The sequence below is a fragment of the Paenibacillus rhizovicinus genome (genome assembly GCF_010365285.1).
Classification (GTDB): domain Bacteria; phylum Bacillota; class Bacilli; order Paenibacillales; family Paenibacillaceae; genus Paenibacillus_Z; species Paenibacillus_Z rhizovicinus.
This window is the reverse complement of record NZ_CP048286.1, coordinates 6,068,509-6,125,066: the sequence shown is the minus strand read 5'-3', so window position 1 is coordinate 6,125,066 and position 56,558 is coordinate 6,068,509. Positions and strand designations below refer to the sequence as shown.

The window sequence follows — 56,558 nt, the reverse complement described above, 5'->3', positions numbered from 1 at the left end:
GCTTTCCCCTCCAAATTAAATAACGCTTCTGCGTCAGATCTTACCCGTAATAAACCATTCTATTATACTCAACTTTCGGCCGAATATCAAGACTTGCCCCCGTTATCCTCTAATCGAAATTGCACGATTTGCCGAAGCGAGCGGCAGGCCTGCTCATATCGGAAGCGCAGGGCATCCGTAATCCCGTATGTTTCGCGGATATCGTCGTCATTCACGCGGCCGTAAAGCGATAGTTCCAGCACTTGATGGAGCGCCCCGGAATAGCAGTCGACCGTCTCGTCGTCGTCGTTCTGCAGCCTGAAATACGCCGTAGTGCCATAAATGCACTGCAAACATTCTTTCCATAACTCCCGTGCAAAATGCGGCAGGGACGCTTCGATCACCTCCGTCACGGACTCAACCCGTTCCACGACTTTCGCTACCACCGGCGGAAATTCTTCCATGGACAGAGGCGTCGCCTCGACTTCAAGCTCGACTAGCTCGCCAAGCCGTTCCAGCTCGACCGTCCCGGTTACGCCCCGCTTCTTCAAGCATTGGAGCGCTTTGAATTGCAGTTCGGGATGCAGGTCTTTGCCCGTCAGCCATGAGAGGATCACTTCATCGACGCCAGGATGCGTCAAATAAGCCGCTCGCTCCAGCGCCAGCAGCTGCTGGTCCGCGACGGGATGATGCTGCATGATATACAGCACCTGCTGAACATAGTCCTCATCGTATTCTGCAGGGTTAAGAGCCTGTTCGCGCAGCGAATCTTCGTTCTCGTCTTCTATGTAGGGGGCGGATGCGTGTTCTCTTCCCGCGTTATCGGAAGAAGGAAAGGCAACATCGAGCCACGTCAATAAATTGCTCCATTCCTCGTAATGCCGCTTTTCTTCACCTTGGCAATGAAGCAGAAACCGTAACAGTTCCTTCGCTTCCCCGTATTGCTCCGATTCCAGCAGCCTCGTTAATTGATTTTGATATTGATCGAGCATGCTGGGGAATAAATAAACGTTCTCTCTATTGTCATCATGAGATGAATTGGACGTCGTAATAGAATCACCGCCTTGTTTGCCGCACCGCTCTTCGGCCTGTTGTTCGGATAGAGTACGATTATAACACTCCCTGCCGTTCATTTCCATTTTGGCCGAAGCTGTTTTTTTTGAAACGTCCCTGCCGCTATTTTGATAGATTTCGGGCAGGCCACGCTGTCCCCGTTAATAAAAATAAAAAAATGCATTTAATGGGTTGCATTATCGAAAATCCCATGATATGATATTTCCTGTTGTCCCAGTAGCTCAGTTGGATAGAGCACACGCCTTCTAAGCGTGTTGTCGGGGGTTCGAATCCCTCCTGGGACGCCATTTTTCCAGACATTCATTTATTGAAGCCATAAAGCTCCGAATTCCTTGTATATCGAGGATTCGGGGCTTTTTTTGTTTTGCCGGCCGTTTCCACAAACGAATGGAATCCCAATGAATTAGCTAGAAAAAACGGACAAATAAAAAAGCTTTCCGTGAGGAAAGCTCATGGCCAGATCTTAATTGCCTTTAACTTGGTCTGATTGTTTCCGTCTGCACTTGCCGTTCGAACGCCTGCAACAACATCGGCCCGAGATAAAGAAACCGGAGCGCTAGGCGCCACTTTATCGACCGGTTCTGGATCAAAGAACAATCGCAGCCGTTGCTCGTCATAGAATTCCACGTTGTCCATATTCACCACATAGCAGCGGTCGGACTTCGCGAAATTCTCCGAAAGCAACACGCGTTCATGTTCTTCAAACGTTGAAGGCGGATTCAAAATCGTACCATCCCTAAGCTGGTAATTAATCTGACCATTGTAGGAATTCATGAAGAGAATTTCCTTGCTGTCTACACTAACGATCTCGAAGTCCTTCTTGCTGTGGCGTTTTACAAGCAGTAATTGCATGCTCTACACCTACTTTCTGAGCTCGGCCGGAATCTGCGGCTTATGAAAAATAAGATAAGAGCCAGTTAATACGAACATAGCCGCAACACCAGTCAAAGCTAGTCCAAGAAAACGATAGGCTGCTTTTTTCATTGTTCTTCACCTCCTTCTTTGAATAAGAGAAGTACGGATTGAACCGCAAACACGACGGTCATGATTTCAGAACTAAAAATAAAATTAGTAGCGACCAAGGCCGCGGCAAGCACTTTAAGCAAAGGATAATACCGTTTAGGGATCGTCGCGTATTTGTCATAGTTCGCTGGAGCAAAGATAAGCATCATGATGACCGAAAAGCCCGTGAGGTAAGGGATTGAGGCGGAATGAACCGGAACATGGGGGATTGCCGCCACGACGAACGTGGAAGCGGCTACGCACCATAGGCTGGATTTCAAATGATAGCCGCCTGATATATACCTGATGACAACTAGGACAAGCAGCCCATATAACGTATGAAGGAACTCCCCGGTAATGGCGCCGATGATCAAGCCTGCGAATGCAGCGGAAAACGTGTTGGTCAGGATCTCGAACGCATAAGTAATCACCGGAACCGAAGGTGCGTTTTCGACGCCAATCGCGACCATTCGCTTATGCAAGGCGAGTGCGAGTCTATTGAGCATCCTCTATATCCTTTCGACGGCTGAAATAGATAAAAAACGGAATCGATAATAGGAAAATTGTCCCTGCTACTACTATATATGCTTCTAAATTTCCGCGCAAGGCAACTCCTGAAATTAATGCGATAATCAGACTCGAAGCGATGATCGCAAATAACGTCGCATTATTCTTATTCATTTCGACAAACACGCGATGAGACGCCGGGACATAGTCAAATCCGACGTTCTTGATGACGATCCAGCGGCTCAATCCAATGACGATCGTCGCAGACAAAATTTGCGTCGCGGTCACCAGCACCGGACTGTCGGCGATCGCTTTGAAAGGCGTGCCGGTCAAGTAGAGCAGACCGATCGTCCCGACCTGGATGGCAAAGGGGACAATGAATCCCGCGCCGTTCATTATAAAAGAATAATAGAGCGGAACTCTAAACAGCGCCCAAAGCGCGATAATCATGAATAAAATTTGGATATACGACGATACGTCGACGATTTCGGGAAACTTCCGAATGATATAGGATACCTGGCAAAGAATAAAAGCAAGAATGATAATGCGAATGATTCGATCTTTCCTGATTTCGAATCGAAAAAGCGAGAACATAAAGATGAAAATGGATAAATATTCGCATTCCGATCCGGCTATAAACAAGATGTAATTCATGTACCAGAACCCCTCCGATGTCGCTTGCTCTCATCATGTACCCAATTATTATCTATCTCTGTATGGTCCACATGGGTTTGCCGCCCAACGGATCAGTGCGATTTGCTTGAGGGAACGTACCTTAAATCGGCAGGTTTCGAGAAGCACGACAAAAAAACCAACGGCATGCCTAGCGAATACCAAGACTTTCGCCATCCGGCCGGCGTTTAACCATACTTCTTCCCTACTCTCTATTTCTGCTAAAATCTGCGTGTCCTATAACCAAAGATAATCGAAAATAGTTGACATGTAAACCGAGCATTCTAAGAACAAAAATGATTATTTTAACAAGCAGCAAAAAACGAAACCGGTGCATTTCAATAGGCACAAGGTCGTCATCGTACGGGACTAAAAGATCGTTTGCGTTTACAGCATCGCAACAACGTTTAAATTAACAATGATTACCGCAAAATAATAGCGCGAATGGTGCACGAAACTCGTTTTCTGCACGTGCAAACGATTCAAACTATTCATCTTGAAGGAGTGAGCTTGATTATGGGCAAGCAGCAAAGCAATCGACCGTCTTCGTTCCCCCCTCAGCACCAGGATCGCCAGCCCGGCTTGGAAAGCGACATGAATCCAAGGCCGCAGTTCCAATCCGACTCGTATAAGGCGGCAGGCAAGCTGAACGGCAAGGTAGCCGTCATCACTGGCGGAGACAGCGGCATCGGACGAGCCGTCTCCCTCCTATTCGCCAAAGAAGGGGCGGACGTGGCCATCATGTACCTGGACGAGCACGACGATGCAGGAGAGATCAAAAGCCTGATCGAAGGACTCGGCCGAAAATGTTTGACCATAGCCGGCGATATCGGCGATCCTGCGTTTTGCACGAGTGCCGTTAAGGAAATCACCGATAAGCTCGGCGGCCTCGACATTGTCGTCAACAACGCGGCGGAGCAGCACCCGCAGGACAAGCTGGAACAAATTACGCCTCAGCAGCTGGAGCGGACGTTCAAGACGAATATTTTCGGCATGTTCTATCTGACGCAAGCGGCAATGCCGCATCTGAAAACGGGCTCGGCCATCGTTAATACGGCGTCGATCACGGCTTATCACGGAAGCCCGACACTACTCGATTACTCGTCCACGAAAGGCGCGATCGTCGCGTTTACCCGCTCGCTTGCCATGAATCTTGCGGAGCAGGGCATCCGGGTCAACGCAGTGGCTCCCGGTCCGATCTGGACGCCGCTCATCCCGTCGACCTTCGACGCCGACAAGGTCGCCAAATTCGGCTCCGACACGCCGATGAAACGCGCCGGTCAGCCGGAGGAACTGGCACCGTCCTACGTCTACTTGGCGTGCGACGACTCTTCTTACGTGAGCGGCCAAGTGCTCCATGTAAACGGCGGCGAAATCGTCAACGGATAGTCGTTCTCGATCCAGTTGTCTTCAATTCGCTTGCGGAACGCAAATCAACCTAAGACAAAGACGTGCATGCCCGAGTTTCGGGCATGCACGTCTTCGAGCTGCAATGAATTTCGCAGCGGGACGATCCATCCTATTCAGAACCCTTCAAATCCGCTTCAGCATGCGCGAGATGGAACGGTCCGCCTCGCGAAGCACGTTTCTTTTGTCGACCGTCCTCACGCGGCCCCGTTCCACGACAAGCTTGCCGTCCACCCAAACGTTCGTCACGTTGCCTCGCGATGCCGCATACACGACCCTCGAGTAGGGATCTGCTCCGTAAGAAGGGAATGCGTGAAAATCCTCGAGGTCCAGCATCACCAAATCCGCTTTCTTGCCCGGTTCGATGCTGCCGACCAAATGATCCAGTCCCAGCGTTCGCGCGCCGCCGATCGTCGCCATCCGGAGAACGGTCCGCGCATTCATCGACTCCGGCCCGCAGCGGGATTTATGAAGGAGCGCGGTCAGCCGCATTTCCTGGAACATATCCAAGCTGTTATTGCAGGATGCGCCGTCCGTCCCGATTCCCATCTCGATGCCCTGCTCCAGCATCTCCGGCACGAGCGCGATGCCCGATGCCAGCTTCAGGTTAGAGCCCGGGCAATGGCTCATCCGCGTCCCGGTCCGCTTGAGAATATCCCTTTCCTCGTCGTCCAGCCAGATGCAATGCGCAAGCACGAGCCTTGGCGACGTCAGTCCGATATGATCCAGATAGACGATGTTGCGCATCCCCCGCTGCCTCATGACCAGTCCGATCTCTTCCCGGTTCTCTGCCGCGTGCGTATGCACGAGCACTTTGTGCTTGAACGACAAATCGCGTACTTCCTTGAGCAGCCGTTCCGAACAGGAAACGACGAATCGCGGACTGTACGCGTAATGAATGCGGCCGCCGTCATGGCCGTGCCACTTCTCGAGCAGCGCCGTGCTCTCGGCGAGCGAGCGGTCCGTATCTTCCCGCAAGCCGGCCGGCACGTCGCCGCCGGCATCCATCATCACTTTGCCGGAAATCGCCCGAATGCCGCTTGCCGCAATCGCTTGAAACGCGAAATCCGTATGGCTGACCGTCTCCATATCGAGAATCGTCGTCGTTCCGCTCCGCAGCAATTCGCCGATGCCGAGCATGGCCGAATAATAGATAGACTCCTCGTCGTGAGCCGCTTCCAAGGGCCAAATCCGGTTCCGCAGCCAATCCATCAGCGCCATGTCGTCGGCTTGCCCGCGGAACAGCGTCTGGCAGAGGTGGATATGCGTTTGGACGAAGCCGGGCAGCAGCAGCTTTCCTTTGGCCTCCACGACAGTCGTCGTTCGCGCGTCGTACTCCGTAATCTGACCTCCGACGGTTACGAGCATATCATCCTTGAACAGGACATCCCCAGTCAGAATCTCGTCCTTCCGGTTCATCGTGACGATCGTTACATTGCGCAGCAGCGTCGTTCCCATTCGCATCCCCCGCTTCTTCGGCACAAGGTGAAACGGCTGTCCCTGCCCTCGCGGCGGCACAGCGCGTTTCATTCCGGAGTCATTCGCAAGCTTCTGGTCAACTGTGCTCACATTGTATCACGGATATTCGAAGCGGAGATGAAAGAAACGGGAGCGCGCTCTAAAATATTTCTTCTCAGGACCAATCCATTAATCGCCGGATATCGGCCCGGACGCGGGGATAGGAGAGCACCTGCTCCTTGAACGATTCGCGTTCGCCCCAGTCCGTCTTCATCGTCGGCGTATCGAACAGCGTATCGGTAACATCCGCGTACGCCTGATGCATACTATTATCATACCAATCGACATCGCTTCGGGCGTCGTTGTTAACGACCGCGACCATATCGAAGTCATTGTCCTTCGACGGACCGAAATACGCGAGCAGGTCCTGGTTCTCGGTATCGCTTGTCATCACCTCGACTTCCGCGCAGTGCAGTCCGTTGCGCTCGGCGGCTCGTCTTACATGCGCTTCCGTCACGATCATTGCAAGCTCCCTTCCCTGAACAGTCCCATCGTTGCCACATGATGCTTCGTTTCTTCGGTGCCCAGCTCGTAAAGCAGCCGGTAGATGTCGACGAGCAGCCCGTCCGTGCCGGCGTTCAATATAAGATCATTGTCGACGCCGGCGCCAATGATCGGATTCGTCCAATAGTCTGTAATCTGCTTCTCATCCATCGACGAATACTCCTCGAACAGCTCCTGAAGCCGGTTCAATTCCTCTTCGTTCGCGGTTATGGCAAGCTCGTAAGCGGCAACCGTCGGGTCTTCCAGAATCGATCCGGCCTGAACGGATACGTAATACGGTTTGCGATCATTTTTGGATGCCTCATGCTCATTGGCCATCATTGAAAACTCCCTCCCAAAAGGTTTGTGAGTGCAGCGTGCAGCCGGTCTGCCGGCAAGGAAAACAAAACTGCTTCGAAAGCATAATCCTGGTTCTAGCATCCCCCTGCGGACAGACATTTTATCCAATTTCTCGGCATAACCATTCTAGTATCGCTGTTTTTAACCCTACAGCAAGAAAGGAATGAGACCATGTGTGGATTCACGGGCTGGATTGATTGGACCGCCGACCTGACGAAACAATCCATCATTCTGGAGAAAATGACCGGAACGCTCGCAAACCGCGGCCCGGATGCCTCCGGTACCTGGATCTCGCCGCATTGCGCGCTCGGTCATCGCAGGCTCTCCGTCATCGATCCCGTAAACGGAGCTCAGCCGATGATTCGTACATCCGACGACGATACGTACGTCCTCGTTTACAACGGGGAGCTTTATAATGCGCCAGAGCTGAAGCGAGAGCTGGAAAGCCGCGGACGGCGGTTTACGACGACTTGCGATACCGAAGTGCTGCTGGTTGCATATATGGAGTGGGGACCGTCCTGCGTCGAGAAATTCAACGGCATTTTCGCCTTCGCGCTATGGGATTCACGCGAGGAGCAGCTGTTCATCGCCCGCGACCGGCTCGGCGTCAAGCCGTTCTTCTTCTCCAAGCAGCTAGGACGCTTCATCTTCGGGTCGGAGCCGAAAGCGCTGCTCGCGCATCCCGCCGTCAAGCCGGAAGTCGGGCCGGAAGGCTTGGCCGAAATCTTCATCGTCGGGCCGGCGAGAACGCCAGGCGTCGGCGTATACCGCGATTTGACGGAACTGCTGCCCGGCCAATGCGCGGTGGTCAACCGCTCGGGCGTGCATGCATCGCATTATTGGAAGCTCGAAGGCCGGCCGCATACGGAAACCGTCGATGAAACGGCGCGTAACGTAGGCGCTCTGCTGAAAGACACGGTCGAGCGCCAGCTTGTCTCCGACGTGCCGCTGTGCACGCTCCTCTCCGGCGGACTCGACTCCAGCGCGCTTACGACGCTGGCCGTCAATTATTACAAAGAGACGGGACAAGGAACGGTCCATACGTTCTCGGTCGATTACGTCGACAACGACAAGAATTTCAAATCCCACGCATTCCAGCCGAATTCGGATGCGCCATGGATTCAACGGATGACGACGCATCTCGGCACCATCCATCATGCGATGGTGTTCGATACGCCTGAACTTGTCAGCTCCCTTCACGATGCGATGACGGCTCGCGATATGCCCGGCATGGCCGACGTCGATTCGTCGCTGCTGCTGTTCTGCCGGGAAATCAAGAAGGAAGCAACTGTCGCGATCTCGGGAGAAGCGGCGGACGAAATATTCGGCGGTTATCCGTGGTTCCACCGGGAGGAAGCGCTGAATGCCGGCACGTTCCCGTGGTCGCTGGCTGCCGGCATGCGGGCGGATCTGCTGTCGCAGGACGTTGCCGCCTGGATTCGGCCGCTCGAATATATCGGCGACCGTTACTTGGATGCCGTCGCGGAGGTTCCGCATCTCCCCGGCGAAGACGAGAATACGCGCAAAATGCGGCAAATGTCGTATCTCAATATTACCCGCTTCATGCCGACGCTGCTGGACCGCAAAGACCGGATGAGCATGGCCGCCGGTCTCGAGGTGCGGGTTCCTTTCTGCGACCATCGGCTGGTCGAGTACGTGTACAACATTCCATGGGAAATCAAAACGGCCGGCGACCGGGAGAAAGGCATCCTGCGCAAAGGACTGGAAGGCGTTCTTCCGCACGACGTCCTGTACCGCAAGAAAAGCCCTTATCCGAAGACGCATAACCCCAACTACCTGAATGCCGTGCGCACGCAGGTGCTGGAATTGATCAACGAAGGCACTTCCCCGCTGCTCCCGCTCATCAACGTGAAGAAAATCCGCCAGCTGGCGGAATCCGAAGCGGCCAGCTCCAACCTGCCTTGGTTCGGTCAGCTGATGTCCGGCCCGCAGCTGTTCGCCTACCTGCTGCAAGTGGATATGTGGCTGCGCGACTATCAAGTCAGTATTCGATAATCAGCGGCCTATATTCAATCTGACTGGCAGTAAAAAGGAATTAATCTGGCAGTAAATCGGAAGTGAATCGGAAGTAAACCGGCCATAAACCGCAACTGTTAACAAGAAAAACCCCCGCCCGCAAAGCGAGGCGGCAGACGATCGTTCGAGAACTCGAACTCGCCATGCCCCTTCTTGCGAACGGGGGTTTTCTCATGCATTTAAACTTCCAGCTTCTGCAGCAAGTCGGCAAGCGCCCGGCCGCGGTGGCCGATTGCCTGCTTCTCTTCCTTCGTCATCTCCGCCATGCCTTTGCTTTCGCTGTTCACCCAGAAGAGCGGATCGTAGCCGAAGCCGCTTTCGCCTCTCGGCGATTCCATGATGGAGCCGGAAACGTAACCTTCGCTTTCCGTGAACGTGCCCGTTGCCGGATCGTAAAGCGCCAGCGTGCAGACGAACCGGGCCTCGCTGAGCAGCTTCGTGCCGTCGGACAACCGTTCGGCCGACTCGCCGCCGTTCGACACGCGAGCAAGCTCCCGCAGCAGCTTCTCGTTGTTGCGCGCATCCGTGGCGCCCTCGCCGGAATACCGGGCAGAGTAGACGCCCGGATCGCCGCCGAGCGCAGCGACTTCCAAGCCGGAATCGTCGGCCAGCACCGGCATGCCGAGCGCTTCCGCCACTTCGCGCGCCTTCTTGCGCGCATTCTCGGCGAAAGTGACGCCGTCCTCGACGACGTCCGGCAGATCGGGGTAGTCGAACATGCTGACGACTTCCATGCCGAGCTTGCCGAACGCATGCGCGAATTCACGCACTTTGCCGGCATTCTTCGTGGCTACGACAACCGTTTCTCCCCGCCTCATACCGTTGCCTGCCCGATTCGGCTGCCCTTCTCGCCCAGCACGTCGCGCTGTTTGGCGATCAGGCTGGCGATGCCTTCTTCCGCGAAAGCGAGCAGCGAATTGAACTCTTCCCGGGAGAACGGCGCTTCTTCGCCGGTTCCCTGCACTTCAACGAACTTGCGCGCGCCCGTCATGACGACGTTCATATCGACTTTCGCTTTGGAATCCTCTTCGTAATTCAAATCCAGCAGCGTTCGCTCGCCGATGACGCCAACGCTGACCGAAGCGAGAAAATCGGTAATCGGATATTTCGCGAACGCATGATTGCGGTTCAGCTTGTCCACGGCAAGCGCCAGCGCGACGAACGCGCCGGTGATGGATGTCGTCCGGGTTCCCCCGTCCGCTTGGAGCACGTCGCAGTCGAGCGTGACCGTGCGCTCTCCGAGCGCCTGCAAATCGACGACCGAGCGAAGCGCACGCCCGATCAGCCGTTGGATTTCCATCGTGCGGCCCGTCAGCTTTCCTTTCGCGGACTCCCGCTGATTGCGAACTTGCGTGGCGCGGGGCAGCATCGCGTATTCCGCGTTAATCCAGCCTTTGCCCTGCCCTTTCATAAAAGGCGGCACCCGCTCTTCGATCGAAGCGGTGCAGAGCACTTTCGTATCGCCGAACTCGATGAGCACGGAGCCTTCCGCGTATTTGTTGGGTTGCAGCGTAATCGTGACCGGGCGAAGCTCGTCCGCCTGTCTTCCGTCGAATCTCATATCTGTAGTCCTCCTGTCAATGGGTCCACCCTATTTTACCAAAAGCGAACCCGAAAAACATCTTTGCCCCGAATCGCGGCAAAAAGATCCGCCCCGGAGGCGAATACGCGCATTCGCCGGGGGCGGATCGGGGTTGCTCTAGGATTTAAAAGCATTAATATGCTCCATGCGGGAGACTGGCTCATTGTACGCTTGATTGTTCGAATCCACGAAATCCGACTTGCCGTTCAGCTTGATCTGTACTTTGCCGAGGCCGGTATTCTCAGTCAGCGAAAGCACGACGGCTTGCAGCATTTCGGCCGGTTCTTTCTGGCCTGCCTGGTAGCTGTCGTCCTGCAGCTCGACCGTGACGACGTCCTTCGCTTTGGTTACGTTCTTCACGACCACGTCCGACGTCATCACCGCTTTGAGCGGAAGGTCGCCGATCGGACCGCTGATCAGCTGCTCGATGGCTGTTTTGGCCCGGTTGTTGCTGCGGTTCACGAGTCTCGTGACCGGTACGTAATATTGCTCGTTGTCCGGCGAAAGCGCGGAGAAATAAATCGTGACCGGCGTCGAAACGCTGTAGTCGACTCCGTCCGCCGCTTCAAGGTTAATGCCGACTGCCCGCGTCAACGGTTCGTCGATCGGCATCGCGTCGACCGGCATTTGCGACAATTCCTTGCCCTCCATCATGAGCTTCACGTTCGTAATATCCGGCTGGCTTGTCAGCGTCCACGTCACGGCTTCAACGATCTTCCGCTCGTCCGCTGCCGAATAGGTACCGAATTCTTTGGAGAAATCGACGACGGCTTGTTTCTGGTCCGGGATGATGTTCAGCTGTTTGATCGTTGTCCCTTTCGGCAAGACCGCCGAGAAGCCGTCCGGAATCTCATTGGCGTAGGCACTGCCGTCGACCATCATTTCGAGCGCTTTCTGAGCAGGCTGCTCATCTTGTCCTAATGTCGACAAGACCGTAATCGGAGCGAGCAGACCGTTCCGGTCCCGCAAGTACAGCGTCATTTGGGACTGATCCCCTTGTGCCGTGACTTGTCCCGGATCAACATTCGTGCTGACATTCTGCGTGCTGTTCTGCGGCGGATCGATGGCTTCGCTGGCGGGTTGCGAGAACAAGCCGCAGCCGGTCGTCAAGATGGGCAGAGCCAAAGCCCCGGCGAGCGCTGCCCGGCGAAACAGGCGATAATGTGTCATTGAACATTTCCTCCCCATTTTGGATACTAAAGTTACAATACCGTCCAGAAGACCGTCTGCTGCCGACTTCAAGCGGCGCGATTATCTCGCAAGCCCGCGGCATGCTGCCCTTTGGTACAAGTCCTGCTTTGTAGTACTATGTATACGAGCCGTCGAAATCAATTAGACCAATTTTGTCCACTAATTTGAGACAAGGGGTGTTCGCGTTGACCAAATCCGCATCGTATCAGCTGAACAGCAGAAGTATCGCCGAAGCCACGAAGGAATGGCTTGCCAAACGCGGCGTCACGACGCCGCAAATCGCCGAACTCGTCATGTTTCTGCAAAAGGATTACTTCCCCGATCTCACGCCCGAGGAATGCGAGGCGTACGTAGAAGCCGTGCTCACGAAGCGCGAAGTGCAAAACGCCGTCTTGACCGGGATTCAGCTAGATCTGCTCGCCGAGGAAGGCAAGCTGCTCTCTCCCCTCCAAGAAATGATCGAGAACGACGAAGGCCTGTACGGCTGCGACGAAGTGCTGGCTCTCTCCATCGTCAACGTCTACGGCAGCATCGGATTCACGAATTTCGGCTACGTCGACAAGCTTAAGCCCGGCATCTTGAAGAAACTGAACGATAAGCACGATGCGGCCTGCCATACCTTCCTAGACGATATCGTCGGCGCGATCGCCGCTGCAGCCAGCAGCCGGATCGCGCACCGCAAGCAGGCGGAACGCGAGAATCACATCGGACCGCCGCTGGACTAGTTCGTTCTGTTCGGATAACACAAAAAGGACGAAGCAGCGGCTGCTTCGTCCTTTTTGTGCATGCATTTATTTATTGACCGCGTCGTACACGATCGCCGCCGCTTCCTTGCCCTGCCGGATGCAGTCAGGCAGCCCCACGCCGTCGAATGCCGCGCCTGTAACCCATACGCCCGGCATTTCCTTGCGCAGCCGCGACCTCAGTTCCGCCGTCGCTTGCAGGTGGCCGACAGGATACTGCGGCATCGAGCGGTGCAGCCGCGTGATCTCCGTGAACAGCGGCACCGCCGTAATGCCGAGCACGTTCCGGATATCCCGGCGTACGGCCTCTTCCAATTCCGCGTCAGGCAGGTCTACGACCTCTTCGTCATTGGCGCGCCCGACGTAGCAGCGCAGCAGCACTTTATCGCCCGGGCTGGCATGCAGCCACTTGGACGACGTCCAGGTGCAGGCCGTAATCGTCGTTCCCTCGGAACGCGGCACGACGAAGCCCGAGCCGTCGAAATCGATGCCGAACGAAGCCTTGTCGAACGCCATGACGACGTTGGCGACGGAAACGTAATGGATTGCCCGCAGCGCGTCGACCTGCAAATGCGGCTCGAGCAGGTCGGCCGCATTAAACGCCGGCGACGTGATGACAATGCCGTCCGCTTCCAGAATCTCGCCGTCGCTCAGCAGTACCTCATACGTCGCCGTTCCCTGCCCTTCTCCGGGTTCGTTGTCCCGGAAAGCCACTGCTTTAAGGCCGAACCGGCTTTCCGCTCCCGCCTCCGACAACGCTTCGGTCAACGCCTCCAGCATCGTCGATAATCCGTTCTTAAACGTCAGGAACATGCTGCGCCGCAGCTTCTCCGGAAGCCGGTTCGGCGCGGCAGGCGCAGCGGCGCCCTTGCGCTTGCTTGCGCGGGTGCCGCGGATAAGGCTGCCGTGCTCGCGCTCCGCTTCCCGGAATTGCGGGAAGGTCGACTGCAGGCTCAGCTTGCTCAGATCGCCGGCGTAGATCCCCGCAAGCAGCGGTTCCGCGATCCGTTCCATCACTTCCGGGCCGACGCGGCGGGACAAGAACTCCCCGACGGACTCGTCGCCCTCCGCCTTGCTGGCGGGAAGGACGAAATCCAGCATCGCCCGCAGCTTGCCGCCCCACGAGAGCAGGCTTGTTTTGGCGAAGGGCATAATTTCAGTCGGTATGCCGAGCACCAGCCCCGGCGGCATCGGATGCAGCTTGCCGCGGTGAAGAATATACGTTTTCTTCGCGGCAGGGTTCGTGCCCGTCAATTCATCCTGGATACCGAGATCGAAGGCCAGGTCAATGATCGGCGTTTTGCGCGCCAGGAAGGAATCCGGACCCTTCTCGATGACGAAACCGTCCTTGCGCAGCGTATTGATTTTGCCGCCGATCCGCTCCGACGGGTCCACGACCGTAATATGCGCTTCTCGTCCCCGCAGCTCCGCTTCCTTAGCCAAATAAAAAGCGGAGCTGAGTCCGCTGATCCCGCCGCCGATGACGACAAACCGATCCAGCTTACCATTACTCCGCATGCGCGAGTCATCTCCTCTGTCCATATGGAAAGCCATACGAGCGAACGGTTGTCGCCGTCCTTCATATGGCGGTTCGTGTGTTCCTCTGTTCGTTAAATAAAAGCCGTCCGGGTCGCTTGCTCGACCGAATCGGCCAGCGTTTCCATATATAACGGATCCGTGCCCAGCATGTCGATGCGAACCAGCTCGATGCCCAGTTCCTTCGCCGCAGCCTGTGCTTCGATATCGATATCGTAGAGCACTTCCAAATGCTCCGACACAAAACCGATCGGCGCCGACAGCACGCCTTTGTAGCCCGCTTCCGCCACTTCCTTCATCGTATCGAGGATGTCCGGCCCGAGCCAAGGCTCGCGCGTGCGTCCCGCGCTCTGCCACGTAAACTGCCAGTCCGTCACGCCGGCGCCTTCCGCGACGACCGAAGACGTATCCAGCAGCTGCTGTTCGTACGGATCCCCGATCTCGCGAATGCGTACCGGCAGACTGTGGGCGCTGAACAGCACCTTCAACTGCTGGCCGCTGCCGGTCTTCTGTTCCAGCTCGGCATAGGCGTCTTTTACCCGCTTCACCAGCGCTTCAATCAGCTTCGGATGCAGATGATAGCTCTCGATTTCCTGGAACGCGATGCCCGCTTCTTCCGCCTTCTCCTGCGCGCGCTTCATATAGCTGCCAACGCTCATCGTGGAGAAATGCGGCGCCAGCACGATGCCGACTGCCCGCTTCACGCCGTCGGCCGCCATCGCGTCCACGCCGTCTTCGATATAAGGGCGAGCGTGTTTGAGTCCTTGGTAAACGGCATATCTGCCGGGTGCAGCCGCGTCAAGCGCTGCCTGAAGGCCTTCGGCCTGCCGGTTCGTGTTCTCGCGAAGCGGGAACACGCCGCCAACGACCGCGTCGTAGCGCGCAGTCAGTTCCGCGAGCTGTTCCGGCGTAGGGGCATGGCCCCTGCGGATATGCGTGTAATATTCTTCAATGCCGTCCATGCTTTCGGGAGTTCCGTAAGACATGACGAGCACGCCGATTTTCGGATTAGCCACGGGCGACCTCCTCCTGTTTTCTACCGAGAGAGGCGATTGCCTGCTCCGAGTACGCATGCACGTATTCCGTCAGTTCACGCAATTTGTCGAGCGGCGCTTCCGGGAACAGACCGTGGCCGAGATTGAAAATATACTTCGGCTCCTTCACGCCTTCGTCGATGATCGCCTTCGCATGTTCCTTGATGACGTCCATCGGCGCAGTCAGCACGTAAGGGTCGAGATTACCCTGCACGCCGAACTTGCCGTCCAGTCTGCGGCGTCCCTCCGCAATCGGAATGCGCCAATCCAGCCCAATGATGTCGGCTTGCACATTGCCGAGCGTCGGCAGCAGTTCACCCGAGGCAACGCCCGGGAAGTAAATCCGCGGCTGCGGCAAATCCGACAGTTCGCTGAAAATCCGTTCGATCGTCGGCAATACGTATGTGCGGAAATCATGCGGCGCAAGCGCGCCGACCCAACTGTCGAACAGTTGGAACGCCTTGCCGCCGGCAGCCATATGCGCGCGCAAATAGGCAATGACCATATCGCCGAGCTTGTCCATGAGCGAGAACCACAGCTTCGGCTCGGAATACATCATCGTTTTTGTTTTAATGTAAGACTTGGACGGCCGGCCTTCGATCAAATAGCTCGCGATCGTGAACGGCGCGCCCGCGAACGTAATCAGCGGCACTTTCAGTTCGCGGTCCAGAATGCGGATCGTCTCCAGCACATGGGACAGATCGCCTTCCACGTCGATCGGCTTCAGGCGCTCGATGTCGGCCGCCGTCCGAATCGGATTGTCGATCACCGGACCGACGTTCGCCACGATATCGAAGTCGATGCCGATGGAAGCGACGGGATTCATGATATCGGAATAAAGAATCGCCGCGTCGACGCCGAGCTTCTTGACCGGCATCATCGTCACTTCCGCAGCCAGCTCCGGCTGACGGCAAATTTCGAGCAGCGAATAGTTTTCTTTTATTTTACGGTAGTCGGGATCGTACCGTCCCGCTTGCCGCATATACCAAACGGGTAAGCGATCGACGTGTTCTCCCCGGCAAGCCCGGATGAATAAGTCGTTGTAGCTCATTAAAGTTCCCCATTTCTATCGTTTTCCCTACGTTTCCATTATGCCCTTTTTGCCTAGTCGTAACAACCGTCCCTCCCGATTGATCATTGACAAACCTATGACAATGGGGGAACCGCTTGCCGAACTTTGCCATCCGGCGCACGATTGTTATACTGAACATAGAGGTTTTGGAATGAAAAAGGCATCGAATAGGAGATTCAAATGGAACAATGGAAGAAAAATCTTGCCGTGCTGTGGATCGGCCAGTTTCTGGTCATGGGCGGCATGACCATGATTATGCCGTTCATGTCGCTCTACTTGCAAAGCCCGCAGATCGGGATGTCGAATCAGCATGAAATCGCGACGTGGGCCGGCATTATCTTCGCAGGGAACTTCGTCACGTCCTTCCTGTTCCAGCCGCTCTGGGGCAAGCTGTCCGACAAATACGGCCGGAAAATGATGCTGCTCCGCTCGGGCTTCGGGATGGCCATCGTCATGGTGCTCATGGGTTTCGCCACCTCGCCGTGGCATCTGCTCCTCCTGCGGATGGTGAACGGGACGATCTCTGGCTTCAATCCCGCCGCGGTCTCGCTCATCTCCATCACGACGCCGAAGCCGAAAATGGGCTTCGCCATGGGGACGCTGCAATCCGGCGGCATCGCAGGCTCGATTATGGGCCCTTTCCTTGGCGGGCTGCTGGCGGATGCCGTGGGCTACCGCCCGATTTTCTATCTGACGGGCGCATCGCTGTTCGCTGCTTCCTTGCTGGCTTACTTTGTCGTCAAGGAGCGGTTCGACCGATCGGCAGCAGCCGCCAAGCCGCATGTCTCCGTCATCGCCGGCTTCCGTCAGCTAAGCAGCGTGCCGCAGCTGACCGCCTTATTCGCGGTCACGTTCCTGCTGCAGTTCGCCATGATCGGCCCGAACCCGCTCATGCCGCTCTATGTGCAGAAACTGCACGGGACAAGCGTCAACCTCGCCTTCTGGGCGGGCTTCGTCAGCTCGGCCGCAGGCATAACCAACATGTTCGCCGCTCCGCTGCTCGGCCGGCTCAGCGACCGGATCGGCCAAGAGCGCGTGCTCGGCATCTCGCTCGTCGGAGCCGCGGTGATGTTCATCCCGCAAGCGTTCGCCGGAACCGTATGGCAGCTGCTGCTCTTCCGGCTGCTGCAGGGCTGCTTCCTCGGCGGTTTGATTCCGTCCGTCAACGCCCTCGTGCGCCGATTCACGCCGGACGGCATGGAAGGCCGCGCCTTCAGCCTCAACAGCAGCATGCTGGCGCTCGGCAATATGATCGGCCCCATCGTCGGCGGCTTCATCTCCGGCTGGACAGGCATTGGCGGCGTGTTCCTGATCTCCGCCGCCTTGTTCGTCGTCAACGCGCTGTGGGTGCGTCAGACGCTGGTGTCCAAGCGCGTGCGGGAGCCGCTTAAGGAATAAAAAAGCCGCTAAGTCCCTTTTTGAGTTACAGAGGGAACTTAGCGGCTTTCCTATGCCCAATTGGTCAACGGACATCGTTTACGATAATTTTCATCGCTCCACCCTTCTCCTGTCTCTATGAAACTTCTATTTGTCATCCTTACCAACGTATATAGAGAAGCGGAAGAACGATTGGGACATTCCGCTACTCCATCTGAAATGTTCGATCGCCACCGCAAAAAGGACACCATGGAAGGTGTCCTTGATCGATTCATATACGGTTTATACCGGATGAGCGGATGCGTAGCGTAAAGTCTGCTAGTTGCTTCAATGGCGCCAACATGAAGCTAATGAAATTATCGTAATGAACAGGCGCGTCATTGAGCGCGAGCCATTGCTGCATTCGGCTGAAATCCGCGCAACGGTGCAGTCCTCATGTAGATTTCATCGATTCGTTCATAGAGCTTTCCGTTGCGTTCCGTTCTCTCCTGAAGCGCCAGCCAATCGGGATCCTCCAGAAAAGCTTGAAAGTTCTTCTCGCGCGCGGCTAAATCCCGATGCTCGAACACATAATACAACCGATCGTTGGATGCGTCCATATCCACCCAGAAGTTCGCAACCTTCAAGTCATGCTTCTGGAATAAATGCAGCGTATGATCCCGGAACCGATTCAGCAATTCCTCCATGCGGCCAGGAACAACATAATAAATGCGCAATTCGTAGATCATGACTCCATCCCCTTATTATATTGGTAGTGGTCATTTGCTACACAGTCGGATTGTCCGCACAGCCGGTTCTGTCTCACCATTGTCCGGCGTTCTGCCCGCCGTCGACATGTGGAATTTCGCCGGCTACGAACGCTGCCTGTCGACGTGTCGGCTTGTTTTACCTATTAATAGATAGATTTAAATCGAGATTCAGACTGCCACCAACGGTTCAACGGTGCGAATGTGGCGGATATAATCGGTCGTGCTCTGCGCCAACCGTTCGTCCGTAAGATTAGACACATCACTTAGGGCGAAATGCGGCAAATACTGCCCGCCGATAAAATGCGTCGTCGCTTCGATCGGCCGCAATATTTCTTCCAGCGTGTATCGATTGGCCCCCGTCGGCTGATACGACGCTTCCGAACCGTAAGTCGAGATCGCGGCGCCGAACGCTTTGCCTGCCGTTTTACTGCCGTCCGGACCATAAGCCCAGCCGTATTGCAAGACGGAATCCATCCATTTCTTCAGCAAGGTCGGCGTGCTGTACCAATAGAGCGGATATTGAAATATAATCCGGTCATGTGCCTCGATGAGCTGCTGCTCCTTCGCAACATCGATATGCCCGTCGGGATAAGCCGTATATAGTTCATGAACCGTAATATCGCTATGTTTGCGAAGCTCCTGCAACCAGGCAGCATTAACGCGGGAAGTTTCGATGCTTGGATGTGTAACGATGATCAATGTTTTCATGGTTGTTTGCTCCATTCTATTTGAGTTTTATGGGGTGAGAAAGGCGTCCTTCATGAAATAACTGACTTGGGCTTGAACCAACGGACCGTTCTCTTCTGTTACCTGTTTTAGGGCAAGCCACTCCGGATCGTTTCGGAATCGCTCATAATTTAAGTTGCGTATGTCTAGGCTATCGTGTTCGACAACATAATAAAGGCGGTTGTTCTTCTCGTCGAGATCTTCCCAGAACTGCGTGATGCGCATGCCATGCTTTGCGAATAATGCGATCGTGTGGTTTTCGAACCGATCCAGCAGAGCTTTCATTTTGCCTGGATGAACCTCGTAAACGCGCAGCTCATAGATCATTTTAACCACCTCCTTTCAAGCATGTAGAACAAGGTTTAGCTCTTAAGGTGGATTAATTTATATCTACTAATAGGTAGATATTATCCAAAAAACGAATCCGCTTAACTGACAGTCAAAGCGGATAGCAATCCTGTAGCGATTAATTCGAAACGGGCTGCATCGCGGAAGCTTCGCGCAAGCAACTGAGCACCCTGCAATGAAGCTAGAAACTGATGGGCTTGCGCCCTCGCCTCCCCTTCGAAGCGCAGATGGCCTTCAAGACGTCCCTGTTCGAGTACGCGTTCAAGCCAAGCCAGGTTAGCATCGAAAAAGACCGACAGCCCTTCTCTTACTTTCTCCGACAAGGTGGCAAGGTCAGAAGAAAACATGACGCTTAAGCAAGTACAGTTCTGCTGTACCGGAATGCTGAAGATCTCCGTGAATTGCTGCAGCTTCTCCGCATTGTTCCTCGTCCGGGCGTCAATTTGATCGCTGGCAGCAAGGAACTGCTTGAGATAACGTGCAATTAAAGCCTCCCCCAAATCCTCCTTGCTCGGGAAGTAGTAATGAATGCTGGCCGTTCGTATGCCAACCTTCTCAGCGATATGCGCGTAGCTGAATCCGTTAAATCCGAATTCCTGAACAATCGCCTGAGCCGTATCCAAGATCAGCTCGGCTGTGTTTTTGTTTGTTGTCATGACGTCATTCTACCTTCTAGTAGATAGTAAGTCAATTCACTTTCGATACCATCTTCTGACAGCCCCTGCAATGGTATCCCCTCGTGCCTCGATAGATATCTCATTTTCCCCGTGCCGCCCAACATTTATTCTGGCAGAGAGGCTGTCATCCTTGTTCAGGCTGATCGGGTCCTGCTTGGCTAGGTCCTTCATGATCGATCCGTTCTTGCCGAAAAAAAGGGGAAGAATAAAAAAGATGTCCATGGGCTTATCCCCAAAGACATCTCGTTGTTGCTTTCCCGCGGTTGCTCACAAACCCGCGGCGAAGCCCGTCCCTAATTATTTAATCATCGAAATCGCCAATCCGTCATACGCCGGCAGCACCGTGCCCGTAAGACGCTCGTCGCTCACCATCGCTTGGTTGAACGCGCGCATCGCCAGAACCGACGGGCCGTTCTTGTCCCCGTCGACCGTTCTTCCGTGCAGCAGCGCGTTGTCTCCGGTAATGACGGCTCCCGGGTTGCCCAGCTTGATCGCCCATTCCAGATATACGGGATAGCTGTCCTTGTCCGCATCGATGAAGAAGAAGTCGAATTTGCGGCCTTCCTTCTCCAGCACGGCCAGGCTTTCCTTCGCATCGCCGATCACATACTCCACGCGGTCGCCGAGACCGGCTGCTTCAAGATTATTGCGGGCCGTGTCCGCATACTCCTGCTTCAGCTCGAGCGAGGTCAGCAGGCCGCCTTCTTGCAGGCCGCGGGCCAGGCAAATGCCGCTGTAACCGCCCAATGCGCCGATTTCCAGCACGCTGCGGGCGCCTTTCATCCGAACGAGCATCGTCAGCAGTCTGCCGTAGCCGGGCGCAATCGAGATTTGCGGCATGCCTTGCGCCTCGATGGCCGCGTGAACGCGCGCCAAATCCGCGTCTTCCCCCAACAAACCGTCCACGTACCGTTCCGTTGCTTCTTGCTCCGTCGACATCGTGATCCACTCTCCTCGTCGTATCTTTGAGATATCGTTTGTAATACATGCCTTTGATGACTATACTTGATTGTATGATTTTCGCCGATGCAATACAAGCATCGGCAGAGGGCGGAGGAATCGAAAACAATGGACAACCTGCAGTTGATCGCCACTGCGCCGATGGGGCTGGAAGCGGTCGTCGCACGCGAATTGATGGATCTCGGTTATACCGATCAGAAGGTAGAGAACGGCCGAGTGATTTTTAGAGGCGGACCGGCGGACATTTGCCGCGCCAATCTGTGGCTCCGGACGTCGGACCGCGTACTGATTAAGATGGCGGAGTATCCCGCGACTACCTTCGAAGAGCTGTTCGAAGGGGCGAAAGCGATCGACTGGCCGGAATGGATTCCCGAGGACGGGGAATTTCCGGTCGAGGGCCGTTCGCATAAATCGCAGCTGAGCAGCGTTCCGGCCTGCCAGAGCATCGTGAAGAAAGCCGTCGTCGAGAAAATGAAAACCGTCTACGGCACAGAGTGGTTTCAAGAAGACGGCGCACGGTTCGTCATCGAAGTGTGGCTGCTGAACGACATCGCCATGATCACGCTCGACACGACCGGACCCGGGCTGCACAAGCGCGGCTACCGCAAGCTCGTTACGGAAGCGCCGCTGAAAGAAACGATGGCGGCGGCCATGGTGCTGCTGAGCCGCTGGCAGCCGGAACGCCCGCTCTACGATCCGTTCTGCGGCTCCGGCACGATTCCGATCGAAGCGGCCATGATCGGCTGGAATATCGCGCCGGGACTGCGTCGCAGCTTCAACAGCGAAGGCTGGCCGCTCGTTCCGGACGAACTGTGGGAGCAAGCGCGCGAAGAAGCGTTCGACGCCGTCAAGGACGATATCCCGCTGCAAATCGCAGGCTCCGATATCGACCCGGCCGCGCTCGACGTCGCGGCGGCAGCCGTGAAGAAAGCAGGCTTCGCCAAAGAAATCAAGCTGACGCAAATGGCGGTCTCCCGGATCAAGCCGGAAGGCGACTACGGCTGCATCGTAACGAATCCGCCTTACGGCACCCGGCTCGGCGACGAGACGGACGCGGAGAAGGCTGTCCGTCAGCTCGGCCTGAGCATGCTTTACTTGCCGAACTGGTCCATGTTCGCGCTGACGCAGTCGCGGACCTTCGAAGAGACGATCGGCCGCAAAGCGGACAAACGGCGCAAGCTGTTCAACGGCCGCCTCGAATGCACGTACTATCAGTTCTTCGGCCCGCTCCCGCCGCGCAGCAAACCGCAATAAACAAGCTCGTCTTGTTTCAGCGGCCAAACGCTTTATAATAGGATAAGATGTTAACCCGTTGTAAATGGTGTTCATCGAACGTCGAACATCGAATTACAGCACGAAAGGAACCCTTATCCCATGACTTTACCGAATCTTTCCACGAAACGGCGCCGTCTGCGGGCGCCGTTTTATTTTCCCGGCGCGCTCCTGCGCCTCGATCTGCTCGTATTCGTCGCGCTCATGCTGTTCAAGCTCGCGCTCTTCGACCGGCTTGTTCATGTGCCGTACATGGACATGAATCGCGATGACCGCATGGTCGCCGTCGGCACGCTGGCGTTGATCTCCTTCTGGACGCTCTGGCTGCCGAAGCGCGGCAGGCTGCTCGCGCTGATCGTCCTCAATGTCGGACTCACGGCACTCGTTTACAGCGATCTGCTCTATTTTCGTTACTTTCAAGATTTGATCACGATCCCCGTCCTCATGCAAGCCGGCCAAGTCGGGGCGCTCGGCGACAGCATCGATGCGCTGCTTGCTTGGCACGACCTATGGTTCTTCGCGGATTGGCTGCTGCTGCTTCCGCTGGCCGGCTTCGCCGTATTCAGCAAACGGCTGCGCGGCGCGTTCGCCCGAAGCGTGCCTTACGCCCGCCGCCGCAGGCAAACAGCCATCCGCCGCTTGTCCTTAAGCGCGGCGGTTCTCGTCCTTGGTTTCACGCTCGTCTACGCGCCGGTCCACCGCGCGCAAACCACTTGGGCGGCCGGGTTATTCACGGGCAATTGGTGGAATCTCTCGCTGTATAACGTGACCGGCGTGCTTGGCTTTCACGGGTACGACCTGTACCGATACGCTGAAGAGCATTGGCTACATGGCAACGCCGTGACGCCTGAGCAGACCGCCGATGCCAAGCAATGGTTCGCCGACCGCGGCCGGACGCGCGCCGAACTGGACGAGACCGATCCGCTGTTCGGCAAGTACAAAGGGAAGAACGTCATACTCATTCAGCTCGAGGCGTTTCAAAGCTTCGTCGTCGGGCAGAAGATTGGCGGGCAGGAAGTAACGCCGAACATCAACAAGCTGATGGCGACCTCCGTTTATTTCGATAATTTCTACCATCAGACGGCGCAGGGCCGAACATCCGATGCCGACTTGGCCGCGAATGCGTCGCTTCAGCCGATGCCGACGGGCTCCGTATTCACCCGGTTCGCGCAGCACGATTACGACAGCATGGCGAAAGCGCTCAAAGCCGGCGGCTACAAGGCGAATGTATTCCATGCCTACGACGGCGGCTTCTGGAACCGCAATCTGATGTACGACACGCTCGGCTACGATCACTTTTACAGCAAAACAGCCTATAAGATCGACGAGCCCCTCGGCTGGTCGCTCGGCGACAAATCCTTCTTCAAGCAAAGCGTAGCGATCATGCAATCGCAGCAGCAGCCTTTCTACTCTTTCTTGATCTCGCTGTCCAGCCATCATCCGTATGCGCTGCCGGCCAAGGTTCAATCGCTTGACGTCGGTACGTTCAAAGGGACGATGTTCGGCGATTATTTGGAGGCCGTCCATTACGTGGACGCGGCGATCGGCGAGATGGTGGACGAGCTCAAAGCCGCCGGGCTGTGGGACCGATCGATCTTCATGTTCTACGGCGATCATGACAATTCCATCGCGGACTGGCAGCCGTTCGAGGATTTCCTCGGCCGCAAACTGAATGATGAGGAACGGTTCCGAGTTCTAAAAGGCGTTCCGTTCCTCGTCCATCTTCCGGACGACGCGCGCGCGGGCACGTACCATGAGACGGGCGGACAGCTCGACGTGACGCCGACCGTGCTTCATCTGCTCGGCATCTCCAGCAGCGACTTGACGATGATCGGCACGCCGCTCGTCATGGAGAAACCGCTCGCAGGCAAACGGGTCGTGTTCCGCAACGGCGGCTACACCGATGGCACCGTCCTCTACCAGCCTGCCGAAGACGGGCTCGAGGAGCACAGCAAATGCTATTCGTTCGGGGACGGCAAGCTGCTCGCCGATACGACCGCCTGCCAATCCGGCGCAGCCGAAGCGCGCAAGGAGCTGGAGGCTTCGGACCTCGTCGTGGAGCATGACCTCGCGGCGGCCATGCACGCTGGCGGTTGAAGCACTATCTCCGTAGAACCTCAAACCGGAAGCAAATAAACAAAGACCCTCTGACCGGAATGGTCAAGACCCCATTTAGTGGACATTGGAAAAAGCCCTAGGCAACAAGCTGACGCCGGTATTCGACCGGAGTCAGCTTGTTTAGTTTTCGTTGAGCCCTATCTTCATTGTAAAAGCGGATGTATTCCTCAATTCTTCTTTGTGCCTCATCGATGGATCGTATATCATAAGGGTAGAGTGCTTCTACTTTCAGATGAGAGAAGAAGCTCTCCATTGAGGCATTGTCATAACAATTGCCTCGGCGTGACATGCTGATTTGGGCGCCAACCTGTGGCAGCATGTCGTGGTAAGCATGGGACGTGTACTGGCTTCCTTGATCGCTGTGAACGATCAGCCCAGTCACGTCTTTATGTTTTTCAAACGCCTTCCTAAACGTCTCTAGCACAAGCGGATTGTCATTGTGACGACTGATGTGGTATCCGACGATTTCGTTGTTCCACAAATCCTTGATCGCCGATAAGTAAATTCTCTCATCGAATACGCGATATTGCGTCACATCTGTTACCCATTTTTGATTGGGTTTATCCGCCTTAAAGTTTCTTTGTAACATGTTTGCTGCTATTCTGCCATCTGAAACAGCTGCTTCGTAGCTTGTTCGATGTACATATTTACGACGTATAATCGCTTTTATGCCAAGCTCCTGCATCAAGCGTAATACTTTCTTATGGTTCACTATGAGGTCATATTGACGAGATAGCTCATCCTGTATGCGGCGGTACCCTACGGTCTTGTCGCGCTGTTCGTAGATGGCTTTGATTTTGTTCTTCAGATCTTCATCAGGATCGTGGTCTTTACGGTTTAGATAGGAGTAGTAACCACTTCGACTGATCCCCAGATATGCACACAATTCCTTGACAGTTCGTTTACTTTTCAACTCGTCGATGACGATGTGTTTGCTTTGCAGCCCTCCCGATTCAAGATTTGTAACCACTTTTTTAGCACCTCAACCTCCATGTAGAGCCGCTTGAGCTCACGTTCTTGCTTCGTTTCATCTCGATGTGGGTTACCTCGTCTGTCCTCGAATGCAGAGACTCCCTTTTCGCGATACTTCCTCATCCAACGCTTCACTCGATCCTTATCCTGAATTTCCAAATGTGCTGTAATCCGACTGTAACTCCAACGTTCCTCAACATGCAGTCGAATAGCCTCAACCTTAATCGATTCCGGATAATGATGAAATTTTTGTCCTTTAATCGCCATAAAAAAGCACCCCCTAGAATTTCATCGGATTAACCTAGGGGTTTTTCCAATGTCTATTCTAAGGGGTGCACTGCAGAGTTTCGGCTAGAGGGTCTTTCGCATTATTTCTTAATATATTTGCTTGCCTTCTCGATCGCTTCATCTTCAGTCGGCGCCGTGATGTATCGGCCGTTAATGAAAATAAAAGCAAATCGCGAGCAAGGTCCGCAGTACGATTTGCAAGCTACTTTAATATCCGCTTCCGGGGCCAGCGCTTGCAGCTTAGGCACCATCGTTTTCGTACGGATATGTTTGCACTTGTCACAAATGCGAATATCGTTCGCCATGTTTCTCTCCCCAAACCGAATTTCAATTAGTGATCGCCGTGGTTGCCTTTGGTTGGGTTCGAAATCATGAAGCCTTCCTGCGGCACGTAAAAATAATCGATGCGTACGCCGTCCAGCAGCTCTACGCCTTTCTCGAGGACGACCTTGATGTCCTTGTCCGTCTCGATGACTTCATCGTTCGATCCTGCATCGTCCATTTTCATGCCGTAATGCGCGTGATCGCCATGGGAATGCGTGACGAATACGCGCAGGAATTTGCCGTCGTTCTCCGGTTTATCGGTCTCTTCGCGAAGCATCTTCGCGGCATTACGCGTGATTTTGATATTCATTGCTTCTTCATCTCCTTATGGATGGCGCCCGCATGGCCGGCTTAAGTCCACCGCAGCTATGCAACTTTATTAACCTTATTGTATAGAAAGCTCGTCCAATGTTCAACCGCTACTTCACGATACCGCTATATTTGCGCTCCATATAACGGGTGTAGCCTTCGGCGGCAATCATCGTGACGGCAATATCATCGATCGGCACGAAAGGCATCACGTCCGGAAGCACCCAATAAAGCAGTACCGGAACCACGTAGAGCAGCTTGTCCAGCAGCCGAACTTCCTTTGCCGTCAGCAAACGGAAGATTCGGACGAACACCGCCCGCCAATGGCGGAGCGACAGCAGCTTGCGCATAGAAGCTCGCCTCCTTCTTGCGCTTATTATAGCACAAGCCGGGTGAAACGGCAGTCGCGCGCAGACCGTCCGGCAGCGCGGCGCGTTTCATGACGGAGAGCGATAAGCATTCGCACAGCGAAAACTTAGCTTGCTTCTATTTCGAACGAGCTGCCTCCATGGCGGAAACAAGCAGCAAGCGAACTTCCTCATTCAAGTCGGGGAATGCCTCGACCGGCAACGGATTTACGCCATATCCAACCTCGACGGTAAAGCCGGGCTTGCGGAATTGAAAAATAAACCAATCCTTGTAGCCCGCATCGCTGCCGGACAGCTTAACGGGCTTGTATCCGCTGTCCTTGCCCAGCTTGCGCGCCATTTGCTCGGCTTCCGGCGGCTCATAGCCGCGGTAATTCCAATAAATCTCCTGGCCTTGCGTATGCAGCGCCACGACGCAATCGAATTGCTGCTCGGCCGTGAATTCGGCCAGCGCCTTCGCTTCCGGCTCGGACAGCGGACTCGGACCGGGATAGTCGCGCGGTCCCGGACCATCCGTACCGCGGCGGGCGGTCTCCTCCTCCCAGAACGCCGGGAATTGATCGTTCAGGTCGACGCCGCGAATATTCGCCTTCCATTTGTTGAACCGTTCGGAGCCCTTGTTCCATCTCAGCAGCTCCTGCGCATGCGGATGATCGGGCTGCAGCCCTTCTTGGACGAGCTCCGCTCCGTCGGGATTGACCAGCGGAACTACCCAAAGCGTCACCCGCTGCAGCAACGCCTGCATATCAAGGCCGCACAGCTTCTCGCCGAACGAAGCCGCTTTCGCTGCATCCTCGAGAAAAGTCATCAGCAGGGACGTCGTAATCCATTCGTTCGCATGCATGCCCGCATTGATATGCAGCTTGACTGGGCCTTCGCCGAGCCGGATCGCGATAATCGGCTTCCCCATTACGCTTGCCCCGATTTTCTCCACTTGCAGAAACGGGTACGCTTTCGCGAGCGACTCCGCGTCGGCCATCAGCTCCCGTTGTCCGTATTCGGCGCGCCCGTCCACGATTCGGCTGCTCCCGGCGCACGGCATCGTCAGCAGCGCGCCCGGCTGAAGCTGTTTCAGTTCCTGATGACGGTTCGCGTTCATGAGCGCATGCAAGGTCAGGCCGAATTTGCCCGCGATTCCAAGCAGCGTATCGCCGGTCTGCACGCGATAAATAAAGGCCGTCTGCGCGGGAACGGACAGCAGAAGGCCTGGAAATAGCGGATTGACGGTCGATATACCTGGATTAGCCGCGAGCAGCGACTCCTTGTTCACGTTGAACATGCGGGCGATGCGCAGCAGCGTATCGCCCGGCTGTACGACGTAAGGCAGCATGGGATCACCTCTGTTAGGTTCTTGTCGTCTCACATGCTACATGCTATGCCGCGACAGAACGCCGCATGCCACTACGAACGAAAACCGCCGTCGCTTATCGCGGCCGGCGGTTTCGGTTCGTCTCTTCATCCGATCTTGGGAACCTGCCATACGACAGGCGTCAGTTCGATCTGTTCGCCCAGCCATTGCTGCGCGATCATGCGGAACATCCGGGAATCGCCGCTGCAGAAAAACTGGTGCACCGGCAGCTCTCCCTCGCGGGTCAACCGGTTGCGATCATGTAATATCGTGCTGATTTCCCGGGCAGTCTCGTCCGCGGAGCTGATCAGCATGACCTCTCTTCCCATCACGGATGCAATCGTATCCGACAAGAACGGATAATGGGTGCAGCCCAGGATCAAGGTATCTATATGATGCGCTTTAAGCGGATGCAGCGACGTTTCCACCACTTCCTGCGTTTCCTGCGAACGAAAATTACCCTGTTCGACCAGCGGCACGAACCGGGGACAAGCCAGGCTTATAACGTTAATCGACGGCGACAGCTGCTTCAGCGCGTGCTCGTAAGCGCCGCTTCGAATCGTGCCTTCCGTGCCGATGACGCCGACGTTGCCGGTCAGCGTGCGCCCGTTGGCCGCGCGGGCCCCGGGATGAATAACGCCGACGACGGGAATCGCCACCCGCGAGCGGATATCTTCCAGCGCGACGGCCGTCGCCGTATTGCAGGCGATGACGATCATTTTCGGACGAAACTGAATTAAATAATCTACGATTTGCCTTGTAAACCGAGTCACTTCTTCGGCGGGTCTAGGTCCATAAGGCGTACGGGCCGTATCGCCGAAATAGATGATTTTCTCCCGGGGAAGCTGACGCATGATCTCTTTGACTACGGTTAAACCGCCTACGCCAGAATCCAAAATTGCGATCGGTTGCTGCACGGACACACCGCTTTCTTGAACGTTTTGACAGGACTTCAATAGAATATGAACACGATGGCGAAAAGGTACCTACATATTAGCGCAAAAGCGGACAAGGTTCAACACGGATCGCCGCCCCGAAAAACACGGAAAAATCAAAAAAGCCGCCCTGCTGCAGACGCTGTTCGATAACAGCGCAGCTGCAGCCAGGACGGCAGATGTTGCGGATAATTGCTTATTTGTACGCAGGGAGCCAATTGCCGTGCGCTTCGATCAAGTCGTCGCACATCGATTTGATGTCGTCCATCGACAGCTCGGCGCTCGTGTGCGGATCCAGCATCGCTGCATGGTAGATATGCTCGCGTTTGCCGGTAATGGCCGCTTCGATGGTCAGCAGCTGCGTGTTGATGTTCGTACGGTTCAGCGCGGCGCATTGCGGCGGCAGGTCGCCTACGAAAGTCGGCGTCACGCCGTTCCGGTCGACGAGGCAAGTCACTTCGACGCAAGCTTCCTTCGGAAGGTTCGTGATCAGGCCGGTATTCATAACGTTGCCTCCGATGCGGAACGCCACGTTCGTTTCGATCGCTTCGAAAATATACGATGCATACTCGTGCGTCCGTTTGTGCTCCAGCTTCGAATTATTCACGAGTTCTTCCTTCAGTTTCTTCCAGTTGCCGATTTGCTCGATGCAGCGGCGCGGGTACTCGTCCAGCGGAATGTTGAAGCGCTCGATCAGTTCCGGATAATTGCGTTTGATGAAGTACGGGTGGTATTCCGCGTTATGCTCGGACGACTCCGTGATGTAGTAGCCGAAGTTGAGCATCATCTCGTAACGGACCATGTCCCAGTGCTTCTCGTTCTGTTTCTCGCGGGCGCGGCGCTTGATTTCCGGATACAGGTCTACCCCGTCCTTGGTCACTTCCAGCAGCCAGGCCATATGGTTGATGCCGGCGATCTTGGACTGAACGCCCGCTTGATCCATGCCCAAGCTGTCGAACAGCCCGGATACGCAAGCTTGCACGCTGTGACACAAGCCGACCGTTTGAATGCCGCCGTACGTATTCATAACGTTCGTCAGCACTGCCATCGGGTTCGTGTAGTTCAGGAACAACGCGTCCGGACAAACCTCTTGCATATCTTTGGCAAAATCGAGCATGACCGGAATGGTGCGCAGGTTGCGGAAAATGCCGCCGATGCCGACCGTGTCCGCGATCGTTTGACGCAGGCCGTATTTCTTCGGAATTTCAAAGTCCGTGATCGTGCACGGATCGTACCCGCCGACTTGGATCGCGTTGACGACGTACTTGGCGCCCCGAAGCGCTTCCTTGCGGTCGGAATAAGCTTTAATGACGGACGTGCTGCCAACCGTGTTTTTGATATGATTCAGCATTGTTTCGGATTCGGACAGCCGCTCCGGATTGATATCGAACAGCGCGAGTTCAAACCCTTGCAGCGACGGCGTAAGCAAGCAATCGCCCAGCACGTTTTTGGCAAATACGGTACTTCCGGCTCCAATGAACGTAATCTTCGGCATGAAAATCCTCCTCGAATTTGGCCCGCATGAAAGCGGATTAATGTCTTCTTCTATTCACTACTATAGAGCAAGAAACGTCGGTTTGAGTAGGAATTAAAGCATCTTTTATATGTACATTTGTATTTTTCTTGTTTAGACTATAAGCGTACACATTCATCGAAAGAAGGCGCCTACCTATGATTCCTTCAGCCGCTACAGCGCGCAATATGACACGGAACACCGACCATTCCAAATTCACCGTCATGAACAATTCGCAGCCCGCCCAAGGCGAGCTGTCGATCCTGTTCAGCGGCGAAGGCAAGACCGTGCCCGGACATGGCATCGGCCCAGCCGTTCATAATTATTACCTGATTCATACCGTCATCGGCGGCCGCGGCATCTTCGAGATCGACGGCCAGCGCTATCCCTGCTCGCGCGGCGATACGTTCATCATCTTCCCGGACGAGCTGTTCTCCTATGTCGCCGACGAAGAGAATCCCTGGCATTATGTATGGGTCGCGTTCAAAGGCCATGCCGCCGAACATTTGCTGCTCAGCCTCGGATTCTCGGCCGCGGCTCCGATCGTCCATGCCAAAGACATTCGTTCGCTAGCCTCCCTGTACCGCAAAATCAGAGGGACGCTCGAGCATACGCCTTATCCCGAACTGGCCGATCTGGAAGCAGGCGGTCATCTGCGCGTGCTGCTCAAGGAGCTCGGGCTGCTGAACGACGGCAAGCTCGAGTTCAATTCCCTTGCGATTCTGCCGGACATCGAGCGACAGATCAAACGCGCCGTCCGCTGGCTGTCCTTTCAATACGCCCAGCCGATTTCCATCGAGAAGCTTTCCCGCAGCCTCGGGTACCATAGAACGCATTTATCCAAAATGTTCAAGCAGGTGACTGGCGTATCGCCTATGCAGTTTCTGCTCAAAGTGCGCATGGAACGGGCCAAAGAACTGCTCAACGAGCAGCATCATCTGTCCATCGATCAGGTGGCTTCATCCGTCGGCTACCCTGACGCCCTCTATTTCTCCAAGCAATTCCGCAAAACATTCGGCTGTTCGCCGTCGGAATATCGCGCGCAGGCAAGGAACGGTTAAGCCTGCAATCAAATAGGCTTTGCCGTCGGTAGGATTACCGGCAGCAAAGCCTATTTGCGTTGGAACATCTATGGATCTAAATCAGGTCGCTCAAGACGATGATGGATTAGCTATTTACGGTTTCGAGCTCTTCCTTGCGATTGGACAACAGGTCGCTCGCTGCATCCTTTACGTTCTCGATCGTATCTTGGACTTGCTCGCCGCCTTCTTCCAGCTTCTCCTCTGCGCCTGCGCGCCAGCCGCGCATGTTTTCCACGACCGAGGAAGCGGTATCCTTCGCTTTGGAAGCTGCCGTGCTCGCCGTCGAGCTCACTTGCTTGGCGATTTGAACCGTTTTGTCGCTGACTTGACCGGCGATGCGGGACGTATGGTCCGTAACGACCTGCGCGCCGTCGGCGATATCCTTGCGGAGTTCCCGGCCGGATTTTGGAGCTAACAGCAATGCTGTTACGGAACCGACTACGCCGCCTGCGATTGCACCATACAGAAATCCTTTTTTTGCTTTTGCCATTGTGGAACACTCCTTTTTAATTAGCTGCGGCTCTTGACCGGCCATTGCAGCCGTGCCGTCAGCTTCCATAGTGTGAACGGCTTCGCCGCCCGATTCGGGTACGGCTGCTCGTTCGCTCATTACTTCATATCGTGCCCTTGCTCATAGCCTGCGCATGCAGTCGACTGGCTGTCTTTTCGTTTGTTTTGCCAGAAATGATATACCGCGTACCCGACTTCGGCCCACCCCAGCGCATCCGATATGCCATGCTTTACCTTCTCGCCAGACGTTCTGGCGTACCGGTCGACCGTGTCGTTCAGCTCGCTGGAAATCCGGTTGACCGTGAATGACAACTGGTTCGCAGATTCCCCGATGCGCTTCGTTGCTTCCGAGAACTTAGCCACGCCCTCCACCGACTTTTGAACCGTCTTTACCGTTTCCGTGACCGGGTCCAGCAAATCGCTGACCTGGGCGACGGCCACTTCGGCGCGGCGTTCCAGCGACTCCGCCAGCAGCATGAGTTTTCCCATTCGCTTATCGACCGACCTCAGCCACATCAGCACGCCGACGACCAAGGCGACGAAGGCAACGGCCGCCGCTCCTTCAAACCATATAACCATTCAAAGCACACCTCCCATTCCAACAGGCTGCACGATCGGGCTAATGCCCAATTCGTAATAATAGTATAAACACCATAGGCTTGACTTGACACAGCTTCGGAAAACAAAAAAGACACGGTCGTCAATCTCCCGTGTCTGTTTACTGCCGTTCTATGATCATGCGCCGGCAATGCGATACGTGCATTTGCCCCCGCCTTTCGCCAAGCATTCCGTTCGTTCCACTTCCGTCCCGAGCAGCTGTCGAAACAGCGCCAGCTCGCATTGGCAGGCCTGCTGATAGCGGTCCGCGACATGCGCGATCGGACAATTATACTCATGAAGAACGAGGCCATCCTTGTCCGTCTCCACCTGCACCATATAACCGCCGTCATTCTGAATAATCGCCAGCTCCGAAACTTTCTCCGGAAGCGATTTGCCTTCCATCCGGTGGGCATACCGCTCGAGCAGTTTACGTTTGCGGCCTTCGAACAACCGGTCGATCATCGCGGCCGTCTCCGGATTCTCTTCCAGCTCTTCCAGGAAATCCATAGCCAGGACATGGTAGTTTCTAGGGAACAGCAGCTCGGCTTGCTCGGTCAGGCTGAACATATGCGTCGGCCGGCCCATCGCTTGCCTTACGATGGTCGGCGAGATAAGTCCGTCCCGCTCCAGCGTGCTGAGATGGCGTCGCACGGCCATTTCCGTAATCTGCAGCTGTTTGGCCAATTCGCCGGCATTCATCTGGCCGTTCGTCTTCAGCAGCGTCAATACGGTCTGCCTAGTCGAGCCTTCCTGCCTGACCGCTTGTTCTTTATGCATAAACGGCGTTCCGTTCGATTCCATTCCATCCACCACCTCTGGCTTTCAAGCCGCGCTTCCGAAATCGAAGCCATGCTTCTGGCTGCTCAAGCCGTGTTTACGGCTTTGCAAGCCATGCTAATGACGTCATTGTAACGCATTTCCGCCGATTCGTAAATCGGCGGACGGCGCCATGACGTTACTCGCCCAGCTCGCGAAGCAGGTAGGATTCTACGGCTTGCTTGAACGTAGTCAGGATGTCCGGCATTTCAGCCGTGAAAGCATGCAGTTCATGGCGCTGCCAATCAAAGTAATCCTGCACGATCGGCCGGCGCAGCTTGACCAGCTCGAGCAGCGGTTCGCTCAGCGATTCCGGGAAAACCTGCTCTCCGGCAATGATCGTCACGATATCTTCGTAGCTGGCTGCGTCCCGCATAATAAACCCGTCGATCAAGTAACTCCCGACATCGGTCACCGTTTCGATCGCCAAATGCAGTGCCCGTTCCTGCGCCATGCCATGGATAAGGCTGCCGTCCCAATTGGACTGCAGCCATTGCAACGTCTCCGCCACCTCGGGAATGACGCCGAGCCGGATGGTAATTTGTTCGCGATTTACGTAATACATCGTTATCCTACCTCAACTTCCGTTTAAGACCGTTTATTCTTGCGCGCTTTACGCTTAAGCCAGATCGTCATCACGATTAGACTGATGATAATGACGATCAGATAAGTCATCATTTCAAACACGTCACCCATAAGATTCTCTCAGACCGCCCTTACGATTCGTAGTCGACGCTGACCGATGCTTCGCGGACTTCGCTCATATGCGCGATTACTTTTTTGTGTTCCGGGTGCACTTGGTACGCATTCAGCGCGTCGAGCGAATCGAAGCGGGTTACGAGCGCGATATGGTACGAGCGTTCGGAATGAATGACATCCGTTCCGACTTCAATGGAACGCAGCTCTTCGATCTTGCCTTCCATGTTCTTGAGCACTTGAACGGTTTGCGCAACGCTCTCCGGACTGCCGTCTTTCAGCTTGAATAGTACGATATGCGTAATCATGATAAGTTCGCTCCTTCATAAATTGTGGTTGGGATGCGCGGCACCCTTTCGTCACATAATAACGCAAGGTGCCGCTATTCGGCAATCTTCCAGCAAAGGAGATCAGCTCATGCGTTATCCGGTTACATTAGCAGCAACGCTTATCGGCGTAGCTATATGCCTTTACAATTCAACGGGCTATGACCCGCATAACATGGTGTTCTTCATGTTAAGCGTCCCTGCCTGGATAGCCGATATGATCGTGGATATTCATTCGGTCAACGTCTATCTGATGTATGTATTGACGGTCGCCACGTGGGCGCTGCTTGGCTTCATCTGCGACAAGGCCATCGCAAGGAACCGCCGCCGTTCCTACTGACAGCAGGAGAAGCGCCATTCTGCATTCTGCATCCGGCGCTTGCAGCTTAGAGCGCAGCTTGAGATGGCTTAAGATTTTAAAAAAAGGAGCCGCGGTGCGGGCTCCTTTTGTTTTTTCCTATTCAACCATCATGTTCATCACGTTAAGCTGGGTCGACGATCAGCACGGATTTCATGTTCAAGTGGCCTGTGCCGCACATGACGGCGCAATGCATCGGGTACGTTCCGGCTTTATCGAATGTCACTTCTTGCGACAGCTTATCGTCTTTCAATTCAATGCCCAGATCAGGAATAGCAAGACCGTGAAGGCCGCTTTTGTTGACAAGCTCAAGTTTCACTTTGTCGCCTACTTTGACATGGTACTCCTGCTTGTCAAATACGAAATCTTGAGAAGCTTCCACTTTCATTAAAGTTTCGCCCGGTGGCAGCGACGCAGCTTCATCAACCGGCTTGCCCGGAAGCTGAGTCGTCAATAAAACAACGCCCAAAACCGAAGCCGCAACGAAAACGACAAACATAATCCATTTATGCATTGCTACTTGCTCCCCTTTTCATCAAATGTCTACTCCTTATATTACATAAGATCGTCCGTTATTCTCAACCTTAAACTGCATTCGCAAATAAACTTTTTTCTTTTTTTGACAAAACGATGAACGTTCTCGGACAAAAAGTATCCAGAGATGCCGTATTTTTCCGATCGGGACGGACGCCCGAAGGTCAAAATAAAGCGAATGCGCAAGTGAGACTATCTTTTCTTGATTTCGAAATAGCCCTTCAGCAGACGTTCCGCTTCCGCCTTGACGAACGTCCATGGCATCGAGAACGAACGCTCGCAGCCCATGCAGCGATAACTCGTTATCAGCGAATCCTTCGTCCGCCGTTCATTGCAGATACCGATTCCGCTACCTTTGAACTGCATGCGCAGTCCGGCCAGCTCCAGCAGGACGCGATCCTGCAGCCCCCGCATCATGGACTCGTACAGTCGCGGCAGCTTGGTCGGCGCAGCGCCCGCGATGCGGATATCATGCTCCAGAATGACGTTGACGATGCCCAGCAGCGCATAATGCCGCACAAGCTCCATTTCCTTGCCAAGATGCGCCGAGTGCTCAGCCATTGTGTGCGCATTGTCGATTGGCGTCGTTGGATCAGCTGTTTTGTTTCTCTTGCCGAGTTGCGCGATCGACGCAGCCGCCATATTCCTCTTGCCGAGTTGCTCCGTTGCCGTTGGCGTATCCGTATCCAGCACCATGCGTCTCCTCCAAGTCGCCGTAATAGAACGCTTGTTCTCATTATAGCAAGCCGGAAGCAAAAACGCAATCCGCCGATCGGGGATTGGAACAACAGGAAAAGAGGCCATCCCATTCAGGATGACCTCTAACATGGAGCGCTATACGCAGCTACTTTTTTTTGAGCGCTTCGATAAGCTGGCGGAGCTTATCGGGCATCGGAACGCCGATCTCGCCCAAATTTTCCGTAATGGATATCATTTCGTTGGCCAAATAGAAGTAGATCGCTCCACCCATTGCGATGTTGTTCAATTCAAGCATGATATCCATTCGATGCGCCAGTAAAATGACAAGCAGCATAATGCCTTTGCGCGCTAGTCCCCATGCTCCTACAGAACTGCTCAGTCCTCTCCTCGTTTGCAATGCAGCTGTGATCCCGGTCACGTAGTCGATCCCCATGGCGACAAGAAGTACGGTTAGGGACTCTGGCCACACTCCGAATGAGAAGACGAGCAGAGAACCGATCACGGCCGACGTGCTGCAAGCAATCGTGTGCGGCATTCCCTTCACGCTCCCTTCAGAATTCGCTGCAGTACTACTGTATGCGGAAGGGAGACGGGCTGTCCGTCCGATTGACCTAGCTCTCGAAAAAATTTCCATTAAATGGCGAAAACCGGGTCAGTTTACTTGGCGATGAAGCGGTACACCGTGCTGAAATAATCGCCATGCGGCCGTTCTTTGGCAACGCCCGCATACATAAGTTCGTCACCGCCAGCGACTTCGCCCGTTCCGATCCATTCGTACTGGAATTCCGGATTCAGCCCTTTCAGTTTCAGCCGGTCAAGCGGCGCGTTCGGTTCGTTCAAGACGACAACATGAACGACGAGCACTTCTCGCCGGTCCGGCGAAACGAACATCCAAGCCGTTTCGTTGCCCTCGAACGGGCTGAGCAGACGGTAGAAGTCGCCGTATTGAACAAGCCCGCGCACTTCCTTCACCATGGCCACTTGACGCTTCACTTCTTCGATCTCCGAAGCCGTGAATTTCGTCAAATCCAGCTCGTAGCCGAAGTTGCCGGACATCGCGACGTCGCCGCGCGTCTTCAGCGGCGTATTGCGCTCCACTTGGTGGTTCGGCACGGCGGATACATGCGCCCCCATCGAGCTGACGGGATACACGATGCTTGTGCCGTATTGAATCTTCAGCCTGCTGATGGCATCGGAATTGTCGCTCGTCCACGTTTGCGGCATGTAATAGAGCATGCCGGGATCGAAGCGGCCTCCGCCGCCGGAGCAGCTTTCGAACAGCACGTTCGGGAATGCCGTCGTGATTTGCTCGAGCACGTTGTAAAGGCCAAGCATATAACGATGAGCCGTTTCGCGCTGACGGTTCGCCGGAAGCAGCGCCGAGCCGATCTCAGACATATTGCGGTTCATGTCCCACTTCACGTACGTAATCGGCGCACTGCCGAGAATTCTTCCGATCGACTCGACGATGTACGCCTGCACGTCCGCGCGCGACAGATCCAGAATCAACTGCTGGCGGCCTTCGGAGCGGCGGCGGCCAGGCACGTGCAGGCACCAATCCGGATGCGCTCTGTACAGGTCGCTGTCCGGGGAAACCATCTCCGGCTCGAACCAGAGCCCGAATTCCAAGCCTTGGCTGCGAACGCGCTCCGCCAAGTCTTCCAGGCCGTTCGGCAGCTTCTTCTTGTCCACGACCCAATCGCCCAGCGAACTGTTGTCGCTGTCGCGGTGGCCGAACCATCCGTCGTCGAGCACGAACAATTCCAAACCGAGCTCGCTGCCTGCTTTGGCGATGGATTCGATTTTGTCCGCGTTGAAATTGAAATACGTCGCTTCCCAGTTGTTGACCAGAATCGGACGGACCGCATCGCGGAATGCGCCGCGGCACAACCGCGTCCGGTACAGCTCATGGTACGTGCGGGACATCGAACCGAGCCCCTCGTGGGAGAATACCATGACCGCTTCCGGCGTCTGGAACGATTCGCCGGCTTCCAGGCGCCAGGAGAAATCGAACGGATTGATGCCCATGTATGCGCGGGAAGTATGGAACTGATCCACTTCCACGCCGCCGGCGAAGCTGCCGCTGTATACGAGGCTGAAGCCGTACACATCGCCATGGTCTTCCGTCGCCCCGTCGGCGAGCAGGGCGAAGAACGGATTGTTCATATGGCTGCTGGAGCCGCGGCGGCTTTCGATCGCCTGTACGCCCGGAACGAGCGGCCGTTTGTGAACATACCGTTCGCGAGCCCAAGCGCCGGAAAGCTGCAGCATTTCGTACCGGTCATGCGGCAGGTCGACGCTGAAGCTGAGCGCGCGATTGAGCTGCATGACGTCCGCGCTCGCATTGATCAAGCGTGCCGAACGGATGACCGCGTCGAACGCTTCGAATACGGTATACGACAGTTCGACCTTCAAGCCGGAAATCTTGTCTTCTAGGGTAACGACTAACGTCTCTGCTTCATCCGCGTTCTCCGCGTACACGGCCGGAAGTCCTTCCAGCGCCGGTTTGCCTGCCAGAATCTCATGCGATGCGTACAGCAATTCCGTCACGGTCGTGCCGTTCGACAGCTGGACGGCGTAAGCCGGGTTGCGGAAGTCGCTGGAGCCGTAGCCCGGATACTCCTGCGGCAGCGTATCGAGCGAGATCGAACGGTCGTCCGGAACCGGATTCGGGCAGAATGAGGCGCGCTCGGTGCGTTTCAAGAGCCGCTCCGCGCTGCCTTCGTTAAGTTTGCGTCCCCAATAGACATGGGCCGGGAAACCTTGCAGCGTTTGGAACATATAACTCATCGAACGGGTCTGCAAATGAAACAAGCCGCTGGCGGCATTAAACATAATCGACATAATTGGAACATCCTCCCTATGGATTAAACGATGCTGGCACGCAGATTCGCAATTAAGCCAGCCGTCTACAAGTATAGGTCGTACAAGCCTCACATGACATGGATGCTTTTAGCGGTCATATGGAGCTTTGTCGGATGCTTGGACCTTATCTCAATTCAAATACGCCGGAATATTTCAACCCGAACCGAATGTTTACCTGCAATTCCTTTTCTTCCGGCTTCCAATGGTGCTTCGACAGCTTCTTCCACGTCTTCAGATGGTAGCGGTACAGGATCTCCTCGAAATTGTACAGGTCGACCTCCTTCTTAACCCCGTTCTCGTAGGCAGACAGCACTTCCTGCTTAATCTGATTCTTCGCGTTCTCGATGATGGTCGAACGATCTATCTCCGGTCCTACTTCATTGAGCGAACTGCGAACTTGAATATCCAATTTCAAGATAGGCCTGTCGCCGCGCATCTCGACTTTCCGCCGTACTTTCAAATTCCTGACCGTAATGCTCGCAACGCCGTTCGAGCTGTTCACCGTCAACACATCCCGGTTGAAATGCTTATTGGCCCACTGCAGGCCGCGCGCTTCGCCGACGCTGAAGAATACGGGCTTTCTCTTGTCCTTAAATGCGAATAAACCGTTGATCTGCTCCATATGCATCTTGGTCTTTCTTTTGCGCCATGCGCGATTATTGATCGCCACGCTCGGCAGAAGCGCGGTTTCGGAAGACTCGTTATAATTCGCCACGAATTGCTGCATCGTCATTGGCTGGAACATGCTGTCTTGCCGAAAGAGCAGACCCGGATCATACATCAGGCTCGCCAGCTGCGACTGCTCGAAGAACGCGTCGCTCGCGAACAAATCGTTGATTTTCTCCTTCGTCCCGAAAATCCAAGACGTATATCTGGATACCCGCACGCGGTTCAGCGCATCGAGAATCTCGACCATTTTGGGCATGGCTGGTTCCCTGACGACGACGACCTTCAGTTGTTCCAAGCTGAGCTCGACTTGCGCGGATATCGCAAGACTGGAAATAGCGGCGTGCAGGCTCTTGCCTTTGCCCGTTCCGATCCACACATTAGGCGGAGCCGGCGATTCGCTCTCCGACTTCGCGATCGCCGCGAAATCCAAGAGCTGAAGCGATACAATGAACATCCCGTCTGCATAATCCACGCCAATGCCCGTTACGAACGCCTCATCGGCCAGTTCCTTGGAATCCCAGCAGCCGCTTAGCAAGCCCTGCACGACCAGAACGCCTGCCAGCATGAAGCCTCGTATCGCCTTCGCCTTCATGAGTTTCGCTTCGCGCGGTACTTCCAAGGCAGCTGCAGCAGTGCGGTAAACAGTTTCCGGAATTCGAATGGCGCCAAGGGCTGCATGAACGGCATGCCGAACGATTCCAGCGAGCAGAGGTAGAGCATAACGGCGAATACGGAGATGAAGAAACCGAACAATCCGAGAACCGCCGATGCTAATATGATGAACAGCCGGATAACCGTCACCGAGCCGTTCAAGGACTGGTTGACGAGCGTAAACGTCGCCACGGCCGTGACCGCGGTGATCACCAGCATCGTCGGCGAAGTGAGGCCTGCGCGAATGGCCGCGTCTCCGACGATCAGTCCGCCTACGACCGTCACCGTCTGCCCGACGGCACGCGGCAGCCTGACGCCCGCTTCACGGAAAATTTCGAACATGAAGATCATCAGAACCAGTTCCATCTGCGGACTAAGCGGCAAGCCTAACCTGGACATCGTCACGGTCGCAAGCAGGGGAAACGGCACCTGGTCGTTATTGAAAGCGAGCAGCGCCAGCCAAAACCCGGGCAGCGTGCCGGATAAGAGGAAACTGACCAACCGGATGAACCGCTCGAACGAGACGAAATAGAACGGCAAGTAAGCATCCTCGGGCGACTTGACCAGGATCGAAATGTTAACCGGCGCGATCAGCGCCGCAGGTGACCCGTCCACCATAATCGCGAACCGCCCGTTCATCAGCGATTGGACGACGAAATCGGGCCTTCCCACATAATCAATCGTCGGTACCATGGCCACGGACCGATCCGCGATGATCGCCTCCAATTCGCCGGCGCCGTGAAGCACGAGGACATCGATGTTGCGCAGACGCTTCCTCGCCTCTTCAACGACCTCCGGAGACGTGATTCCCTCCATGTACAGCAAGCAGATTTCGGTTCTTGACTCGCTGCCGATCTTGAACCATTCCATGGCAAGCTTAGTCGTACGCAGCCGCTTGCGAATCAGGGACAGATTCACCGCGAGCGTTTCGACGAAGCCGTCTCGAGGTCCTTTCACGGACAGCTCCAGCGTGGATTCCTCGATGCTTCTGGCCGGCTGGCCGGGGCTGTCAATGCTGAATACTTCGCCTGAAGCTTCGCTTAGCATAATAATCTGTCCGGCAAATAGACGGTCGAAGATTTGCTTGCCGCCATTCTCTCCGCTATTCCCATTCTCCCCGTGCATAATCGGTTGAACGAGCGGATTTGCCTTAACGTCGAACAATAAGCTGCCGTCGCTGCCGAACAGGGACTGCATAAATTTGAAATCGACCATACCCGGTACATAGGCGATTATATAGTGAAGCGTGTTCGCCGTTTCATCATTCGCGTACCGTATCATGGGTTTGATCGTTACGTCACCGCAGTTCGCAAGCTGCGACCGCAGCCAGTCAGAGGTTATTGGAGGCGCCGGCCCCGTCGTTGAAGTCGGCGGCTTGCTGGGCGTTGTCATCATGTTCCCTTCCCTTCGGCAGGCCGCTGAACGATAGCAGCCAGATCGTGGTCGTAATGAATAAACCGATGGCCAAATCAACGAGAAAGACGATCCGGAAAACATCTTCGGCATTAATCATGCGAGGAGATAATACTTGGGCAATCGCAATATAACCGACGCTGATGAGGATGATGAACCACAGGCGGCCTTTCCGCCCGCGAATCGGAATCAGCTCCATGATCATAATCAGTCCAAGCGAAATCCGAATGAACGCCCCCGACATCCATTGGAAGATGGCGAAGAAGTCGACATGCTCGAAATATTTGCCGATGGATACGAGGCGCCACTGCGAGAACGCCGGATAGCGGAGCTTCTCCGCCTCAATGGGTCCGAATTCAGTGATCGCGCCGATCGTCGGACCCAGCATGAGCAGCGCGATGAACCCGCTGAACGTAATGAGCTGCCAAAGCTTGATTCTGTTTCTCATGTAATGCTGCAAAAAGATAAATAAAAACAGCTCCATTGAACAGCTGACCGCATAGATCATCCCATGGAGCGGCCTTCCCCAGCCATGTTCCAAGAATGGAAGAAGGACGGTGTAGTCCTTGTCCGGCATGTTGGCAGACATGACGAAATCGCCAAGGATGACGACGACCGGCAGCAGCAGGCAAGACATATACGCGATCGTGCGCAATCCGCTTAACGCCGCGAACGCGACCATCACCATCAACACGGATTGAACCACGAAGTCCGGCGTCAGCGGCAGGAACGTCGCGGATGTCCATGACGTCGTTTCGATGTAGGACTGGAAACTCGACATGAGCAGAAACACGATCAGCGGCAGAATAACGAGCCACGCTCCGGCCGGAGTCATTCTTTCTTTTAGCCACATGCGGATGTTAACCTGTTTCGTTCGTTTGATCGTGCCATAGACGAACACGGTCAACCACGGCACGATGACGATAAAGGCCAGAATACCGCACATCCATGCATCACGCATGCTGACGTCCATTACGGTAGGAAGCACGACCACGTGGGATGAGAGCCCTACGGACAGCGTCATCATCATGAAGATCGGCCATTGACTGAGCGCTCTTTCCTTCATATGGCAGCTTCGCCTCCGATTATCGTTTCCGCATAGTTTTACCAAATCGACCAAAAAAAACCCGGCCGCTCCGATATTAGAATCGGAACGGCCGGGTCACGAGAACCGGGCAAAGCGATATGGAATTAGACGATAACGCCCTTCTTCAGAATAATGTTGGCGTATTGGGCGCCTTCGCCCGTTGCAACGATGGCATAAGCATTGCGCGCCCGCTCATAGAAGGCGAAACGCTCCACGGTTTCAAGCGGCGAGGACAAACCGGTGCGTTCGTTGATTACGGATCCGTACACGTCCCAGATCGGCGTGGCCACCGTATCGCCCGGAACGACCTGCATCAGCGCGGCAGGCTTGTCCACGTACTGGTCGAGCGGGAATAGCTGCAGAACGGCGTCCAGCAGCTCCGGAATCGGATGGCCGTCGCAGCGAATCAGACGCTGCGCATGGCTAACCGCCGGGAAATTGGCGTCGGCCAGGACGATTTCGTCACCGTGCCCCATTTCCATCAACGCTTTTAACAGTTCCGGGGAAATGATTTTGGGAATACCAAGCAGCATGAATGATTCCTCCTACGGATGATGGTGTACAACCGCGTCTGACTAGATTCATCCACTAACGCCATGAATCACTTGTTCAGCACGTCGGCAATGCCGATATCGTCCAGCATGACCTTGCCTTGATCGCTCGTAAAATAGAATGTGATCCGCGACAGATGGGCCGGATCAAAGCCCCCGTCGCTCACCTGGAAACGGTCGAACGGCAGGCTGTACGTCTGGAATACCGGTTCCGTCGGTTCCTTGTACTTGCCGTCCTTCACGTGTTTCTCCATCCACGGGAACAGCGTGAAATGCGTGTACGGCAGCGGCATCACCGCCTTGAACGCGGAGAGCGGCATTCGCACGGCAGCGCCGTTGCGGCTTTGCAGCTCGATTTCGACCGCCGGCAGCGGGATCCCTGAACCGCCGTTGCTCGCATTCGAATCGAATCCGGGCAGATCTCTTTCCAAATTCGTCATATTGAAGACCAATTCCTGCGCGGATGAAGCAGTCGAGTCGTGCAGCGCATCCACCGATTTGGGCAGCTTCAGCGTATAGCTGCCGTCTCCCTGCTTCCACTGCAGCACCGCGCCGCGGGTTCCTTTGTCATTGCCGTCGCGGTCCTCCGCATCGGCCTCCGACCATTGCAAACGATCGGATGACGCTTTGACGCCGTTGTCCAGCCTTACCTTGTCGTAGTCTCCGTCGATTCGCGCTAGAGGCACGAAGCTGCCGTCTTCGTAACGGTTCATGTACGTCGTCGCCGGCAGCCACTGCTCGCCCGTGCGGTAATCGCTGAACAGCCGTTTATATTGCCGATTGCCGTGAAGCGCGGTTTCCAGGAATGCCGACACGTACACCTTCGCAATCTGGCGCTGGTCGCTTGCTTCGATCATTTCGGCCTTGTTCAGCAGCAAACCGCCGGGCAGGCTGTCGTCCATCGTTCCCCAGCTCGTATTGAACCGGCTGTGATTCGCCCCGCCAATGTACAGCGTCGCCTTGAACCGATCCGATCCCGGCGTAAAGCTGGACCGAAGATACTGGCGTTCGCCGCCGAACGTATCGACATCGCCGTCACTTGCCCCTTGGAGGGACAGATAGTACGTGTCCTTCAATTGCGCTTTCTGTTTATCGACATTCGTGTCGGTCGGCGCGATCGCGATGACCGCTTGAATATGAATATCGTCCATGCCGGCAAGCGACTTGTCCTCGGCGAACCATTTGGACGGATCGGCCGCCATGGCGACTGCTTGCCCGCCGCGGGAATGACCGATCAGCGCCACTTGTCCCAGATCGACCCGATGGTAGAACGGGCTGCCCGCCTGCTCGTTAAAGCTTGCAATCTGCTGCAGATGCTTGAGCAGTATCCAGGCGCGAACTTTATAATCGTTGTCCGGAATATTGCCCCAGAACGAATAGTTCAGGAAATTCTCGTCCACCGACACGGCGATAAAGCCTCGGCTCGCCAGCATTTCGCCAAGGTATGCATAGCCGTCATCCGAAGACTGCTCCATCAGATGATTGCCGTGCACGATCAGCACGAGTGGAAACTTGCCGCTGCCTTCCGGCATCCATACCCGTCCGTTTATCGGAAGCTTGGTTTCATCGAAGCCCCAAAACAAGCTCCGCACCCACTTCCAGCTGTGGATGTACGCGGACGCGTCAACGGAAGCCGACTTCAGCTCCGCGCCGGAGGCGAATTCGTTCCGCCTGGAATCGCTGCCGCTGCCGTACGTGAACGACTTCACGGCATAAGAACCCGTTGCGGCAGGACTGTCCGCCATAATTTGCGCGACTTCCGGTTCGCTTGCAGTAAGCTGCGCGTCGGCCGGAATCGCGCCGTATACATTCATGGGCCATTTGTCAAAACTAAGACCTGCGCACGTTATGACGACGACAAGCGCGATCTTGAAGGCGACCGGCACGCGCCGATGCGCCAGCATGCCGACGAATAATCCGCCCGCCAAGCCTGCGACAGGCAGGACGATGGCAAACAGGAGCGACATCCAATCCCCGAGACTGGCTTTATTGCCGATGAACCAAATCGCGTAACCGGCGAACGCCAGCGCGCCCGTCGTCAGCCGGGGAATCGGTATATAACATAATGAAAGCAAATAAGCTGCGACAAGCCCGATTAACCCCATTGCCATTGTTCCGACCACAAGGGTGAACGCGGCATCGAATACGATGCCAATGCCTGTCGGCATGCCAAGTGCCGTAATGACCAGCGCCGTACCGAAGACGATCCAAAGGCCGATCATGCCGGCGCGCCAGATCGGAGTATCGAACCGCAGTGCCATTCGGCCGCGATATATGAGCCATGCCGTAACCCGCTTCCACACCGGATCACGCTGTGGAGGAGCTGGCAGCGGCATTAACGGTAATTCCAGTTCAAGTTCCATATGCAGCTCCTAGTCGATCCGTCATGTGTACTGCGCGTCTCTTAATCTATTAAATTATACGACGAATCCTGAGCATGACAATACGAATTTGTTGTCACTCCTGGCAGCCGAACCGAACGGTAATGGAAAAAATCTCGCTGCGGCTGCCGATGCGGATCGGCGGCCCCCACGTTCCGAAGCCGGATGAAACGAAGGCATGCAGCTGACTAATCCGTTTATAGCCCCAATCCAGCTCGAAAATCCGCCGGGTAATCAGGTGATTCGGCGCCATTTGACCGCGATGCGTATGTCCGGACAAGGACAGATCGACGCCCGCCTCCGCGATTTCCCTAAGTGCCGACGGCTGATGATCCATGAGAATGACCGGCATGTCCGGGTTCAAGCCGGCCGTCAGCTCCTCCACGGAAGCTCGCGCGCGATCGGTTTTGTCCTTGCGGCCGATCAAGTAGAAGCCTCCTCCGATCGTCACCGTCTCGTCGAGCAGCACCGTCATGCCGAGCTCGTTCATCGCCGGCACGTAGGTATCGACTCCTCCCCCGTAATACTCGTGATTGCCAAGTACGGCGTAAGTACCGAACGTGGAGTTAATTTGCGCCAGCTGATGTCCGTACTTCCGGCGGATGAACGGCTCGACGTCATCGTCCAGCACGTCGCCGGGCAATAACATCAAATCCGGCTTCAGGGCATTGGCGCGCCGGACGAGCCGGTCCAAGTGACGGTTCCTTACCGTCATTCCCAAATGCAAATCGGATGCGACCACGATGTGCAGCTGCTTCATCTCCCCCGCCGTCTTCGCAATCGCCACATCGTAATCACGCACGATCGGAGACCATGCGTTCCATGAACCGCGGAGCATGATAGCCAGCAAGACCAGAATTACTGCGGTGCCCACGTACATGATCGCGTGCGCGTTCGAAACGTCCAGCGCGCGAAGCAGCCACGCGGCCAAGTCCGCGAACGGGAGCAGCAGCACCGCGTATTCGAACAGCCCGATCCAGTAGGATCCGATTCCTTTTAAACTTTTCGCGGCGGCTGCCGGCAGCGTCCTGCGAAGCATTCTGGATAACAAATAGCTGAACGCCACGATCGCATAAACCGTCCAGAACACGGCTTCGAACAAGCCGCCTCGCAAGTCCAGCCATTCGGCGAGATACAGCTTTGCATGCCACCCCACATACACTTGCAAGCCGCTGAAAATAAGTAAAATGACATACAATCGCGTAGGCATTTTGCGCATAAAATCTCTCTCCTGACCTTATCCAATTCTCTCAACCTAGCAAGTAATAAAAGGCATGACCTGCGGTCGGTAAGGGTCTACAATCGCTGTTGTAGTTCTATTTTCTTTGAATATGTAAGTGAGTATAGGTTGAAAATAGACTACAAAGGCGAACGCTTAAGGATTTTCGGAGAAAATCCACTTCGGAAGCATAGGCTGCTTTTCCGACTCCTTACCAACCTCCGGTCATTTTTTCATTTCAAATCTAGAAAACAGATTAAGATTAGTATAGCGACTTCATAGAAGAAATGCGAAATGCTCGTGCCTGATATCAACTGCAAGTCGCAAAGAGCCTAGCGCGCTTGCAAGGCAAGGCAATGCAAAAAAGCCGGACGCGCGATTGTCGCGCAGCCGGCTTGAAGTCTTGAATGGGGCTTACTTATAGTAAAGCCTTAAATATGTGTTTAGTCCTACTGTTTCCGATGCTCGCGCGGCGAAGCTCCGAAGCGACGCTTGAATGCCCGCTCGAAATGCGGAAGCGTATTGAAGCCCGACGCGAAGCAGATCTCCGTCACCGGCAGCCGCGTCGACTTCAGCAGCGATTTGGCAAATTGCATGCGCAGCTCCTGCACGTACGTCTGGAACGTGACGCCCGTGCCTTTGCGGAAGCATTCGCTGAAATAGTTCGGCGACAAGCCGCAGCTGCCCGCTGCATCCTCGAGCGTAATGGTGTCGCGGAAATGATGCTGAATGTAGATCAGCGCCTTGCGGACGGACGGCTGAATCGGCTGGTTCACCGCTTGGCCGCCGGAGCTGGCATATTCGTCGCCGGCTTCCCTGCTTCTGCGGGAGAGCTGGATCAGCAGCCGTTCGACGCTGCCCTGCACGAGCATGCCGCTGCCCGCCTGCCAATCGGCGGATTCCTTCCAAATCAGCTCGAATTCCCGCTCCGCCGCTTCGGTTTCTTCCCGATCGTAGCAGGCCGTGCGATGGGTTCCCCGGTCAAACAACAGCTCCAGCAGCGGGTCGCGGATAAATTGGTCGTTGAAGATCAAGTCGTACAGCTCCAGCGTTCCCCCGGAATCCGGCTCCAGGCTGTGGAAGTCGGCAGGCGTCAGCAAGAACAAATCCCCTCGGCTTAAACGCATCGGCACGCCGTTCAGCACATGGGTACCGCTGCCCCCGACGACGAAGCCCATTTCGAAAAATTCATGCCAATGGGTTTCGATGCGTCCTTCCAATCGTTGCTTGAAGAGGCGGACAGGGGAAGCCTGGGGCATATAGCTTTCGTTCGTCAACCGTTCCGGTCCCCTATAGACGCTCACGCCGTCATCCCGCCTCTCCGTGTTCTATGACATCAATTATACGTTAATAAACGGGTTGCCCGCGATATCTTTTCCGCGCGCCAGCCAAATTTTGAAACCCGGATTCTTATCCGGAAGGACCTTCGCTTCCGTCGAGAAGTAGCGCATCGTGTAGCCGCAGCGGCGGTTCGGGCTCTTGTTCGGCGTCGCGCCGTGGATGATCCGGGAGTCGTGAATGGAGCATTGTCCCGGTTCCAGCTCGAAATACACCGCTTTGGATTCATCGATATTTTTAATCTGCGTCCCGAAAATATTCTCGTCCTCGTTCACCGCTTCGTAATCGGAGAAGCCGTTCTTATGCGTGCCCGGGATGACGCGCATGCAGCCGTTCTCCTTGTTGCTCGGGTCGATCGCGAGCCAGACGGTCGCGATTTTGTCGAACCGGTCGAGGCGGCCTTTCCAATACGCAGAGTCTTCATGCCACGGCGTTTGTTTGCCGATCAGCGGCTCTTTGCAAATAAAATGGCTCGACCACAGTCCGATGTTCGGTCCGAGAATCGGTTCGACCAAATCCAGCACCTCGTCGGCAAGGAGAAACTTGAGCAAGCGTTCGTCGCGGAAATGCGGCGTATCGAGCTCGCTGTTCAACCGGCGTCCGACCATCTCCCATTGCTCTTCGAATATCGCCGACAGTTCCGCTTGTTTCTCCGCGCCGAACAGCTGGTTCTTATAAAGGGCGTAGCCTTGCTCGTTGTAGAAATCCACTTCCGTTTGCGTCAATTTTCCGTTTGCGATATTGGACATGAATGCCGCCTCCTGCGTTTTGGTTTGGTTCCGCGTTATTTACGGTTTGTTTCGCTTGCTATGACCCTATTATCGCTCGGTCGCCGCGAAAGCGCTTTTCTTCTTCACCGGAAAAGTATGCTTATTTTCGGATCATGAACAACAACAGCCGCGCAAGATGCCGGAAGCGCGACAAAAGCCGCAGCCTGTGGTAGGCTGCGGCTTCACGGCGCGATGCATCGCCGCCGGAAATTCAGTGATACGTAAACTCGCCCATTTCAATGCCGCATGGACCGCCGTCCGGGTTGTTCTCCAGCACGACTTCCGTCCCGTCCGCCTTGAACAACGGATTGTAATGGAAGTTGATCGTCGCTGCCGATGCGTTGGCGTAGTGGCATATAAACGCCCGGCGGAATTGATCTTTCGTCTTGTTCCGGTAGGAGCCGTGGATCAGGTTTCCGTTGAAGAAGAGCACGTCGCCTTTATCCATATTGACCGGCATGATGACGCCGTCCTTCGGCGGTTTCACGTAATGGGTCGTGAACGATTCCTTCGTATCGGCCTCGTCCGGGCATGAGATTTCATGCGCTTGCGTCTTCGGCACGATGAGCAGGCCGCCGTTCTCTTCATGAGCGGCATCGACTGCCGTCCAGGCCGCGATGCAGTTGCCCGGCTCTACTTTCAGGTAGAAATTGTCCTGGTGCAGCGCCTGGCCTCTGGAACCCGGCGGCTTATAGTAGAACATGCTTTGCGCGGCGTATGCCTCTTCTTCGTACAAATCGGCAAGCACATCCAGCACCGGCGGATGCAGCATGAACCGTTTCGCCGTATCGTTAAACCGGTGCGGATGCATGACCCGCGGGTAGCGCTGGAGCGGATCCTTGGCATCGCTGTCGAGATTCGGCTCGAAATAGCCGGGAACCGTCTCCGTGCTCATCGTTTCGAACGTTTGCTCGATTTCCGTCAGATTGTCCGGCGAGAACAATCCTTTCACGATCAAATAACCTTCCGTATCGAATTGCCGTTTCTGTTCTTCCGTAATCGTGCGCAGTGCGTATGCCATTGCTCTTCCTCCTATGAATTACGTGACGTGAAGTTGTGCTTCCCATGATTCCATTGTAGTCACGGACGACGCAAAGAAGAAGTAAGAATCATGCTGAAAACTACTACGATCCTGCTATAATGAAAGTAATACTCTTAAAGCCGGGAGCGTGCTGTCAGCATGAGCGCAAACGATAAACGACTGCCATCCATAATCGAAGAGCAAGGTGCATCCGCTGTCATAGCCGGGCATTTCATTGAACCGGACAATTATTCCATCAGGCGGCCGGTCGGCATGAGCGACTGGCTGATCACGTACACGTTGGATGGAAGCGGGTATTTCCTCATCGACGGAGAAGAACGATTCTGTCAGGCTGGCGACGTTACCCTGATGCAGCCGGGCGTCCCCCATCAATACGGCACGCGCGAAGGCGGCCAGTGGAATTTCATCTGGGCGCACTTCACATCGCGGATTACGGAAACGAACCTGCTGCCCGACCAGAAGCTGCTCATTCATGCCGTGGATAACCAATCGGCGCGCAGACGCATCGGACGGGCGTTCAAACGAATCATGTCCGACGCCTTCGAGCGCGGAGCCTATTGGAGCGAGCTGTGCGAGAATACGCTTCGCGAAGTTATCCTGCTGCTGGCGCAGCGGCATGCCAAGCCGCTGGACCCCCGGATCGAGGAAGTGCGGTACCTGCTCTCCTCCCGCATGCGAGAGCCCGTCCGGATCGAGGATTTGGCGCGGGAGGTCGGATTGTCGCCGTCCAGGCTGTCCCATTTGTACAAGGAATCGACCGGCATGGGGATCATCGACTCCTTGAACGATATGCGGATCCGGCAGGCAGCGGTGCTGCTCGAGCATACCGGCCGGTCGGCGACCGACGTAGCGGCCGATGTCGGCTTCGAGAACTATAACCATTTCGCCAACCAGTTCCGCAAGCGCTTCGGCGTCAACCCGCGCACCTACAAGGGCCAGTATCCGGCGAATCCGGGATGAGCGTCTGGCCGGGGCGCGGCAAGCCGCTTGCGGCAGGTGCACAGCCGACGCGGCTGGCTGTGCCTCCTGCCTGATAAGACCGAAAAAAAGAGCGCATGTCCCGGCGATCCGGGGACATGCGCTCTTCATTCTCATGCAACGGAACAGCTATTAAGCAGCGACGGCTCCTGACTCAACGGCTTTCATTTTCTTGCGGATCAACAGCGTGAACGGAATGGCCGCGACCGCAATGCACGTCGCGATCACGAAGACGTCGTTGACGCTCATCGTAAAGGACAGCAGCGGAATGAGCTTCACGTTCTCTTGGCCGCTCTGAGTCAGATCGGTCGCATGCGTCAGCGTATGGGACGCCAGCAGCGACGTGAACAGCGCAATGGCGAACGAGCCGCCGACGTTACGCACCCAGTTCGTGACGGACGACGCATGGCCGACCATCGTGGGTCCGATCTCTTCCATGCCGGCCGTGCTCGTTGCGGCAGCCGCGAGCGAAACCCCGAGGTTGCGGACAGCCATCCACATAATGATGTAGAAATGCGTGCTGTCGCTGTGCAGCTGCGTCATCTCGTAGCTGCCGAAGATGATGAGCAGCAAGCCGGCGATCGTCATCCATTTGGCGCCGACTTTCGGATAGATTTTACCGGCGATCGGCATCGCCAGCGCCATGACCAGCGAGGACGGCAGCAGGATAAGCCCCGTGTCCATGGCGGACATTTGCTGTACGTTCTGAAGGAACAGCGGCACAAGCAGCGTCCCGGAATACAAGCTGATCGTAATGATCGTATTCGCGACAAGCGTAATGGAGAAGCGATAGTTACCGAATACGCGAAGATTGAGCAGCGGATCCTTCGTTCTCAGCTCATGCGCGATGAACCAGATCAGGAACAGCAGGCCGATACCGAACAACCCGAGCGTTTTGCCCGATTCCCAGCCCCATAGGCGACCTTGGCTCAAAGCGACGAGCAGCGATGCGCTGCTCACCATTACGGTGATCAGGCCAAGCTTATCCAGCGAAGAAGGCTGGCCGATGCGGTAACTTGGAATCATGATCATAATGAAGACAATAGCGAGAATGCCGATCGGAACGTTGATGAAGAACAACCATTCCCAGCTGAATTGCTGAATCAGCCAGCCGCTGATCGTCGGACCGAATGCGGGCGCCAGCATGGCGGACAAGCCCCAGATACTTACGGCGAACGGCTGCTTATCCCGCGGGATAACCTGGAAAATAATCGTCATCGTGGCCGGAAGAATCAGCCCGGTGAAAAGGCCTTGCACGATACGGAAAACAATCAGCGACTCGATATTCCATGCGAAACCGCACAGCACCGAGAGGCCGACAAACCCAGCCATCGCAAACAGATACACGTTCTTGTACCCGAATTTGCTGCCCAGATAGCCCGTCAACGGAGCGATCGTACCGAGCGACAGCATGAAGCCGGTCAGCGTCCACTGCACCGTGCTCAAGCTTGCATGGAAGTCTTGCATGAAGATGGTCAGCGCCACGTTAATCGTGCTGATGCCGAGAATGCTAAGAAACGCGCCGAAGAAAATAGCGGTCATAATAGGCCAGAAGCGGATGTTCGCAGCGGTCGTCGTGCTCATTCGGTTTGGTTCTCTCCCTTACGATAAAATAATGGCTTTCTGTACCGTCTGCCATTTTGTAAAACTGATCATACACCAATGCCTAGATTAAGTAAACTCATTTCGACGTTTTTAGTTTAGTTTGGCTAGTTAGTTTATTTTGATATTAATATTGTGTATACTTACACGTATAGAAAGAGAGTGTGAGCCCTAATGGAAACGACCAATGAAACGCAAAGCTGCCGATACACGGACGAGACGATCAAGAACAAGTACGTGGCCAAGCTTCTTCATCCCGTGAAATTAAGCGGCTTTCAAAGCCTCCGCATGGACGATATCGCCAAAACGATGGACTTGTCCAAAGCGACCCTGTACAAATATTTTCAATCGCGCGACGAGATCATCGACAACTTGGTGAAGCTGGTTATTAAATATGTCGTAGGCGCCGAATGCCAATTCGATTCCGGCAGTCTCGACGCTTACAGCAAGGGCTTCAAATCTTCATTTGCGCAAACGCTGCTTATCGCCAACTACGGCACGGAATCATTCTACGCGGATCTCCGCGAAGGCTATCCGCAAATGATGGTGTCCATCGACGTTGCCATCAGCGAGCGGAACGAGCGGCTGAGCCGCTTCTACGAGAAGGGCGTCCAAGAAGGATACTTGCATGACTCCAATGCCACGCTGCTCATCATTCAGGATGAGCTCATGTTCCGCAACTTGCTCGATCCGCATTACTTAATGAAACATAACTTGACACTTCGCAGCGCCATCGGCGATTATTACCAAATCAAGAAACGGCAGCTGTTCAAGCCGGAAGTATTCGACGAGGTGGAGGATTCGGACATGGCGGAGCGCATCGAACAGCTTGTGCGCAAAGTGACGTACGGCGTGTACTGATTGCCTTACGATTCATAGCGGCGAATAGTGAACGACGTTCAACAACAATGACCCCTATTCATTGAGGATCGACGTTACGCAACGACGCCCCTCATAAGAAGAACCTCAACGATAACGATATTCTGCAACGAACGACAAGTAAAAAGGTCCGCAGCCGGCGCACTCGCGCCGGCTGCGGACCTTCTTTTGTCCCAGGAGGAACCGGTTCGAAACCGCCGCTCCATGCCGCCGCCTGACACCGCTTCGCCTGGGCGTTACGGTCCCCAGAAGTCAGCCTTTAGCGGACGTTCCTCAAGAACAGTCCGAGCGGCTTGAACGGCCACCCGGTTTCGCGTCCGTTTCGCTTCATACAAGCATTTATCCGCCGCCGATACCAGCGATTCCTCATCGCTTCCGTTCGCGGCGGGCACGACGGATGCCACGCCGAGACTGATCGTTACGAAACGGCTCACTTTGGAATTCGCATGCGCGATTTCCTGCTTCTCGACTTGAATGCGCAGCAACTCGGCCAGTTCCGCGGCAACGTTAATCGGCGTGCCCGGCAGCACGATGCCGAATTCTTCGCCGCCGTACCGCGCGACGAATCGATTCGGCTCCTGAAGCGAAGATTGGATCAAGGCGGCCGTCGCCTTCAGGCACATATCGCCGCCGAGATGCCCGTACGTATCGTTATAGGCCTTGAAGTAATCAATGTCCAGCATGATGAGCGACAACGGCTCTTGCGCGAGTGCGTGGCTGTTCCATTCCGCGCGCAGCTGCTCGTTGAAATACCGGCGGTTGAAGATCCCCGTCAGCCCGTCCAGCGAGGACAGCTTCTTCAGTTCGTTATTCGCCTCCTGAAGCTCGGATTGAATGGCGATTCGACCCGTAATATCGGACAGCGCCACGAGCACGCTGTTCACGGCGCCATCGTTGTCGAACAACGGCGAGCAGTTGCACATCATCATGATTCGCTTCCCGTCCGGCCGCTTGAACATATATTCGCTGTTCGATACCATCCGGCCCGTGGACATCGCGATGGAGACCGGAAAATCCTCCACCGGCATTACTTTGCCGTCCACGTCGTACAATTCCCAGATGATATCGTCATACCCGCGGCTGACGATATCGTCCTTCCCCATGCCGAACATCACTTCCGCCATCCGATTCGCCATGACGATCCGTCCGTCTTTGTCGACCACCACGATTCCGGACGGAACCGTCTCGATGATCGTCGCGAGCCGCATTTGGCTTTCGGCAGCCGTTTGTTCCAGCTGCTTGCGGACCGATACGTCCTGGAAGTAGATCGATAGACCATCCTTCGACGGATAGATATGAACTTCATACCAGGCGTCCATGAACGGAACGAATTCTTCGATCGAATGCGGCAGCTGTTTCTCGATTGCCAGACGGCAGCATTCGTGAATCGGCGTATTCGTCAGCTCCGGAAGCACCTCCAGGAAGTGCCTGCCCATGATCTCCCATTGGAACCGGCTAAACTTACGCTTGGCTTCGCTGTTCACGTATGCAAACGTCAAATCATTGTTCAAGGCGATGAACGCGTCCGTAATGCTTTCCAGAATATTGTTCATTCTCGCCTGCGTTTCGCGATAAGCCGCCTCGGTTTCCTTCAGCTGCGTAATTTCCCGGCTGACCGAGACGACGCCTTTAATGGCCCCTTCGTTATCCCGAAACGCGGAATACGAGGTTTGGTAGCTGTGGTTCGCTCCCCGAGGCGTTTGGGTTTTCCAATCGAGCACGGTCGTTTGCTCTTGAAGCGCCAGCCGCTGGGCATCTTCATGGCGGAGCGCATTGGCAGGATTCATCAGTTGATGAAGCGTCATGCCATGACGCGGCAAACCGTTCACTCCCATTGCCCGGCCATAGACGCCCGTTAGCTTCAAATCGGAATCGAACGTCGTAACGACCTCTTCCATGGAGCCCACGATCAACCTGAAGCGTTCCTCGCTCTCCCGAAGCGCCTGCTCGACTTTGCGCTGTTCGGTAATGTCGATGCCGATGCCGATGATCAGCACGATATCGCCGTTCGGCTCCTGCAGCACCGTGTTGGACCATGCGATAAGACGAAGCTCGCCTGTACGCGATTGCCAGTGATTCTCGTAATTCCTGCCGCCGCCCGTCGTCAGCAGCGATTGAAGATGCGCAACGAGCTCGGAGCGTTCGCCCTCGGGAATGAGCTTCTCCAAGATGGACGCATGCCGCACGTCTTCAAAGCGATATCCGGTCGTCAGCTCGCAGCTGCGATTGAACTGCACGATGCGGCCTTCCTTGTCCAGCACGACGATGAGCGAAGCTGCCGTATCGACGATGGACGAAGCGAAGTTGCGCTCTTTGCTGAGCGCCTCCGTATGTTCCAGGATCGTGTCCGACATGGCGTTGAACGCTTCGCCTAGCTGCTGGAATTCGATCGTCGAAGCATCCAGCACCGAAGCGTGAATCCGGTAATCATAGCCGCCTTCCTTGACCGTTTGCACGCCGCGGAGCAAATGATCGACCGGCTTGGCAATTCGCTTCGCAGTGCGGAACATGAAGTATACCGCCAGCAGCATAGCAAGCAAAATGATCAGAATCGCATACCGTACCTCTGTATACAGCGATGCCAATACGTCCTTCCTGCCCGCCTCCCCGATAATGAGCCATCTGCCGCCGTTCGTCCAATTATAGGCGCCGTAAACGGGTACGTTCCGGTAATCGTCATACGAATGCTTCAACTTCACGCCTGCTGCTGCCTGTTCCAGCAAGGAGGAACGGATCTTGACCGGTTGATCGCCGCCGCTGCCTACTCCCGTAATGAGCGTTCCGTCCTTGTCGACTAAGTACGTCTGCCCGTGTTCGCCGTACGTGAATTGCTTCATAAGCTGCTCGATCGTCGTCAGCTCGACCGAGCCCACGATGACGCCCGCGTAGTCGCGGCCGGCGCCTAAGACGGGAGCCGCGAAGACGATGATGCGCTTGCCGTCCATGCGCGACTGCAGCACGTCCGAGATCGAGGCTTTCCCCTTGATCGCTTGGTCAAAATACGACCGGTC

At 55.2% G+C, this 56,558-nt stretch carries 57 protein-coding genes and 1 tRNA gene (1 of these 58 running past the window's edge); 11 read left to right on the top strand and 47 right to left on the bottom strand.

What is annotated here, in order from left to right; genetic code table 11:
* Positions 1–86: 86 nt before the first annotated feature.
* On the bottom strand, positions 87–1,118 hold the full coding sequence (locus tag GZH47_RS27320) for a hypothetical protein (RefSeq protein ID WP_225446241.1): 1,032 nt from the start codon (positions 1,116–1,118) through the stop codon (positions 87–89).
* Positions 1,119–1,263: 145 nt separating this feature from the next.
* Between GZH47_RS27320 and GZH47_RS27315 the strand changes: the two genes are divergently transcribed.
* Positions 1,264–1,340: transfer RNA gene (locus GZH47_RS27315), tRNA-Arg, on the top strand.
* Positions 1,341–1,503: 163 nt separating this feature from the next.
* Here GZH47_RS27315 and GZH47_RS27310 read toward each other — a convergent pair.
* The 4 genes from GZH47_RS27310 to GZH47_RS27295 are packed head-to-tail and all read right to left on the bottom strand — an operon-like array spanning position 1,504 to position 3,012.
* Entirely contained in the window at positions 1,504–1,905 is a 402-nt protein-coding gene (locus tag GZH47_RS27310; protein WP_162644131.1) for a LytTR family transcriptional regulator DNA-binding domain-containing protein, read from the bottom strand.
* 9 nt (positions 1,906–1,914) lie between these two features.
* On the bottom strand, positions 1,915–2,037 hold the full coding sequence (locus tag GZH47_RS27305) for an AgrD family cyclic lactone autoinducer peptide (RefSeq protein ID WP_162644130.1): 123 nt from the start codon (positions 2,035–2,037) through the stop codon (positions 1,915–1,917).
* Positions 2,034–2,525: an accessory gene regulator B family protein gene (locus GZH47_RS27300; RefSeq protein ID WP_162644129.1), complete on the bottom strand. Its 492-nt coding sequence runs from the start codon at positions 2,523–2,525 to the stop codon at positions 2,034–2,036. Before GZH47_RS27300 ends, GZH47_RS27305 begins: the two co-directional genes overlap by 4 nt.
* Before the next feature lie 25 nt (positions 2,526–2,550).
* Positions 2,551–3,012 (bottom strand): hypothetical protein, encoded by a 462-nt coding sequence (locus tag GZH47_RS27295; protein WP_162644128.1) that lies wholly within the window; start codon positions 3,010–3,012, stop codon positions 2,551–2,553.
* A gap of 738 nt (positions 3,013–3,750) precedes the next feature.
* Between GZH47_RS27295 and GZH47_RS27290 the strand changes: the two genes are divergently transcribed.
* Positions 3,751–4,623, top strand: coding sequence for an SDR family oxidoreductase (locus GZH47_RS27290; RefSeq protein ID WP_162644127.1), 873 nt, complete (start codon positions 3,751–3,753; stop codon positions 4,621–4,623).
* Positions 4,624–4,767: 144 nt separating this feature from the next.
* On the opposite strand, the gene GZH47_RS27285 is transcribed toward GZH47_RS27290, so the two are convergent.
* From GZH47_RS27285 to GZH47_RS27275, 3 genes are all read right to left on the bottom strand, one after another.
* Positions 4,768–6,099: a 5'-deoxyadenosine deaminase gene (locus GZH47_RS27285; protein WP_162645469.1), complete on the bottom strand. Its 1,332-nt coding sequence runs from the start codon at positions 6,097–6,099 to the stop codon at positions 4,768–4,770.
* 175 nt (positions 6,100–6,274) lie between these two features.
* Entirely contained in the window at positions 6,275–6,622 is a 348-nt protein-coding gene (locus GZH47_RS27280; RefSeq protein WP_162644126.1) for a hypothetical protein, read from the bottom strand.
* Entirely contained in the window at positions 6,619–6,984 is a 366-nt protein-coding gene (locus tag GZH47_RS27275; protein ID WP_225446240.1) for a hypothetical protein, read from the bottom strand. Before GZH47_RS27275 ends, GZH47_RS27280 begins: the two co-directional genes overlap by 4 nt.
* A 189-nt stretch (positions 6,985–7,173) precedes the next feature.
* Here GZH47_RS27275 and asnB point away from each other — a divergent pair, with 189 nt between their 5' ends.
* Positions 7,174–9,018, top strand: coding sequence for an asparagine synthase (glutamine-hydrolyzing) (asnB, locus tag GZH47_RS27270; protein ID WP_162644125.1), 1,845 nt, complete (start codon positions 7,174–7,176; stop codon positions 9,016–9,018).
* 200 nt (positions 9,019–9,218) lie between these two features.
* Here the strand turns inward: asnB and rdgB are convergent, their stop codons facing one another.
* The 3 genes from rdgB to GZH47_RS27255 form a co-directional block, all read right to left on the bottom strand.
* Complete coding sequence (gene rdgB / locus GZH47_RS27265; protein WP_162644124.1) at positions 9,219–9,857, bottom strand: RdgB/HAM1 family non-canonical purine NTP pyrophosphatase; 639 nt, start codon at positions 9,855–9,857, stop codon at positions 9,219–9,221.
* Positions 9,854–10,600, bottom strand: a complete 747-nt coding sequence (gene rph, locus GZH47_RS27260; protein WP_162644123.1) for a ribonuclease PH — start codon at positions 10,598–10,600, stop codon at positions 9,854–9,856. The genes rdgB and rph overlap by 4 nt, the downstream gene beginning before the upstream one ends.
* 138 nt (positions 10,601–10,738) lie before the next feature.
* On the bottom strand, positions 10,739–11,791 hold the full coding sequence (locus GZH47_RS27255) for a GerMN domain-containing protein (protein ID WP_162644122.1): 1,053 nt from the start codon (positions 11,789–11,791) through the stop codon (positions 10,739–10,741).
* A gap of 206 nt (positions 11,792–11,997) precedes the next feature.
* On the opposite strand from GZH47_RS27255, the gene GZH47_RS27250 reads away from it, so the two are divergent.
* Positions 11,998–12,537 (top strand): phosphatidylglycerophosphatase A family protein, encoded by a 540-nt coding sequence (locus GZH47_RS27250; protein WP_162644121.1) that lies wholly within the window; start codon positions 11,998–12,000, stop codon positions 12,535–12,537.
* 66 nt (positions 12,538–12,603) lie between these two features.
* Here the strand turns inward: GZH47_RS27250 and hemG are convergent, their stop codons facing one another.
* The 3 genes from hemG to hemE form a co-directional block, all read right to left on the bottom strand.
* Complete coding sequence (gene hemG, locus GZH47_RS27245) at positions 12,604–14,073, bottom strand: protoporphyrinogen oxidase (protein WP_162644120.1); 1,470 nt, start codon at positions 14,071–14,073, stop codon at positions 12,604–12,606.
* 92 nt (positions 14,074–14,165) lie between these two features.
* On the bottom strand, positions 14,166–15,107 hold the full coding sequence (hemH, locus tag GZH47_RS27240; protein ID WP_225446239.1) for a ferrochelatase: 942 nt from the start codon (positions 15,105–15,107) through the stop codon (positions 14,166–14,168).
* Positions 15,100–16,176, bottom strand: a complete 1,077-nt coding sequence (hemE, locus tag GZH47_RS27235) for a uroporphyrinogen decarboxylase (RefSeq protein WP_162644118.1) — start codon at positions 16,174–16,176, stop codon at positions 15,100–15,102. Before hemE ends, hemH begins: the two co-directional genes overlap by 8 nt.
* A 201-nt stretch (positions 16,177–16,377) precedes the next feature.
* Between hemE and GZH47_RS27230 the strand changes: the two genes are divergently transcribed.
* A complete protein-coding gene (locus GZH47_RS27230) occupies positions 16,378–17,595 on the top strand; it encodes an MFS transporter (RefSeq protein ID WP_162644117.1) in 1,218 nt (405 codons plus the stop codon).
* A gap of 356 nt (positions 17,596–17,951) precedes the next feature.
* On the opposite strand, the gene GZH47_RS27225 is transcribed toward GZH47_RS27230, so the two are convergent.
* From GZH47_RS27225 to GZH47_RS27205, 5 genes are all read right to left on the bottom strand, one after another.
* On the bottom strand, positions 17,952–18,302 hold the full coding sequence (locus GZH47_RS27225) for an NIPSNAP family protein (protein ID WP_162644116.1): 351 nt from the start codon (positions 18,300–18,302) through the stop codon (positions 17,952–17,954).
* Positions 18,303–18,491: 189 nt separating this feature from the next.
* Positions 18,492–19,031, bottom strand: a complete 540-nt coding sequence (locus GZH47_RS27220) for an NAD(P)H-dependent oxidoreductase (RefSeq protein ID WP_162644115.1) — start codon at positions 19,029–19,031, stop codon at positions 18,492–18,494.
* A gap of 27 nt (positions 19,032–19,058) precedes the next feature.
* On the bottom strand, positions 19,059–19,376 hold the full coding sequence (locus GZH47_RS27215) for an NIPSNAP family protein (RefSeq protein ID WP_162644114.1): 318 nt from the start codon (positions 19,374–19,376) through the stop codon (positions 19,059–19,061).
* 101 nt (positions 19,377–19,477) lie between these two features.
* Entirely contained in the window at positions 19,478–20,053 is a 576-nt protein-coding gene (locus GZH47_RS27210) for a TetR/AcrR family transcriptional regulator (RefSeq protein WP_162644113.1), read from the bottom strand.
* A gap of 318 nt (positions 20,054–20,371) precedes the next feature.
* Positions 20,372–21,013 (bottom strand): O-methyltransferase, encoded by a 642-nt coding sequence (locus GZH47_RS27205; RefSeq protein ID WP_162644112.1) that lies wholly within the window; start codon positions 21,011–21,013, stop codon positions 20,372–20,374.
* Between the two features lie 129 nt (positions 21,014–21,142).
* Here GZH47_RS27205 and GZH47_RS27200 point away from each other — a divergent pair, with 129 nt between their 5' ends.
* Positions 21,143–22,288: a THUMP domain-containing class I SAM-dependent RNA methyltransferase gene (locus GZH47_RS27200; RefSeq protein ID WP_162644111.1), complete on the top strand. Its 1,146-nt coding sequence runs from the start codon at positions 21,143–21,145 to the stop codon at positions 22,286–22,288.
* Positions 22,289–22,408: 120 nt separating this feature from the next.
* Positions 22,409–24,403 (top strand): LTA synthase family protein, encoded by a 1,995-nt coding sequence (locus tag GZH47_RS27195; protein ID WP_162644110.1) that lies wholly within the window; start codon positions 22,409–22,411, stop codon positions 24,401–24,403.
* Between the two features lie 97 nt (positions 24,404–24,500).
* On the opposite strand, the gene GZH47_RS27190 is transcribed toward GZH47_RS27195, so the two are convergent.
* From GZH47_RS27190 to melA, 8 genes are all read right to left on the bottom strand, one after another.
* A complete protein-coding gene (locus GZH47_RS27190) occupies positions 24,501–25,394 on the bottom strand; it encodes an IS3 family transposase (protein ID WP_162638437.1) in 894 nt (297 codons plus the stop codon).
* The gene (locus GZH47_RS27185) at positions 25,334–25,663 is read right to left on the bottom strand and encodes a helix-turn-helix domain-containing protein (protein ID WP_162638436.1); all 330 of its coding nucleotides are present in this window, start codon (positions 25,661–25,663) and stop codon (positions 25,334–25,336) included. The genes GZH47_RS27190 and GZH47_RS27185 overlap by 61 nt, the downstream gene beginning before the upstream one ends.
* Before the next feature lie 101 nt (positions 25,664–25,764).
* Positions 25,765–25,989 (bottom strand): YuzB family protein, encoded by a 225-nt coding sequence (locus GZH47_RS27180; protein WP_162644109.1) that lies wholly within the window; start codon positions 25,987–25,989, stop codon positions 25,765–25,767.
* Between the two features lie 26 nt (positions 25,990–26,015).
* Complete coding sequence (locus tag GZH47_RS27175) at positions 26,016–26,318, bottom strand: HesB/IscA family protein (RefSeq protein WP_162644108.1); 303 nt, start codon at positions 26,316–26,318, stop codon at positions 26,016–26,018.
* A gap of 109 nt (positions 26,319–26,427) precedes the next feature.
* Positions 26,428–26,667, bottom strand: a complete 240-nt coding sequence (locus tag GZH47_RS27170) for a hypothetical protein (RefSeq protein WP_162644107.1) — start codon at positions 26,665–26,667, stop codon at positions 26,428–26,430.
* Between the two features lie 136 nt (positions 26,668–26,803).
* A complete protein-coding gene (locus tag GZH47_RS27165) occupies positions 26,804–28,015 on the bottom strand; it encodes a M14 family metallopeptidase (RefSeq protein WP_192043547.1) in 1,212 nt (403 codons plus the stop codon).
* Between the two features lie 125 nt (positions 28,016–28,140).
* On the bottom strand, positions 28,141–28,950 hold the full coding sequence (gene racE, locus GZH47_RS27160; protein ID WP_162644106.1) for a glutamate racemase: 810 nt from the start codon (positions 28,948–28,950) through the stop codon (positions 28,141–28,143).
* A gap of 214 nt (positions 28,951–29,164) precedes the next feature.
* A complete protein-coding gene (gene melA, locus GZH47_RS27155; RefSeq protein ID WP_162644105.1) occupies positions 29,165–30,463 on the bottom strand; it encodes an alpha-glucosidase/alpha-galactosidase in 1,299 nt (432 codons plus the stop codon).
* A gap of 176 nt (positions 30,464–30,639) precedes the next feature.
* Here melA and GZH47_RS27150 point away from each other — a divergent pair, with 176 nt between their 5' ends.
* Positions 30,640–31,542, top strand: coding sequence for an AraC family transcriptional regulator (locus tag GZH47_RS27150; RefSeq protein WP_225446238.1), 903 nt, complete (start codon positions 30,640–30,642; stop codon positions 31,540–31,542).
* Between the two features lie 106 nt (positions 31,543–31,648).
* Here the strand turns inward: GZH47_RS27150 and GZH47_RS27145 are convergent, their stop codons facing one another.
* The 5 genes from GZH47_RS27145 to GZH47_RS27125 all read right to left on the bottom strand — a co-directional run bounded on the left by GZH47_RS27145 (position 31,649) and on the right by GZH47_RS27125 (position 34,493).
* Complete coding sequence (locus GZH47_RS27145) at positions 31,649–32,053, bottom strand: YtxH domain-containing protein (RefSeq protein WP_162644104.1); 405 nt, start codon at positions 32,051–32,053, stop codon at positions 31,649–31,651.
* Positions 32,054–32,172: 119 nt separating this feature from the next.
* Entirely contained in the window at positions 32,173–32,652 is a 480-nt protein-coding gene (locus GZH47_RS27140) for a DUF948 domain-containing protein (RefSeq protein ID WP_162644103.1), read from the bottom strand.
* A gap of 156 nt (positions 32,653–32,808) precedes the next feature.
* On the bottom strand, positions 32,809–33,474 hold the full coding sequence (locus tag GZH47_RS27135) for a helix-turn-helix transcriptional regulator (RefSeq protein WP_225446237.1): 666 nt from the start codon (positions 33,472–33,474) through the stop codon (positions 32,809–32,811).
* Between the two features lie 154 nt (positions 33,475–33,628).
* The gene (locus GZH47_RS27130) at positions 33,629–34,054 is read right to left on the bottom strand and encodes a DUF86 domain-containing protein (RefSeq protein WP_162644102.1); all 426 of its coding nucleotides are present in this window, start codon (positions 34,052–34,054) and stop codon (positions 33,629–33,631) included.
* A 151-nt stretch (positions 34,055–34,205) separates the two neighbouring features.
* Positions 34,206–34,493 carry a Dabb family protein gene (locus GZH47_RS27125; protein ID WP_162644101.1) on the bottom strand — a complete coding sequence of 96 codons (288 nt, stop codon included), beginning with the start codon at positions 34,491–34,493 and terminating at the stop codon, positions 34,206–34,208.
* A 109-nt stretch (positions 34,494–34,602) separates the two neighbouring features.
* Here GZH47_RS27125 and GZH47_RS27120 point away from each other — a divergent pair, with 109 nt between their 5' ends.
* Positions 34,603–34,851, top strand: a complete 249-nt coding sequence (locus GZH47_RS27120) for a hypothetical protein (RefSeq protein ID WP_162644100.1) — start codon at positions 34,603–34,605, stop codon at positions 34,849–34,851.
* A gap of 142 nt (positions 34,852–34,993) precedes the next feature.
* Here the strand turns inward: GZH47_RS27120 and GZH47_RS27115 are convergent, their stop codons facing one another.
* The 13 genes from GZH47_RS27115 to GZH47_RS27055 form a co-directional block, all read right to left on the bottom strand.
* Complete coding sequence (locus GZH47_RS27115) at positions 34,994–35,383, bottom strand: cupredoxin domain-containing protein (protein ID WP_162644099.1); 390 nt, start codon at positions 35,381–35,383, stop codon at positions 34,994–34,996.
* Positions 35,384–35,595: 212 nt separating this feature from the next.
* On the bottom strand, positions 35,596–36,099 hold the full coding sequence (locus tag GZH47_RS27110) for a YhjD family protein (protein WP_162644098.1): 504 nt from the start codon (positions 36,097–36,099) through the stop codon (positions 35,596–35,598).
* A 148-nt stretch (positions 36,100–36,247) separates the two neighbouring features.
* The gene (locus GZH47_RS27105; RefSeq protein WP_162644097.1) at positions 36,248–36,637 is read right to left on the bottom strand and encodes a phage holin family protein; all 390 of its coding nucleotides are present in this window, start codon (positions 36,635–36,637) and stop codon (positions 36,248–36,250) included.
* A 122-nt stretch (positions 36,638–36,759) separates the two neighbouring features.
* The gene (locus tag GZH47_RS27100; RefSeq protein ID WP_162644096.1) at positions 36,760–38,946 is read right to left on the bottom strand and encodes an alpha-galactosidase; all 2,187 of its coding nucleotides are present in this window, start codon (positions 38,944–38,946) and stop codon (positions 36,760–36,762) included.
* 145 nt (positions 38,947–39,091) lie between these two features.
* Positions 39,092–40,228, bottom strand: coding sequence for a Ger(x)C family spore germination protein (locus GZH47_RS27095; RefSeq protein ID WP_162644095.1), 1,137 nt, complete (start codon positions 40,226–40,228; stop codon positions 39,092–39,094).
* Positions 40,225–41,682 (bottom strand): spore germination protein, encoded by a 1,458-nt coding sequence (locus GZH47_RS27090; RefSeq protein ID WP_225446236.1) that lies wholly within the window; start codon positions 41,680–41,682, stop codon positions 40,225–40,227. Before GZH47_RS27090 ends, GZH47_RS27095 begins: the two co-directional genes overlap by 4 nt.
* Complete coding sequence (locus tag GZH47_RS27085) at positions 41,618–42,766, bottom strand: GerAB/ArcD/ProY family transporter (RefSeq protein WP_162644094.1); 1,149 nt, start codon at positions 42,764–42,766, stop codon at positions 41,618–41,620. The genes GZH47_RS27090 and GZH47_RS27085 overlap by 65 nt, the downstream gene beginning before the upstream one ends.
* Before the next feature lie 125 nt (positions 42,767–42,891).
* Positions 42,892–43,320: an RbsD/FucU family protein gene (locus GZH47_RS27080; protein WP_162644093.1), complete on the bottom strand. Its 429-nt coding sequence runs from the start codon at positions 43,318–43,320 to the stop codon at positions 42,892–42,894.
* 68 nt (positions 43,321–43,388) lie between these two features.
* Positions 43,389–45,701, bottom strand: a complete 2,313-nt coding sequence (locus GZH47_RS27075) for an alpha/beta hydrolase family protein (RefSeq protein WP_162644092.1) — start codon at positions 45,699–45,701, stop codon at positions 43,389–43,391.
* Positions 45,702–45,795: 94 nt separating this feature from the next.
* Positions 45,796–46,938: a metallophosphoesterase gene (locus GZH47_RS27070; RefSeq protein ID WP_162644091.1), complete on the bottom strand. Its 1,143-nt coding sequence runs from the start codon at positions 46,936–46,938 to the stop codon at positions 45,796–45,798.
* A gap of 449 nt (positions 46,939–47,387) precedes the next feature.
* On the bottom strand, positions 47,388–48,242 hold the full coding sequence (locus tag GZH47_RS27065) for a helix-turn-helix domain-containing protein (RefSeq protein WP_162644090.1): 855 nt from the start codon (positions 48,240–48,242) through the stop codon (positions 47,388–47,390).
* Positions 48,243–48,278: 36 nt separating this feature from the next.
* The gene (locus GZH47_RS27060; RefSeq protein ID WP_162644089.1) at positions 48,279–49,025 is read right to left on the bottom strand and encodes a phytanoyl-CoA dioxygenase family protein; all 747 of its coding nucleotides are present in this window, start codon (positions 49,023–49,025) and stop codon (positions 48,279–48,281) included.
* A 232-nt stretch (positions 49,026–49,257) separates the two neighbouring features.
* Entirely contained in the window at positions 49,258–50,067 is an 810-nt protein-coding gene (locus GZH47_RS27055; protein ID WP_162644088.1) for a phytanoyl-CoA dioxygenase family protein, read from the bottom strand.
* Between the two features lie 159 nt (positions 50,068–50,226).
* Between GZH47_RS27055 and GZH47_RS27050 the strand changes: the two genes are divergently transcribed.
* Entirely contained in the window at positions 50,227–51,048 is an 822-nt protein-coding gene (locus GZH47_RS27050; RefSeq protein WP_162644087.1) for a helix-turn-helix domain-containing protein, read from the top strand.
* Between the two features lie 150 nt (positions 51,049–51,198).
* On the opposite strand, the gene GZH47_RS27045 is transcribed toward GZH47_RS27050, so the two are convergent.
* Positions 51,199–52,650: a DHA2 family efflux MFS transporter permease subunit gene (locus GZH47_RS27045; protein WP_162644086.1), complete on the bottom strand. Its 1,452-nt coding sequence runs from the start codon at positions 52,648–52,650 to the stop codon at positions 51,199–51,201.
* A 192-nt stretch (positions 52,651–52,842) separates the two neighbouring features.
* Here GZH47_RS27045 and GZH47_RS27040 point away from each other — a divergent pair, with 192 nt between their 5' ends.
* The gene (locus tag GZH47_RS27040) at positions 52,843–53,529 is read left to right on the top strand and encodes a TetR/AcrR family transcriptional regulator (RefSeq protein WP_162644085.1); all 687 of its coding nucleotides are present in this window, start codon (positions 52,843–52,845) and stop codon (positions 53,527–53,529) included.
* A gap of 254 nt (positions 53,530–53,783) precedes the next feature.
* Here the strand turns inward: GZH47_RS27040 and GZH47_RS27035 are convergent, their stop codons facing one another.
* Positions 53,784–56,558 carry the 3' portion of a PAS domain S-box protein gene (locus tag GZH47_RS27035; protein WP_162644084.1) on the bottom strand. Its footprint extends 375 nt past the window's final position, so only the last 2,775 of its 3,150 coding nucleotides appear in the window; its start codon lies off the right edge, out of view; the stop codon is at positions 53,784–53,786.

Coding starts and splice junctions, on each gene's coding strand:
- GZH47_RS27320 (WP_225446241.1), bottom strand. CDS start 1,118: ATGGAAATGAACGGCAGGGAGTGTTATAATCGTACTCTATCCGAACAA.
- GZH47_RS27310 (WP_162644131.1), bottom strand. CDS start 1,905: ATGCAATTACTGCTTGTAAAACGCCACAGCAAGAAGGACTTCGAGATC.
- GZH47_RS27305 (WP_162644130.1), bottom strand. CDS start 2,037: ATGAAAAAAGCAGCCTATCGTTTTCTTGGACTAGCTTTGACTGGTGTT.
- GZH47_RS27300 (WP_162644129.1), bottom strand. CDS start 2,525: ATGGTCGCGATTGGCGTCGAAAACGCACCTTCGGTTCCGGTGATTACT.
- GZH47_RS27295 (WP_162644128.1), bottom strand. CDS start 3,012: ATGATTATCGCGCTTTGGGCGCTGTTTAGAGTTCCGCTCTATTATTCT.
- GZH47_RS27290 (WP_162644127.1), top strand. CDS start 3,751: ATGGGCAAGCAGCAAAGCAATCGACCGTCTTCGTTCCCCCCTCAGCAC.
- GZH47_RS27285 (WP_162645469.1), bottom strand. CDS start 6,099: ATGGGAACGACGCTGCTGCGCAATGTAACGATCGTCACGATGAACCGG.
- GZH47_RS27280 (WP_162644126.1), bottom strand. CDS start 6,622: ATGATCGTGACGGAAGCGCATGTAAGACGAGCCGCCGAGCGCAACGGA.
- GZH47_RS27275 (WP_225446240.1), bottom strand. CDS start 6,984: ATGATGGCCAATGAGCATGAGGCATCCAAAAATGATCGCAAACCGTAT.
- asnB (WP_162644125.1), top strand. CDS start 7,174: ATGTGTGGATTCACGGGCTGGATTGATTGGACCGCCGACCTGACGAAA.
- rdgB (WP_162644124.1), bottom strand. CDS start 9,857: ATGAGGCGGGGAGAAACGGTTGTCGTAGCCACGAAGAATGCCGGCAAA.
- rph (WP_162644123.1), bottom strand. CDS start 10,600: ATGAGATTCGACGGAAGACAGGCGGACGAGCTTCGCCCGGTCACGATT.
- GZH47_RS27255 (WP_162644122.1), bottom strand. CDS start 11,791: ATGACACATTATCGCCTGTTTCGCCGGGCAGCGCTCGCCGGGGCTTTG.
- hemG (WP_162644120.1), bottom strand. CDS start 14,073: ATGCGGAGTAATGGTAAGCTGGATCGGTTTGTCGTCATCGGCGGCGGG.
- hemE (WP_162644118.1), bottom strand. CDS start 16,176: ATGAGCTACAACGACTTATTCATCCGGGCTTGCCGGGGAGAACACGTC.
- GZH47_RS27230 (WP_162644117.1), top strand. CDS start 16,378: ATGGAACAATGGAAGAAAAATCTTGCCGTGCTGTGGATCGGCCAGTTT.
- GZH47_RS27225 (WP_162644116.1), bottom strand. CDS start 18,302: ATGATCTACGAATTGCGCATTTATTATGTTGTTCCTGGCCGCATGGAG.
- GZH47_RS27220 (WP_162644115.1), bottom strand. CDS start 19,031: ATGAAAACATTGATCATCGTTACACATCCAAGCATCGAAACTTCCCGC.
- GZH47_RS27215 (WP_162644114.1), bottom strand. CDS start 19,376: ATGATCTATGAGCTGCGCGTTTACGAGGTTCATCCAGGCAAAATGAAA.
- GZH47_RS27210 (WP_162644113.1), bottom strand. CDS start 20,053: ATGACAACAAACAAAAACACAGCCGAGCTGATCTTGGATACGGCTCAG.
- GZH47_RS27205 (WP_162644112.1), bottom strand. CDS start 21,013: ATGTCGACGGAGCAAGAAGCAACGGAACGGTACGTGGACGGTTTGTTG.
- GZH47_RS27200 (WP_162644111.1), top strand. CDS start 21,143: ATGGACAACCTGCAGTTGATCGCCACTGCGCCGATGGGGCTGGAAGCG.
- GZH47_RS27195 (WP_162644110.1), top strand. CDS start 22,409: ATGACTTTACCGAATCTTTCCACGAAACGGCGCCGTCTGCGGGCGCCG.
- GZH47_RS27185 (WP_162638436.1), bottom strand. CDS start 25,663: ATGGCGATTAAAGGACAAAAATTTCATCATTATCCGGAATCGATTAAG.
- GZH47_RS27180 (WP_162644109.1), bottom strand. CDS start 25,989: ATGGCGAACGATATTCGCATTTGTGACAAGTGCAAACATATCCGTACG.
- GZH47_RS27175 (WP_162644108.1), bottom strand. CDS start 26,318: ATGAATATCAAAATCACGCGTAATGCCGCGAAGATGCTTCGCGAAGAG.
- GZH47_RS27170 (WP_162644107.1), bottom strand. CDS start 26,667: ATGCGCAAGCTGCTGTCGCTCCGCCATTGGCGGGCGGTGTTCGTCCGA.
- GZH47_RS27165 (WP_192043547.1), bottom strand. CDS start 28,015: ATGCTGCCTTACGTCGTACAGCCGGGCGATACGCTGCTGCGCATCGCC.
- melA (WP_162644105.1), bottom strand. CDS start 30,463: ATGCCGAAGATTACGTTCATTGGAGCCGGAAGTACCGTATTTGCCAAA.
- GZH47_RS27150 (WP_225446238.1), top strand. CDS start 30,640: ATGATTCCTTCAGCCGCTACAGCGCGCAATATGACACGGAACACCGAC.
- GZH47_RS27145 (WP_162644104.1), bottom strand. CDS start 32,053: ATGGCAAAAGCAAAAAAAGGATTTCTGTATGGTGCAATCGCAGGCGGC.
- GZH47_RS27140 (WP_162644103.1), bottom strand. CDS start 32,652: ATGGTTATATGGTTTGAAGGAGCGGCGGCCGTTGCCTTCGTCGCCTTG.
- GZH47_RS27135 (WP_225446237.1), bottom strand. CDS start 33,474: ATGGAATCGAACGGAACGCCGTTTATGCATAAAGAACAAGCGGTCAGG.
- GZH47_RS27130 (WP_162644102.1), bottom strand. CDS start 34,054: ATGTATTACGTAAATCGCGAACAAATTACCATCCGGCTCGGCGTCATT.
- GZH47_RS27125 (WP_162644101.1), bottom strand. CDS start 34,493: ATGATTACGCATATCGTACTATTCAAGCTGAAAGACGGCAGTCCGGAG.
- GZH47_RS27120 (WP_162644100.1), top strand. CDS start 34,603: ATGCGTTATCCGGTTACATTAGCAGCAACGCTTATCGGCGTAGCTATA.
- GZH47_RS27115 (WP_162644099.1), bottom strand. CDS start 35,383: ATGCATAAATGGATTATGTTTGTCGTTTTCGTTGCGGCTTCGGTTTTG.
- GZH47_RS27110 (WP_162644098.1), bottom strand. CDS start 36,099: ATGGTGCTGGATACGGATACGCCAACGGCAACGGAGCAACTCGGCAAG.
- GZH47_RS27105 (WP_162644097.1), bottom strand. CDS start 36,637: ATGCCGCACACGATTGCTTGCAGCACGTCGGCCGTGATCGGTTCTCTG.
- GZH47_RS27100 (WP_162644096.1), bottom strand. CDS start 38,946: ATGTCGATTATGTTTAATGCCGCCAGCGGCTTGTTTCATTTGCAGACC.
- GZH47_RS27095 (WP_162644095.1), bottom strand. CDS start 40,228: ATGAAGGCGAAGGCGATACGAGGCTTCATGCTGGCAGGCGTTCTGGTC.
- GZH47_RS27090 (WP_225446236.1), bottom strand. CDS start 41,682: ATGATGACAACGCCCAGCAAGCCGCCGACTTCAACGACGGGGCCGGCG.
- GZH47_RS27085 (WP_162644094.1), bottom strand. CDS start 42,766: ATGAAGGAAAGAGCGCTCAGTCAATGGCCGATCTTCATGATGATGACG.
- GZH47_RS27080 (WP_162644093.1), bottom strand. CDS start 43,320: ATGCTGCTTGGTATTCCCAAAATCATTTCCCCGGAACTGTTAAAAGCG.
- GZH47_RS27075 (WP_162644092.1), bottom strand. CDS start 45,701: ATGGAACTTGAACTGGAATTACCGTTAATGCCGCTGCCAGCTCCTCCA.
- GZH47_RS27070 (WP_162644091.1), bottom strand. CDS start 46,938: ATGCGCAAAATGCCTACGCGATTGTATGTCATTTTACTTATTTTCAGC.
- GZH47_RS27060 (WP_162644089.1), bottom strand. CDS start 49,025: ATGTCCAATATCGCAAACGGAAAATTGACGCAAACGGAAGTGGATTTC.
- GZH47_RS27055 (WP_162644088.1), bottom strand. CDS start 50,067: ATGGCATACGCACTGCGCACGATTACGGAAGAACAGAAACGGCAATTC.
- GZH47_RS27050 (WP_162644087.1), top strand. CDS start 50,227: ATGAGCGCAAACGATAAACGACTGCCATCCATAATCGAAGAGCAAGGT.
- GZH47_RS27045 (WP_162644086.1), bottom strand. CDS start 52,650: ATGAGCACGACGACCGCTGCGAACATCCGCTTCTGGCCTATTATGACC.
- GZH47_RS27040 (WP_162644085.1), top strand. CDS start 52,843: ATGGAAACGACCAATGAAACGCAAAGCTGCCGATACACGGACGAGACG.